Annotated in this window: 44 protein-coding genes (2 of these 44 cut by a window edge); 14 read left to right on the top strand and 30 right to left on the bottom strand. The window is 61.3% G+C overall.

Annotation, left to right across the window (positions count from 1 at the left end):
- Positions 1-1,413, bottom strand: partial view of an MORN repeat-containing protein gene (locus tag GL286_RS08860; protein WP_155095190.1) — the 5' portion only. 66 nt of this gene lie to the left of the window's left edge; 1,413 of the gene's 1,479 nt are visible here — the first part of the coding sequence; the start codon lies at positions 1,411-1,413; its stop codon lies beyond the left edge, outside the window.
- A gap of 130 nt (positions 1,414-1,543) precedes the next feature.
- Here GL286_RS08860 and GL286_RS08855 point away from each other — a divergent pair, with 130 nt between their 5' ends.
- Positions 1,544-3,214 carry an NAD+ synthase gene (locus GL286_RS08855; RefSeq protein ID WP_155095189.1) on the top strand — a complete coding sequence of 557 codons (1,671 nt, stop codon included), beginning with the start codon at positions 1,544-1,546 and terminating at the stop codon, positions 3,212-3,214.
- Positions 3,215-3,248: 34 nt separating this feature from the next.
- Here GL286_RS08855 and pncB read toward each other — a convergent pair whose 3' ends face one another.
- Together pncB and pncA are read right to left on the bottom strand one after the other, a co-directional pair.
- Entirely contained in the window at positions 3,249-4,559 is a 1,311-nt protein-coding gene (pncB, locus tag GL286_RS08850) for a nicotinate phosphoribosyltransferase (RefSeq protein WP_155095188.1), read from the bottom strand.
- Entirely contained in the window at positions 4,556-5,152 is a 597-nt protein-coding gene (gene pncA / locus GL286_RS08845; RefSeq protein WP_170295109.1) for a bifunctional nicotinamidase/pyrazinamidase, read from the bottom strand. The genes pncB and pncA overlap by 4 nt, the downstream gene beginning before the upstream one ends.
- A 97-nt stretch (positions 5,153-5,249) precedes the next feature.
- Here pncA and trhO point away from each other — a divergent pair, with 97 nt between their 5' ends.
- Together trhO and GL286_RS08835 are read left to right on the top strand one after the other, a co-directional pair.
- Positions 5,250-6,155 (top strand): oxygen-dependent tRNA uridine(34) hydroxylase TrhO, encoded by a 906-nt coding sequence (trhO, locus tag GL286_RS08840; protein ID WP_155095187.1) that lies wholly within the window; start codon positions 5,250-5,252, stop codon positions 6,153-6,155.
- A gap of 110 nt (positions 6,156-6,265) precedes the next feature.
- The gene (locus tag GL286_RS08835) at positions 6,266-7,210 is read left to right on the top strand and encodes a calcium-binding protein (protein WP_155095186.1); all 945 of its coding nucleotides are present in this window, start codon (positions 6,266-6,268) and stop codon (positions 7,208-7,210) included.
- Between the two features lie 38 nt (positions 7,211-7,248).
- Here the strand turns inward: GL286_RS08835 and GL286_RS08830 are convergent, their stop codons facing one another.
- The 4 genes from GL286_RS08830 to GL286_RS08815 all read right to left on the bottom strand — a co-directional run bounded on the left by GL286_RS08830 (position 7,249) and on the right by GL286_RS08815 (position 13,255).
- On the bottom strand, positions 7,249-9,531 hold the full coding sequence (locus tag GL286_RS08830) for an NADP-dependent malic enzyme (RefSeq protein WP_155095185.1): 2,283 nt from the start codon (positions 9,529-9,531) through the stop codon (positions 7,249-7,251).
- A gap of 83 nt (positions 9,532-9,614) precedes the next feature.
- The gene (locus tag GL286_RS08825) at positions 9,615-10,991 is read right to left on the bottom strand and encodes an oligosaccharide flippase family protein (protein ID WP_246184881.1); all 1,377 of its coding nucleotides are present in this window, start codon (positions 10,989-10,991) and stop codon (positions 9,615-9,617) included.
- A complete protein-coding gene (locus GL286_RS08820) occupies positions 10,991-12,457 on the bottom strand; it encodes a GumC family protein (RefSeq protein WP_155095184.1) in 1,467 nt (488 codons plus the stop codon). The genes GL286_RS08825 and GL286_RS08820 overlap by 1 nt, the downstream gene beginning before the upstream one ends.
- A 60-nt stretch (positions 12,458-12,517) precedes the next feature.
- Positions 12,518-13,255 carry a P-loop NTPase family protein gene (locus tag GL286_RS08815; RefSeq protein WP_155095183.1) on the bottom strand — a complete coding sequence of 246 codons (738 nt, stop codon included), beginning with the start codon at positions 13,253-13,255 and terminating at the stop codon, positions 12,518-12,520.
- Positions 13,256-13,351: 96 nt separating this feature from the next.
- On the opposite strand from GL286_RS08815, the gene GL286_RS08810 reads away from it, so the two are divergent.
- Together GL286_RS08810 and GL286_RS08805 are read left to right on the top strand one after the other, a co-directional pair.
- A complete protein-coding gene (locus GL286_RS08810) occupies positions 13,352-14,374 on the top strand; it encodes a glycosyltransferase family 2 protein (RefSeq protein WP_155095182.1) in 1,023 nt (340 codons plus the stop codon).
- A complete protein-coding gene (locus GL286_RS08805) occupies positions 14,371-15,198 on the top strand; it encodes a glycosyltransferase family 2 protein (RefSeq protein WP_155095181.1) in 828 nt (275 codons plus the stop codon). Before GL286_RS08810 ends, GL286_RS08805 begins: the two co-directional genes overlap by 4 nt.
- 1 nt (position 15,199) lies before the next feature.
- Here GL286_RS08805 and GL286_RS08800 read toward each other — a convergent pair whose 3' ends face one another.
- Entirely contained in the window at positions 15,200-15,979 is a 780-nt protein-coding gene (locus GL286_RS08800) for a hypothetical protein (protein ID WP_170295108.1), read from the bottom strand.
- 285 nt (positions 15,980-16,264) lie between these two features.
- Between GL286_RS08800 and GL286_RS08795 the strand changes: the two genes are divergently transcribed.
- Together GL286_RS08795 and GL286_RS08790 are read left to right on the top strand one after the other, a co-directional pair.
- Entirely contained in the window at positions 16,265-16,999 is a 735-nt protein-coding gene (locus tag GL286_RS08795; protein ID WP_343038852.1) for a sugar transferase, read from the top strand.
- A 401-nt stretch (positions 17,000-17,400) separates the two neighbouring features.
- The gene (locus tag GL286_RS08790) at positions 17,401-18,612 is read left to right on the top strand and encodes a glycosyltransferase family 4 protein (RefSeq protein WP_155095180.1); all 1,212 of its coding nucleotides are present in this window, start codon (positions 17,401-17,403) and stop codon (positions 18,610-18,612) included.
- Here GL286_RS08790 and GL286_RS08785 read toward each other — a convergent pair.
- Genes GL286_RS08785 through GL286_RS08770 form a run of 4 tightly spaced genes read right to left on the bottom strand, consistent with a single transcriptional unit; the run spans position 18,593 to position 31,093 of the window.
- Complete coding sequence (locus GL286_RS08785) at positions 18,593-19,213, bottom strand: 4'-phosphopantetheinyl transferase family protein (protein WP_155095179.1); 621 nt, start codon at positions 19,211-19,213, stop codon at positions 18,593-18,595. The genes GL286_RS08790 and GL286_RS08785 overlap by 20 nt on opposite strands.
- Entirely contained in the window at positions 19,210-23,820 is a 4,611-nt protein-coding gene (locus tag GL286_RS08780; RefSeq protein ID WP_155095178.1) for a MupA/Atu3671 family FMN-dependent luciferase-like monooxygenase, read from the bottom strand. Before GL286_RS08780 ends, GL286_RS08785 begins: the two co-directional genes overlap by 4 nt.
- Positions 23,817-24,803 carry a glycosyltransferase gene (locus GL286_RS08775; protein WP_155095177.1) on the bottom strand — a complete coding sequence of 329 codons (987 nt, stop codon included), beginning with the start codon at positions 24,801-24,803 and terminating at the stop codon, positions 23,817-23,819. Before GL286_RS08775 ends, GL286_RS08780 begins: the two co-directional genes overlap by 4 nt.
- A gap of 2 nt (positions 24,804-24,805) precedes the next feature.
- Positions 24,806-31,093, bottom strand: a complete 6,288-nt coding sequence (locus GL286_RS08770) for a type I polyketide synthase (RefSeq protein ID WP_155095176.1) — start codon at positions 31,091-31,093, stop codon at positions 24,806-24,808.
- Between the two features lie 223 nt (positions 31,094-31,316).
- On the opposite strand from GL286_RS08770, the gene GL286_RS08765 reads away from it, so the two are divergent.
- A complete protein-coding gene (locus GL286_RS08765; RefSeq protein WP_155095175.1) occupies positions 31,317-32,072 on the top strand; it encodes a WecB/TagA/CpsF family glycosyltransferase in 756 nt (251 codons plus the stop codon).
- Here the strand turns inward: GL286_RS08765 and GL286_RS08760 are convergent.
- The 5 genes from GL286_RS08760 to GL286_RS08740 all read right to left on the bottom strand — a co-directional run bounded on the left by GL286_RS08760 (position 32,069) and on the right by GL286_RS08740 (position 36,866).
- Positions 32,069-33,109 carry an ABC transporter ATP-binding protein gene (locus GL286_RS08760; protein WP_155095174.1) on the bottom strand — a complete coding sequence of 347 codons (1,041 nt, stop codon included), beginning with the start codon at positions 33,107-33,109 and terminating at the stop codon, positions 32,069-32,071. The genes GL286_RS08765 and GL286_RS08760 overlap by 4 nt on opposite strands.
- A complete protein-coding gene (locus GL286_RS08755) occupies positions 33,106-33,888 on the bottom strand; it encodes an ABC transporter permease (RefSeq protein ID WP_155095173.1) in 783 nt (260 codons plus the stop codon). Before GL286_RS08755 ends, GL286_RS08760 begins: the two co-directional genes overlap by 4 nt.
- A complete protein-coding gene (locus GL286_RS08750; protein ID WP_155095172.1) occupies positions 33,885-34,733 on the bottom strand; it encodes an ABC transporter permease in 849 nt (282 codons plus the stop codon). The genes GL286_RS08755 and GL286_RS08750 overlap by 4 nt, the downstream gene beginning before the upstream one ends.
- Positions 34,734-34,784: 51 nt before the next feature.
- Positions 34,785-35,891, bottom strand: a complete 1,107-nt coding sequence (locus GL286_RS08745) for an ABC transporter substrate-binding protein (RefSeq protein WP_155095171.1) — start codon at positions 35,889-35,891, stop codon at positions 34,785-34,787.
- Positions 35,892-36,026: 135 nt separating this feature from the next.
- Complete coding sequence (locus tag GL286_RS08740) at positions 36,027-36,866, bottom strand: hydratase (protein WP_155095170.1); 840 nt, start codon at positions 36,864-36,866, stop codon at positions 36,027-36,029.
- 146 nt (positions 36,867-37,012) lie between these two features.
- On the opposite strand from GL286_RS08740, the gene mutS reads away from it, so the two are divergent.
- A complete protein-coding gene (gene mutS / locus GL286_RS08735) occupies positions 37,013-39,649 on the top strand; it encodes a DNA mismatch repair protein MutS (protein ID WP_155095169.1) in 2,637 nt (878 codons plus the stop codon).
- Here the strand turns inward: mutS and GL286_RS08730 are convergent.
- From GL286_RS08730 to GL286_RS08690, 9 genes are all read right to left on the bottom strand, one after another.
- On the bottom strand, positions 39,638-41,017 hold the full coding sequence (locus tag GL286_RS08730) for a glycosyltransferase 61 family protein (RefSeq protein WP_155095168.1): 1,380 nt from the start codon (positions 41,015-41,017) through the stop codon (positions 39,638-39,640). The two genes, mutS and GL286_RS08730, sit on opposite strands and share 12 nt — an antisense overlap.
- A gap of 54 nt (positions 41,018-41,071) precedes the next feature.
- Entirely contained in the window at positions 41,072-41,797 is a 726-nt protein-coding gene (locus GL286_RS08725; protein WP_155095167.1) for an Ntn hydrolase family protein, read from the bottom strand.
- 75 nt (positions 41,798-41,872) lie between these two features.
- A complete protein-coding gene (locus tag GL286_RS08720) occupies positions 41,873-42,685 on the bottom strand; it encodes a transglutaminase family protein (RefSeq protein WP_155095166.1) in 813 nt (270 codons plus the stop codon).
- A 13-nt stretch (positions 42,686-42,698) separates the two neighbouring features.
- The gene (locus GL286_RS08715) at positions 42,699-43,658 is read right to left on the bottom strand and encodes an alpha-E domain-containing protein (RefSeq protein WP_155095165.1); all 960 of its coding nucleotides are present in this window, start codon (positions 43,656-43,658) and stop codon (positions 42,699-42,701) included.
- A 12-nt stretch (positions 43,659-43,670) separates the two neighbouring features.
- Positions 43,671-45,077, bottom strand: coding sequence for a circularly permuted type 2 ATP-grasp protein (locus tag GL286_RS08710; RefSeq protein ID WP_155095164.1), 1,407 nt, complete (start codon positions 45,075-45,077; stop codon positions 43,671-43,673).
- A 268-nt stretch (positions 45,078-45,345) separates the two neighbouring features.
- A complete protein-coding gene (gene hspQ, locus GL286_RS08705; RefSeq protein ID WP_155095163.1) occupies positions 45,346-45,678 on the bottom strand; it encodes a heat shock protein HspQ in 333 nt (110 codons plus the stop codon).
- A 72-nt stretch (positions 45,679-45,750) separates the two neighbouring features.
- A complete protein-coding gene (locus GL286_RS08700) occupies positions 45,751-46,497 on the bottom strand; it encodes a metallophosphoesterase (protein WP_155095162.1) in 747 nt (248 codons plus the stop codon).
- Between the two features lie 65 nt (positions 46,498-46,562).
- Positions 46,563-48,152 carry a phosphoglycerate dehydrogenase gene (serA, locus tag GL286_RS08695; RefSeq protein WP_155095161.1) on the bottom strand — a complete coding sequence of 530 codons (1,590 nt, stop codon included), beginning with the start codon at positions 48,150-48,152 and terminating at the stop codon, positions 46,563-46,565.
- Between the two features lie 114 nt (positions 48,153-48,266).
- Entirely contained in the window at positions 48,267-49,421 is a 1,155-nt protein-coding gene (locus tag GL286_RS08690) for a phosphoserine transaminase (protein WP_155095160.1), read from the bottom strand.
- A gap of 190 nt (positions 49,422-49,611) precedes the next feature.
- Here GL286_RS08690 and serB point away from each other — a divergent pair, with 190 nt between their 5' ends.
- From serB to GL286_RS08675, 3 genes are all read left to right on the top strand, one after another.
- The gene (serB, locus tag GL286_RS08685) at positions 49,612-50,487 is read left to right on the top strand and encodes a phosphoserine phosphatase SerB (RefSeq protein ID WP_155095159.1); all 876 of its coding nucleotides are present in this window, start codon (positions 49,612-49,614) and stop codon (positions 50,485-50,487) included.
- Positions 50,488-50,576: 89 nt separating this feature from the next.
- Complete coding sequence (locus GL286_RS08680; protein ID WP_155095158.1) at positions 50,577-51,269, top strand: CDP-alcohol phosphatidyltransferase family protein; 693 nt, start codon at positions 50,577-50,579, stop codon at positions 51,267-51,269.
- A gap of 57 nt (positions 51,270-51,326) precedes the next feature.
- Complete coding sequence (locus GL286_RS08675; RefSeq protein WP_155095157.1) at positions 51,327-52,799, top strand: ABC transporter substrate-binding protein; 1,473 nt, start codon at positions 51,327-51,329, stop codon at positions 52,797-52,799.
- A 33-nt stretch (positions 52,800-52,832) separates the two neighbouring features.
- On the opposite strand, the gene GL286_RS08670 is transcribed toward GL286_RS08675, so the two are convergent.
- The 3 genes from GL286_RS08670 to GL286_RS08660 all read right to left on the bottom strand — a co-directional run bounded on the left by GL286_RS08670 (position 52,833) and on the right by GL286_RS08660 (position 55,188).
- A complete protein-coding gene (locus GL286_RS08670) occupies positions 52,833-53,744 on the bottom strand; it encodes a lytic transglycosylase domain-containing protein (RefSeq protein WP_155095156.1) in 912 nt (303 codons plus the stop codon).
- 139 nt (positions 53,745-53,883) lie between these two features.
- The gene (locus GL286_RS08665) at positions 53,884-54,327 is read right to left on the bottom strand and encodes a hypothetical protein (protein ID WP_155095155.1); all 444 of its coding nucleotides are present in this window, start codon (positions 54,325-54,327) and stop codon (positions 53,884-53,886) included.
- Between the two features lie 120 nt (positions 54,328-54,447).
- A complete protein-coding gene (locus tag GL286_RS08660; RefSeq protein ID WP_155095154.1) occupies positions 54,448-55,188 on the bottom strand; it encodes a L,D-transpeptidase in 741 nt (246 codons plus the stop codon).
- Positions 55,189-55,507: 319 nt separating this feature from the next.
- Here GL286_RS08660 and GL286_RS08655 point away from each other — a divergent pair, with 319 nt between their 5' ends.
- Positions 55,508-55,768, top strand: a complete 261-nt coding sequence (locus GL286_RS08655; RefSeq protein WP_155095153.1) for a GlsB/YeaQ/YmgE family stress response membrane protein — start codon at positions 55,508-55,510, stop codon at positions 55,766-55,768.
- Between the two features lie 301 nt (positions 55,769-56,069).
- On the opposite strand, the gene GL286_RS08650 is transcribed toward GL286_RS08655, so the two are convergent.
- Positions 56,070-57,371 carry a D-amino acid dehydrogenase gene (locus GL286_RS08650; protein WP_155095152.1) on the bottom strand — a complete coding sequence of 434 codons (1,302 nt, stop codon included), beginning with the start codon at positions 57,369-57,371 and terminating at the stop codon, positions 56,070-56,072.
- Positions 57,372-57,636: 265 nt separating this feature from the next.
- On the opposite strand from GL286_RS08650, the gene GL286_RS08645 reads away from it, so the two are divergent.
- On the top strand, positions 57,637-57,671 hold the 5' portion of the coding sequence (locus tag GL286_RS08645) for an MFS transporter (protein WP_155095151.1). Its footprint extends 1,600 nt past the window's final position; 35 of the gene's 1,635 nt are visible here — the first part of the coding sequence; it begins with the start codon at positions 57,637-57,639; its stop codon lies beyond the right edge, outside the window.

Raw genomic sequence — 57,671 nt, 5'->3', positions numbered from 1 at the left:
ATCACCAGTAGGTGCCACCCCATCGACCGGAGTCGGCTTGGCAAGGCTGTTATCCTGCCATTCGCCCGCCGCAATCTGGCCGGTCGCATATTTCATCACGCCGGTGCCCTGCCGCTTACCGGCGACGAAATGACCGGTATAGACGTCGCTATTGGCATAGGTAGCGACGCCTTCGCCGTCGATTTCGCCTTTGTTCCAGCCCCCCTCGTAGCGGAACCCGTCGGGGGCGATCAGACGCCCCTTGCCCTGACGCATCCCCGCGACGAAAGAGCCGTCATAGGTCGTGCCATCGGGATAGGTCGCCTGCCCCTGCCCGTGGCGCTGACCGTCGCGCCAAGCCCCGTTATAGACATAGCCGTCGGGATAGGTCATGCGGCCCTGACCCTCGTTGCGACCGCGCTTGAAACCGCCTTCGTAGACCAGACCATTGGCATATTTGGCGACGCCCTGCCCCTCGATCACGCCCCCGAGCCAGCCGCCCTCGTAATTCGCGCCGTCGGGATAAGTGATCAACCCGCGTCCCTCGGGCATGTCGTTGTGCAACGCGCCCTCATAAATCGAGCCGTCGGGATAGGTGATGCGCCCCAGCCCCTCCATCCGGCCATCGACCCAGTCGCCGGTATAGACATAGCCGTCGGTGCCGGTGAAGGTTCCGGTTCCGGCGCGGCGATCGGCGCGGAAATCGCCCTCGTAGCGGTCGCCATTAGCATAGGTCGCAACGCCCCTACCCTCGCGGCGACCACCGGCAAAACGGCCCTCGTAGATGTCTCCCGAGGGTTGGACCAGCTTGCCCTGTCCGGACATCTGTCCCGCAGACCAGCCGCCTTCATAGGTCAAGCCGTCCGGCATGATCAGCTTGCCCTGACCTGCACGCTGGTTGGCCTGCATCTCGCCCTCGAAGGTGGCGCCGTCAGGATAGGTGATCTTGCCGCGCCCTTCTTTGACGCCGCGCTTCCAGCCCCCTTCGTAACGGTAGCCGTTCGGCTGGGTCAGAACGCCTTTGCCGTCGTGCAAGGCGTTGACGAAACTACCTTCATAGACCGAGCCATTGGCATAGGTTGCCTTGCCCTGTCCGGTGATCTGCCCGTCCAGCCAATCCCCTTCGAAGGTGCCGCCATCGGCATAGGTGATCTTGCCTTTGCCATTGGGCTTGCCCTTGGAAAACGTTCCCTCATAGACCGAGCCGTTCGGGTATTTCGCGGTGCCCTGCCCCAGAATCTCGCCCTCGACCCAGTCGCCGGTATATTCATATCCCGACGGCAGCCGATAGGTGCCGCGGCCATGCTGCTTGCCGTTGCGGAACGTGCCCTCGTAGACGCCGCCATCGTCATATTGCTTGGTCACAACGGATTGAGCGCTGGCCATGCCAGTGCTTGTCAGGATCATCGCGCATGCAACAATGGCTGCCTTCATCGGTCCTGCCTTCCGCCATTCTGGTTCTTTTGGTCCGGTTTACCGCAAGGCCGCGCGGCACGCAAAGCCCGACTTTTCCTTTCGCACGCAGTGGCCTATTTAAATCGTGAAAATTCGAAAGGACTGAGCCATGCCCGACAGGTTCCGCATCACCCTTGGACAGCTGAATCCCACGGTGGGCGATCTGCCGGGTAATGCCGCAAAGGCGCGCGATGCATGGGAAAAGGCCAAGACAGCCGGAGCCGACATGCTGGCCCTGCCCGAGATGTTCATCACCGGCTATCAAACGCAGGATCTGGTGCTGAAGCCCGCCTTCACGCAGGACGCCATGTCCGAGATCGAGACCCTCGCCCGCGACTGCGCCGACGGTCCCGCGATCGGGATCGGCGGTCCCTTTGCCGAAGGCTCGAAGCTTTACAATGCCTACTGGATACTCGAAGGCGGCAAGGTCACGGCCCGTGTGCTGAAACACGACCTGCCCCATAAGCAGCTTTTCGACGAATTGCGCCTGTTCGATCAGGGTCCGGTCAGCGGTCCCTATCGCATCGGCCCGCTGCGGATCGGCAGCCCGATCTGCGAGGACGCCTGGTGGCCCGACGTCGCCGAGACTTTGGCCGAGACCGGCGCCGAAATCCTGATGGTGCCGAATGGCAGCCCCTATCACCGCAACAAGCTGGATCTGCGGATGGGCCATATGGTCGCGCGTGTCGTCGAAAGCGATCTGCCACTGGTCTATCTGAACTCGGTCGGCGGGCAGGACGACCAGCTTTACGATGGCGCAAGTTTTGTCCTGAACCCCGGTCCCGATGGCGGCGCGGTCAAGGTGATGCAGCTTTCGCCCTTCGACGAGGTGATCGAGCATGTAGACTTCGAACGCACGCCCGACGGCTGGCGCGCCGTTCCGGGCCGGATGGATCACCAGCCCGGCGAATGGGAGCAGGATTATCGCGCCATGACCGAGGGTCTGCGCGACTACATGCGCAAATCCGGTTTCAAAAAGGTCGTGCTGGGAATGTCGGGCGGGATCGACTCGGCACTGGTTGCGACGATCGCCAGCGATGCGATCGGGCCGGAAAACGTGCGCTGCGTAATGCTGCCCAGCGAATACACCTCGCAGGCAAGCCTTGACGATGCCGCCGATGCCGCGAACCGTCTGGGCGCGCGGCTCGACACCGTCCATATCGAGGGCGCGCGCGATGCCGTCGGCGATGCGCTGGCCCATCTGATGGCGGACACGAAACCCGACACGACCGAGGAAAACATCCAGTCCCGCCTGCGCGGCGTCATGCTGATGGCGATTTCCAACAAGTTCGGAGAACTGCTGCTGACCACCGGCAACAAGTCCGAGGTCGCGGTCGGCTATGCCACGATCTATGGCGACATGGCGGGCGGCTACAATCCGATCAAGGATTTGTACAAGACACGCGTGTTCCAGACCTGCCGCTGGCGCAATGAAAACCACCGCGACTGGATGATGGGTCCGGCCGGAGAAGTGGTGCCGCCTCAGATCATCACCAAACCCCCCTCAGCGGAATTGCGCCCCGACCAGAAGGACGAAGACAGCCTGCCGCCCTATGAGGTGCTGGACGCGATCCTTGAAGGGCTAGTCGAGAAGGATCTGGCGCTCAAGGATCTGGTGGCCCAAGGCTTCGACCCCGAAACGGTCAAACGCGTCGAGACCCTGCTTTATGGCAGCGAATGGAAACGGTATCAGGCCGCCCCCGGCCCGCGCATCTCGACCAAGGCGTTCTGGCTGGATCGGCGTTATCCGCTGGTGAACCGCTGGCGCGACCAGCTTTGACCGAAAGGCCCGGCATCGCGCCGGGCCTTTTCGTTTACACGACAACGTCCATGCGCTGCTGCTGGCCCACGTCGAAGACTTTCCGGTAACGCTGGATCAGATCCTTGGGACCCGTCGCCTTTTCGGGATTGTCCGACAGTTTGACGGTCGGCTTCCCCTCGGCCGCGACGGCCTTGCAGACCAGCGAGAACGGCGCCAGCCCGTCACCCGGCACCAGCCCACGGAAATCATTGGTCAACAACGTTCCCCAGCCGAAGCTGACCTTGACCCGACCCGAGAAGCGATGGAACAGCTCGGTCATCTTGGCGACGTCCAATCCGTCCGAGAAGATGATCAGCTTGTCGCGCGGATCCTCGCCACGGCTTTTCCACCACGAGATTGCCGTTTCCGCCCCTTCGGCGGGGTCGCCTGAATCGATCCGGATGCCCGTCCATTTCGCCAGCCAATCCGGAGCATGCTCCAGAAATCCCTTGGTGCCGTAGGTATCGGGCAGGATCATGCGCAGGTTTCCGTCATGCTCTTCGTGCCAATCGGCAAGGACGCGATAGGGGGCCTGCCGCAACTCCTCGTCCGTTTCGGCCAAAGCGGCATAGACCATCGGCAGTTCATGGGCATTGGTGCCGATCGCCTCGATATCGCGACGCATGGCGATCAGGCAGTTCGAGGTGCCGGTAAAGCGCGGCGCGCCCAGCCCCTCGATCATCGCCTGCGCACACCAGTCCTGCCACAGGAAACTGTGCCGCCGCCGTGTGCCGAAATCCGCAATGCGCAGATCGGGACCAAGCTCGCGCAGCTTTTCGATTTTTTCCCAGATGCGGGTCATGGCGCGTGCATAAAGCACCTGCAGCTCGAACCGCCCGAGATCCTTCAGGACAGCGCGCGACCGCAATTCCATGATGATCGCAAGGGCGGGAATTTCCCACAGCATGACCTCGGGCCATTTGCCTTCGAAGGTCAGTTCATATTGGCCGTCACGCTTTTCCAGATGATAGGCGGGCAGGCGCAGGTTCTCGAGAAACTCCATGAAATCCGGACGGAACATCTGGCGCTTGCCGTAGAATGTGTTGCCGCGCAGCCATGTGCTTTCGCCGCGCGTCAACGACAGGCCGCGCACATAGTCCAGCTGCTCGCGCAATTCGCCTTCGTCGATCAGATCGGCCAAGCGGATGCGGGTGGTCCGGTTGATCAGGCTGAAGGTGACATTCGTGTCGGGCCGGTTGCGGAACACCGACTGGCACATCAGCAACTTGTAGAAATCGGTGTCGATCAGAGAGCGGACGATCGGGTCGATCTTCCATTTGTGGTTATAGACCCGAGTCGCGATATCGACAGTTGGCGTCATCATATCAGGCTGATCCCCGCTTCGCGCATATTCTCGCGAGCCGTCTCACGCGAGTTATTCAAGTCGATTGCCCGGGTCGCATCCTCGATCACGCTGACCCGGAAACCGTGGCGCGCCGCGTCTATCGCCGACCATGCCACGCAGAAATCATGGGCCAGTCCGACGAAATAAAGATCCTCGAGGAACCGATCCCGCAAATAGCCGGTCAAACCGGTCGGAGTCGCATAGTCATTCTCGTAAAAGGCCGAATAACTGTCGATCGCAGGCCGGAAGCCCTTGCGGATGACGGTTTCGGCGCGGTCGAGGTTCAGATCGGGGTGGAATTGCGCACCGGCCGTCCCGATCACACAATGCGAAGGCCACAGAACCTGCTGGCCATAGGGCATCTGCTTCAACGAGAACGGCGTCGCGCCGGGATGGTTCTCGGCGAAGCTGCTGTGGTTTGCCGGATGCCAATCCTGCGTCAGGATGACGCTGTCGAAATCGGCCATCATCCGGTTGATCGGTTCAACGATCTCGTCACCGCCCGTGACGGCCAGCTTGCCTCCGGGACAAAAGTCGACCTGCATGTCGACGACGATCAAGGTTCTCGCCACAGCGCCCTCCTCTTTTCACGTTGTCGTAGGGTTCTGCCGACAGAGCGTCAATGCCAACAACTTGATCACGGGCCGCAGCAGGTCTAAGTCCTGCCCCATGATCATAGTAGCCGCGCTTTACCATTTCACCCGTTTCCCCGATCCCGCAAGCCTGCAAGGGCCGCTGGCCAAGACCTGCTGCGCCAACGGCGTCAAGGGCACGCTGCTTTTGGCCCCCGAAGGGATCAACGGCACCATCGCGGGCACCCGCGCCGGAATTGACGCCGCGCTTGCCCATATCCGCGCCATGCCCGGTTGCACGGATATCGATTGGAAGGAAAGCCCCGCCAGCACCATGCCCTTCGGCCGCATGAAGGTCCGCCTCAAGCGCGAGATCGTCACCATGGGCCAACCCGATGTGGACCCGACCGCCTCGGTCGGGCGCTATGTCGAGGCGCAGGACTGGAACGCCCTGATCAGCGATCCGGATGTGGCCGTGATCGACACCCGCAACGATTACGAGGTCGAGATCGGCACATTCGTCGGCGCTGTCGATCCCGGAACGCGGACCTTCCGCGACTTTCCCGAATGGTGGCGCGAGAATTCGCACCGCTTCCACAACAAGCGCATCGCCATGTTCTGCACCGGCGGCATCCGCTGCGAGAAATCGACCAATTTCCTGCTGGGCGAAGGTGTCTCCGAGGTCTTCCACTTGAAAGGCGGCATCCTGAAATACCTCGAGGAAGTCCCCGAACAGGACAGCATGTGGCAAGGCGAATGCTTCGTCTTCGACAAGCGCGTCAGCCTTGGCCACGGCCTGAAGCAGGGCGTGTACGACATGTGCCATGCCTGCCGCCGTCCCTTGGCCGCCGAGGACCGCACCCGCCCCGAATACGAGGAAGGCGTGTCGTGCCATCGCTGCGCCTCGGACTATTCCGACGCCGACCGAGCCCGCTTCCGCGAGCGTCAGCGTCAGGCAGATCGCGGCGAGTGTTTCGCGGCTCAGAACGACGAGGCCGACTGACCCTGTTTCCTTCGGGTCGTCGATTTTGACATATGCGAACCGACAATTGTTGGATCGGCCATTGAGGATCAGAATCGCCACGAATCTTCACCGAAACGGAGGAGAAGGCCGTGGCGCTCATCAAGCATTTCGGAACCCAAGGCGACGACAATCTTTGGTTCGACCACGAAGGGTCATGGGATAGTATTATCCAGATTCACGGCCTTGCGGGAGACGACTGGATCTTGGGGACCAGCAATCGGCGTAACGTGCTGTTTGGCGGCAACGGCAACGACACCATTTACGGCAGCAATCGTAACGATCGGCTATTCGGCGAGAACGGCGACGACTTTCTGAGCGCGGGCAAGGGCGTGCGCTCGTGGCTGGACGGGGGCACGGGGAACGATACCCTGATGTCGGGGCGCGGCTCGGACCGGCTTTCTGGCGGGGACGGAAATGACGCCTTCACTCCAGGTAGCGGTCAGGACACCATCATCGGCGGGGCTGGCATCGACACCATTTACATGCGCTCGCCGGATCGCAGTGCGATCAGCCTTTCACATGGCGGAATGCAGGATACCGGTAATGGCATGAAGTCGTTCTCGGGGATCGAGAACGCCTATTTCGGCGGCAACGGCAATCATCGGATTTACGGCAACGCTTTGGCGAACCATCTTTTTACCAGCCAAGGCGAAGACACATTGTCCGGTGCCAGCGGCAATGACACGCTGGATGGGGATCGGGATGACGATTACCTGTTCGGAGGCAATGGCAATGACCTTCTGCTCGGGGGCGCCGACAAAGACCATCTGTTCGGCGATGCCGGTTCGGACACCCTGAGCGGCGGCTCGGGAGAGGATACCTTTGTATTCACGCAAGGTTCCGGTCAGGACGTCATCCGCGCCTTTGACCCCGCCGGGGACATCATCCGTTTCATGGCGGGACCGGATGAGTTTGCTGATTTAACCATCACGGATCTGGGCAACCACACCCTGATCCGCTTTCGCGCAGGCACGATCACATTGCGCAATATCGATCCCAGCGAGCTCGGTGCGAATGATTTTACATTCGGATAGCTAGAACGGGCCGGCCAAGCGACCGGCCCCTTCCTGGTTTATTTCACCTGACCCAACCGGCCCGCCGCGATGGCCGCCATGTTCAGGATGTCATTCACCGACGATCCGGTCGAGCAGATCTGGATCGGTTGCGGCACACCCGTCAGGATGGGACCAACCACCGTCGCGCCCGCCATTTCCTGCAACATCTTCACCGAGATCGACGCCGAGTGACGCGCCGGAACCACAAGCACGTTCGCCGGACCCGTCAGACGCGAGAACGGAAATTTCGCCGCCTGCGCCGGATTGAGCGCGACGTCTACCGTCATTTCGCCCTCGTATTCGAAATCAACCTTGCGCGTGTCCAGCACCTCGGTCGCATGTGCCATTTTCACCGCGCGTTCACTGACCGGATAACCGAAGTTCGAGAAGGACAGGAACGCCACGCGGGGGTCCAGACCCAAGCCCCGCGCGACATGCGCGCCGCGGGTCGCGATATCGGCCAGATCCTCGGCCTCGGGCCATTCATGCACCAATGTATCGCCCATCAGGACGATCCGACCGTTATGCAGGACTGCCGTGATGCCAACCGCGCCGTCCGCCGGCGTCACGTCAAAGACCTTGCCGATCTGCGCCAGAACATGCGCGTTCTTGCGAGTCGCGCCCGTCACCAGACCATCGCCATGCCCATGCAGCAACATCAGCGAAGCAAAGACATGCCTGTCACGGTTCGCCAGACGGTTGGTATCCTCGCGATCAAGCCCCTTGCGTTGCAGCCGCGCGTAAAGCGTGTCGTGATACTGGTCGAGATGGCGCGAGTTCGAGGCGTTGACCACGGTCAGTTCGCGCACTGCATCGCCCAGTCCTGCCGCTTCCAGCTTTTCCTTGACGTCGGCTTCGCGGCCCACGACCAGCGACTGGCCCATGCCTCCGCGCTGCCATGCGACTGCGGCGCGCAACACGCGGGGATCGTCGCCCTCGGCAAAGATCATCCGGGCCTGCGCTTGCCGCGCGCGGGCATGGATGCCCTGCAAGACGGCGGCGGTCGGGTCCATACGGGCCTTCAGCGACTGGACATAGCCCTCCATGTCGATGATCGGACGGCGGGCGACGCCGGTCTCCATGCCAGCCTGCGCGACGGCGGGCGGAACGACATGGATCAGGCGCGGGTCAAACGGCGTCGGGATGATGTAGTCGCGGCCGAATTGCAGCTTGCGACCGTAGGCCACGGCGACCTCGTCCGGCACATCCTCGCGGGCCAGTTCGGCCAGAGCGCGGGCACAGGCGATCTTCATCTCGTCGTTGATGGCGCGGGCATGGATATCCAGCGCGCCACGGAACAGATAGGGGAAGCCAAGGACGTTGTTCACCTGGTTCGGATAATCCGAGCGACCAGTGGCGACGATGGCGTCAGGACGAACCTCATGGGCTTCCTCGGGGGTGATTTCAGGATCGGGGTTCGCCATGGCGAAGATGACCGGATTTTCGGCCATGGACAGGACCATGGCCTGCGTCACCGCGCCCTTGGCGGAGACGCCAAGGAACACGTCGCAGCCCTTCATCGCCTCTTCCAGCGTCCGCAGGTCGGTTTTCACCGCATGGGCCGATTTCCACTGGTTCATACCCTCGGTGCGGCCTTGATAGATCACACCCTTGGTGTCGCACATGATGCAGTTTTCATGCCGCGCGCCCATGGATTTCAGCAGTTCCAGACAGGCGATTCCCGCCGCGCCCGCGCCGTTCAGAACGATCCTGACGTCCTCGATTTTCTTGCCCGACAGCTCCAGCGCGTTCAGCAGGCCCGCCGCGCAGATCACCGCCGTACCGTGCTGGTCGTCATGGAACACGGGGATATCCATGAGTTCCTTCAGCCGCTGCTCGATGATGAAGCACTCGGGCGCCTTGATGTCCTCAAGGTTGATGCCGCCGAAGGTCGGCCCCATGAGGCGGACGGCATTGATGATCTCGTCGGGATCTTCGGTGTCCAGTTCGATGTCGATGGCGTTGACATCGGCGAAGCGCTTGAACAGCACCGCCTTGCCCTCCATCACCGGTTTCGAGGCCAATGCGCCCAGATTGCCCAGACCAAGGATCGCCGTGCCGTTCGAGATGACGGCGACCATGTTGCCCTTGACGGTATAGTCATAGGCGGTCTCGGGGCGGGCAGCGATGGCCTCGACCGGAACGGCCACACCCGGCGAATAGGCCAGCGACAGATCGCGCTGCGTGGCCATGGGAGTCGATGCGACGATGTCATATTTGCCCGGGCGCGGCTCTAGGTGATAGGCTAGCGCCTCTTCCGGGGTGATGCGGGACCGGCGGGGGGTGTTGTCGTCGCTCATATCTGTCCTCCTGAGATGCCCCGCCTCCTTAACGAAGGGGACGGCGGGGCAGAAGACCAGAAAGTTGCTGCGATGCAGCCAAATCAGTGCAGCAAGGCTTCCGAAACGATGTCGGCATGCATGATTAATGCGCAGGCGGCTCCGGCAAGTGCGATTGCGATTGCGACAATATCATGCCGCGGATCCCATGCCCGCTGCCGTCGGGCGAGCCAGACGACCACCGGATAGCAGCACAACTGGGCCAATGCCTGTCCGGCCAGAAGCCCCGTCAGACCGAAGAACCATGTCCCGGCCAGAACGAGCGAAAAATAGATCGTGGCGCGGCTGCATTGCAGGACAAAAAACGCCCGGGAATCGCCTGCGGCCAATGCAGCACTTTCATAGCTGATCGGAACAACCACCAGCAGTTGGATCGAGGCGATGACCACCAGCATCCCTCCTGCCCGCGCATAGCGTGGGTCGTAAAGATGACTCACCAGCCACGGACCGATCAGGGCCAGCGTGATCCCCACCGCCAGCAGAAGCAGAGTGAATCCCGCCCGAGTGCGTTGCAGCGTATGCCGGTTTTCCAAGCTCTCGCCCGGAGGATGCTCGCGGTACATCGGAATGAACAGACGTCCCGCGATGGCAGCACCCAACTGGCTGGGAACGCTCGCGAGGAACAAGCCGATATTGTAGACGCCCAGATGGTCCAGATCCAGAACCCGCCCCAGAACCAACCGGTCACCCTGAAACAACAGGAACCCGCAAATGGTGCTGAAGAAAATCCATTTGCCGAACTTGACGATTTCGTGCCGGGCCTCGGGCTCCATGCGGAAGCGGTCCGTATGGCCGGGCACCAGATAATGGATCATTGCCAGCTGCACGAAGGCCCCCAGCACGATGCCCCAAACCAGCGCCCAGACATCCCGCATGATCAGCGCGGCGATAACCGTGATGAGAATTCCCATCAGCTGGCTGCCCAGCTCGACCATCGTCAGCCGTCCGATCTGCAGATGGCGGGCGGCGGTATCAATCTTGGTCGAAACGAACCCGCCGACCAGCATAGACGAAGCCGCAGCCGGGAAAATCCACAGCAGCGATGGAACATCATAGAACTGCGCCAATGGCCATGCCATCAGGCACGACACACCGAACAGAATGAATCCACGGATAACCTTGATCGTCCAGGCGGTGTCCAAGAATGCCGGATCATCGCCACGCTTGCTTTGCAGGATCGACTGCGCAATCCCCATGTCACTGAACATCGCGAGCCCGATCATGAAGCTGGAAACCAGCGCCATCAGACCGAAATCCTCGGGACTCAGGATGCGCGTCAACACAAGGTTCGAGGCCAGGCGCATGCTTTGCCCGATAGCAAAGCTCAGCATCGACCACGCGCCGCTGCCAAGCGCACGCGATGCCATTGTCCGTGGCCTTGGCAATTGCGGGGTTGCCATTTCGCCTGAAACTCCGCTCATCAACCCAGTCCTTGCGTCGTCGTCGGCACGGTGCCGGGAGATGGCAGTCCCGGAATGACTCCGATCAGCCACAAAGCAATGAACACCCCGCCAAACATCAGCACGCCCATATAAACCACGCGCAGCCGGTATTTCAGAATATCTCTGCGGCTTTTCTTATATGGTACCGAGATGACGGGGCGTGTGCCGGTCAAGCGGGCAAACTGCTCGGACGTACGCAGGATCGGGTTTTTCAGCTCAAGTACGAAGGCCAGCGCCAAGGCAAATCCGATGCTTCCGATCGCCCCCATGGCCGCCCGCTTCTTCCGGTTGGAAAAGGCAGGAAACTCCGGTGGCATCGCCCTTTCAAGCACGATGAAACGCTCGGTCTGGTCATTATCCATCAGAAGCTGCTGGGTTTCGACCTGTGCAAGTTGGCGCGAAATCTCGTTGTAGCGGTCCTGCAAGCGGCTTTGCTCGCGGATCATCGCTTCCAGCCGTTCGGCGACTTGCGGCGACTTGGCGCGAGCCCGTTCGATTGCGGTCCGGCGCTGGTCCATGGTCGCCTTCTGGCTGTTCAGATTGGCCAGTTGTGCCTCGTTCAACTCAAGCTGACGGCGCACGATTTCGGACACTGCCTCATCGCCGGCATTCAGGCGCCTGAGATTGTTTTCGAGCCGCTTGATCTCGGGGTGATCGGGTGCGAGGGTCCGACGGGCCTGCGCCAACTCGACCTCTGCATTGCGGATCTGCTGGACGAGGGTCGAGGCGGACCGTTCGGCCGCAGTCGTGCCGCCGGCAATCAGGGTCAACTGATCCCGTTGCAGCGCCATGATTTCGCGATCAAGCGTATTCTCGGCATCGTTCAACTGGGTCAGTTCGGTGCTCAGACTTTCCTGCGCCGTCGGCAAGGCGTCTTCGTTCTGGCTGCTGAAAGCCGCAATTTCACGGTCCTGACGGGACAGGGCGTCGGTCAAACGCCTTTCTTCGTTCGTCAGGTATTCCTTGCCCTCGGTGATCCTCGACAACCGGTTCTCGCGGTCGCGATTGACGACACTATTGGTAAAATAGTTCGCAATCGCCGCTGCTGTGTCGGGCGTCTCCGCCCGAGAGGTGATCACGATCGCCGAAAGCGACATCCGCGATTCTGACGGGACGCCGGGGTTGGTAATGCTCTCGATGCGGGTATTGGTGCGGAGCGCAGTGATTTTTTCCTGCTCGCTCAACTCGGGCGCATCGCGGAACAGTTCAAGTTCATCAATGACCTTGAGAATATTCGAGCTGGCCATCAACCGCTGCTCGATCAGCTGGACCCGCCGCACCGCTGGCAGCGAGGCATCGCTGCTGGGATCGACCGCCGCCGAAGTATCGATCTGGATAAGCGCCGAGGATTCATAGACCCTTGGCGACGAGATGATCAGATACAGCGAAATCAGGATGCCCGTGACCATGATCGTCAGCATCAGCGGCAACCGCCGCCTGATCATGGAAACAAGATCCTGTAAGGATTGAATTGGGCCCAAAACGTCTAATCCCCGCGCTGCTCGTCAATCTTCGGATTTGTTCAGGATCACGCCCATAATCGGAGGCAGGTCCTTGAGCAGCCGTTCGGCCTTAGTCATGTCCGAATTCGTGCTTCGCCGTCCATCCGCCACAAGCAGGATCGCGTCCACCAACGGCAACGTTGCCAAAGCGGCATCTCCATCAAGCAATGCGGCGGTATCAAAAATCTCGATGGCATTCGGCCTGATACCACGCCAGACATGAAGCGCCGTCGCCAATGCATCGTCCTGTAGCAATTCGGCCGCATCGTCTTCGGCGCTGCCGGGGGCCACAACCCAAAGGTTCGGCACCTCTTCGACAATGGCGGTAATATCTGCCATCGGCCTGTTCAGATTCAACACTTCCGAGACCGGATCACATCCAGGAATCCCCAAGGTCGTCGCAATGGATGGCTGCGCCAGATCCAGATCGACAAGAATGACTTCGGTCAGCTTCTGCCGCGACAAAGCAAGCGCCAGCTGAACGGCGACAGATGTTCCCCCAGCGCCTGCAGTCAAAGGAGTGATCGCCAGCCGACGCCAGCCATGCTTGCGCATTTCCCGCAAGATCTGGGTTCGCAGGATCGCGAAGCGGCTGTTGACCGTCTTGGCGAATTTCGTATCTAAAGCGGTCCGCGAAGCCTCGCGGCGGATAAAATTGCTTGAGACCCTTAGCCCTGCAGTGCGGGTCGCAAGGGCGCTTGAGGGGCTCTTATCCGATGTCTTGCTTGTCTCGGCCTGCAAATCTGTGGCCCTTCTGCCGCGGGACTGAATAACGCCGGTACAGGGACATCAACGCCCCGATGACACGCCCGACAGCGTCATGCTAGCGTCCCGTCAATGAGCGCGACAACAGAAATCACAATCCATGGTGAACGGGACGAGAAGATTGCCCAAGCGGGTCTTTCCGGCCACGTTATTGCTATTGCGATAGGCCGCAACGAGGGTGAGCGGCTGATCCGCTGCCTGAATTCCCTGAAAGATCAGGTCTCACGCATCATCTATGTCGATTCGGGATCGACCGACGGCAGCGTCGAAGCGGCGCGATCCCTGGGTGCGGAAATTGTCGATTTGAACATGTCGTTGCCCTTTACCGCAGCGCGGGCAAGAAACGCGGGCTTCGCCAAGGCCGGCGACGCGGAATTCGTCCAGTTCGTGGATGGCGATTGCGAGGTCGAACCGGACTGGATCTCGACCGCACTTGCGGTTTTGGGACATGATCCGAAACTCGCCATCGTCGCCGGACGGCGGCGCGAACTGCACCCCGAAGCCTCGATCTACAACCGGCTGTGCGATGCGGAATGGAACACGCCCATTGGTCCGGCCCGCGCTGTCGGGGGCGACATGTTGCTGCGACGCGACGCCCTTGAGGAAATCGGTGGCTTCGATCCGGACCTGATCGCCGGAGAAGAACCCGAAATGTGCCTGCGCCTGCGCCGTGCGGGTTGGACCATCCGACGCCTTGACGCGCCGATGACGGTCCATGACGCGGCCATCACGCGATACACGCAATGGGCGCGCCGCTCTCGCCGCGCGGGTCACGCCTTTGCGGAAGTGTCGTGGCGCTATCGCGACGATCCCGAACAGTTCTGGCAACGCGAAACCAAACGCTCGCTGTTCTGGGCTATCGGGCTTCCGATCGCGATATTGCTGGGTGCTTTTCTGACGCCTTATGCGTGGCTGCTGCTGCTGATTTATCCGCTGCAGATCGCGCGGATGGCGTTGAAGAATCGCCACCGACCGGAGCCTTGGCAGAACGCGCTTTACACCATGCTGGGCAAATTCCCCGAGGCCAGAGGTGTCCTCGAATTCCACATCCGCCGCCTGATCGGTCGGCGATCTAGGCTGATCGAATACAAATGACGGCTTGCACGATCCTGATCCCCGCCCATGACGAGGCCGACTATATCGACGCCTGCCTTGATAGCCTGTTGCAGCAGGATCATCAGGATAGGGTCGAGGTCATCGTCATCGCGAATGGCTGCCGCGATGACACCGCAGCACGCGGTCGCGCCCGCATTCCCGCTTTCGCTGATCGAGGCTGGTCCTTGCGGGTCGAGGAATTGGCGCAAGGCGGCAAGATCGGCGCGCTGAACAATGGCGACGCCTGCGCCAGAGATGGCATTAGGATCTATCTGGACGCCGATATCCGTATGTCGCCGGAACTTCTGTCCGGTTTGGTCGAAGTGCTGGACGTCGATATTCCTCGATATGCGGGGGGAAGGCTGGTCGTCGCTCCGGCAAAAAGCTCGGTATCCCGACATTACGCGCGCTTCTGGCAGAAGTTGCCCTTTGTCGCCCGAGGTGTCACGGGCGCGGGCCTATTCGCGGTCAATGCGGCAGGTCGCAAACGCTGGGCCGAATTTCCGGAAATCATCTCGGACGATACATTCGCCCGCCTGCAATTCACCGAAGCCGAGCGATTTCTGGTCGATGCGCCCTATCTGTGGCCCATCGTCGAAGGCTTCGGGCCGTTGGTTAAGGTGAGGCGGCGTCAGGACCGTGGCGTGACAGAAATCGCCCAGAAATTTCCGCATCTTCTGGACAACCAAGGCCATGTCCGGCCCGACCGTTCGGAACTGTCACGTCTTGCCGCCAGCGATCCCGTCGGTTTCGCGACCTACTCCGCAGTTGCTCTGGCCGTCAGGACCCGCCGCAAGGACGACGGCTGGTCGCGGGGGCGCTAGTTCACGGGAGCTTGCCTTGCTGGAAATCCTGCACCGTTTCCAGCGCAAGCTGCTGCAAGACGGCTGCGATATCCTTATCGACCGGCGGAAACGGGCCATATTTTCCCATGAACCGTGTCGGCAAACCGACCGGGGACTGGCCGGTCAAAGTCGCGTAATGGATCATCACGACATAGTAGTATCCGGGCAGATTGGGGTGGATGTCGTCCTCGTAGAAGTCGCGGATCGACGTCGCGCGAGGAACCTTGCCCTCGGCGATGGCGTCGTGAAGCCGCACCATTCCCAAGCCTGCCGGAATGATCTGCATCGGAGTTTCTAGCTGAGGAACCCGCGCATTCACTTCATCAGCAACCTTCTGCCAGACCTTCAGGTCCGACACGATCCTGTCGCGCCACGCTTGCGTCGAGCCAGTCGCAGCGTCGTCGATATTGTCCCAAGTCTCGTAAAGATAAGGCTTTACCTTGGGGTTGGTGCCAAGCGCGAGTTCGGTCCAGCGCGTCGCGTAATCCAGCGTGCCATGCCATTCCATCGTCTCGGCCAAGGGAATCCGCTCGGTCAGGACCAGCGCATCGACCGGATTAGCCGAAAGCCAAGCGCGGCCATCCTCGCCCTGCGCGGTCGCGCTGTCCCGCCACAGGATTTCCAAAGGCGCGCCATTGATGATTTCGTAATGGACAGTCCCGTCCAATGCGGAATCCACCATCTCGGGAACGCTGGTATTGATAAGGCTATGACCGATGAAAAAAACCGATAGCCCCTTGGCCAGAAACTGGAGGATCATTCCGGCAGCCCTTTCCCAAAACACAACCAGACGGCGTATTATCCAGCGACATGCCGGAATGCGTATGACCTGAGCGCCAAGTGCTATAAATTGCCCGCGACACCAGCGCGAGAGCTGTCAGACAGCCACGCCCAGACTGAAATGCTACCCGTACCGGACCGATCGTCAAGCCATTCCGTGACTGCAAGCCATTGATGTAAAATGTACCTGTCCTTTTTGGCAATACTGTGAATCGTTCTAGTTTTATTCAAAGGCACGGCTATACTGCGCTGAAGTAGTGTTTGTGTGTCCTGTATCGATTACCATGGGTTTGAAATGCCGAACTCTAGCAAGTTTGATTCATCGGGTTTGAATCGTATCGGTTCTATTCTTCAGGAACGGACCCCAATTTCGCCCGGCGCAGGTGGTTTTACTTCACCTTACGTGAGATACCTCAAGCGACCACTGGATGTTTGCTCGGTGCTGCTGGCCGCACCGATTGTCATTCCGGTCTTGCTGGTCCTGATCCTGATGATTGTGGCAAAGGGCGATCGTCCCTTCTACTCACAGTTGCGAGTAGGGCGTTCCGGTCGGAGTTTCCGGTTGTGGAAATTGCGCACCATGGTCGAAAACGCCGATCTTCGTCTGGCCGAATATATCGCCACGAACGAAGCTGCCCGCGCCGAGTGGGACGCTACTCAAAAGCTCAAGAACGATCCGCGGATCACGCCGATCGGTCGCTTCCTGCGCAAAAGCTCGCTTGATGAACTTCCCCAGCTTTGGAACGTATTCGTCGGGGATATGAGCATCGTCGGGCCACGGCCCATGATGCTTGAACAGGCCCAGCTATATCCTGGCGCCGATTACTATCACCTGCGTCCGGGTGTGACCGGCCTTTGGCAGATATCGGACCGCAACGACAGCACCTTCGCGGCGCGGGCGACGTTCGATGCCAAATATGCATCCGAAATGAGCTGGGCGAATGACATGTCGATCATCGCCAAGACCGTTACCGTTGTATTCCGCTGCACGGGGTACTGAAATCCTTCGGAATTCGATCTGATTTCATTCGTGCTTCATCATATTTTCATGATGCTCTACGCAGCGAAATTTACGCCAAGCGATGAACAATGTGCTCATCGTCCCGACAAGGGAGTAAAGCAATAGCGCAGCCCAGAACGAAAGGCCCAGATAAAGGGCTCCTATCATTGTGCTGACTGCCGCTATTGCGACCCCTAATATGACGATACCAGCCAGTGTCGCCTCCACCTGATCTTACCTGTTAAAACTTTACTCTCCAACTGAGAGAGAATCGCTCATGCTTTCTTACTAGTTCCATCCAAAAGGGACAAATTCGCTTATTTGTGTAGTAAGTTGAGCGCAATCCAGCCTATCTTGGTAACATTGTACCGCAAATCTCGTGCAGGTGGTTTCCGATCAAGATGACTCTACGAATTGGTTATGTCGTTAACACCTATCCAAGGCCATCGCACAGCTTTATCCGGCGCGAGATTGCTGCGCTCGAGGCAGAGGGGATAGAAGTCCACCGCTTTTCGATGCGCGGCGATTCCGATGCGCTGACCGATCCCGAGGATCTCGCCGAGCACGCCCGGACCGAGCGCATACTTGAAGCAGGCGGCTCCGCCCTTCTGAACTCCGTTCTACAGCGGGCCAAATCGAACAAGGGACAGATCGGATCAGCCCTTGCTTTGGCCCGTAAACGCGCTGCGGCAGGAGAGTCGAGCCTTGCCCGACAGCTGATCTATCTCGCCGAAGGCGGACGCATCGCGGCCCGGGCCCGTGGACTGAACCTCAGCCATCTTCACGCCCATTTCGGCACGAACTCGACACGGGTTGCGGCCTATGCCCGTCTGCTTGGTGGACCGACCTTCAGCTTCACCGTTCACGGTCCGGAGGAATTCGACAGCCCCGCGCATTTGGACCTTTCCGGCAAGCTTGCCTTGTCTGATTTCTGCGTCACGGTCAGCAGTTTCGGGCGGTCCCAGATGCAGCGTTGGGCCGCGCCGAATGATCTGGACAAGATCCATGTCGTGCATTGCGGGCTGGATTTTTCGCGCCAGCCCGCGCCCCTGCCCCAACTGCCGCGTCCGTTCCGCATGGTCGCCGTCGGGCGTTTCGCCGAACAAAAAGGTTTCGGCCTGCTCATCCGCGCCTTCATCCAAGCGATCCGGCGCGACCCGACCCTTCGCCTTTCGCTGGTCGGTGACGGCGAATTGCGCCCGCAAATCGAGAGCCTTATCGCCGCCGAACGCATCGCCCATGCCGTGGACCTCCTGGGCTGGCAGGACGAATCCGGTGTCCGTGCCGCTATGGACAATGCGCATGTCCTCGTCACCCCCAGCTTTGCCGAGGGCCTGCCGGTCGTCATCATGGAGGCTATGGCCCGCGCCCGGCCCGTCATCTCGACCTATATCGCGGGAATCCCCGAACTGGTCAGGCCCGACCTCGAGGGCTGGCTTGTTCCGGCAGGCGATGCGACTGCCTTGGCTGATGCCATGATCTCGGCGTCGAATTGCGATGAGGCCACGCTAGAACGCATGGGCGCTTCGGCGCTGGCCCGCGTCAATGAACGACATGACATCAGCAATTCGGCGCGAAAACTGCGCGAGCTGTTCACCCGCGCCATAGGCTGACGGCAATGTAATGTCCCGCCACCTGCCCCCAGCGCGCTCCGATCAGCCGCTTGCCTAGACAGCCTCTCACGCGCGCGCCCCTGATGACGGTCGGCACATCGCAGAAATCCAGCATCCGGCCGGTCAAAGGATATTGCGCCTTGAACATCGCCTCTTTGACGCAAAAAGCCAGCAAGGGCGCGTCCTCCTTCATGCGATAAGGTGCGACTGTCTCGGCCAGCGTTTCAGGCAGCGCATGCTGCGCCGCCTCGATATCCACCCCGACCGAGGGGCCGCCCGGCGGTGCGGCGATTGCCACGCAGAACTCGCCACCATGCGCAAGACTGGCTCGAATACCCTGCGGCAATGCAGGTCTGCGGTCCGGCAAGCTCACCAATGGGTGGCCAGATGGCAGATCGTGCCCCGCATCAGCAAGCGCGAGCCTAAGCGCGTGTCGCCCAAGCGCAAATTCATGCCGCCGTTTGGGAACAGCGCGGGCGATCATCGCCCTTTCCTCGGGTAGCAAATCGGGTGCCGGCTCCGACAAGCGGACTACCGCGCAGCCAAAGCCCTGAGGCATCAGCCGTCGGGCCAATGCCTCGACCGATCCGGCATCGCTCATCCGCCGCCGCGCAACTGGGAACGCAGGGCGCGACGACGGGCCATGGCATCATCCGAGGACGCAGCCACCTCAGGAGCGACCGTCGCGACCGGAGCCGCAACAGTTGCAGCAACTGCCCTACCATCCGGCGCAATGGTCGCGACATGCCGCAGGAAATCCGCCAGAATCGGAAAGCGGAAGATGTCGGTCACGCCAAGGCGCGGCAACGCAAGCCGATCACGCATGGTCCGATGCATCTGGATTGCCAACAAAGAATGCCCACCAAGCGCGAAGAAATTGTCGCGCGGACCGATCTGTCCCACAGCCAACACCTCGGCCCAGATCGCGTGTACCGCTTGGGCCAAGCCCTCGGTCGGCGTAGCGACCGATGCGGCAGCGGCGGTCTCGATGACCGCCGGGGTCGCAACTGTCGTCGCAGACGCCCCCGGTAGCGGCAACTGTTTGCGGTCGATCTTGCGGTTCGGCGTCAAAGGCATCCGCTCCAGCCGGACAATCCGCCCCGGCACCATATGCACCGGCAATGAAACGGTCAGGGCCTCGCGCAGCTTCCTTTCACATAGATCGGCGTCACCCGTCACATAGGCCACCAATCGCTTGTCGCCGGGGGTGTCTTCCCGCACCATTGCGACCGCCTCGCGGACACCGGACTGCCTCCCCAAAGCGGCCTCAATTTCGCCCAGTTCGATCCTAAAACCGCGCAGTTTGATCTGATGATCGGCGCGACCGATGTAATCCAGCCCGCCATCGTCACGCCAGCGCACCAGATCTCCGGTCCGGTACATCCGCGCACCCCAAGCCGAAGCGCGCTCGGCCGGAACGAAGGGATCAGGACGGAAGCTGTGATCCGTCAGATCCTCGCGCTGCCAGTAGCCCCGCGTGACACCATGGCCACCAATCCACAACTCGCCCTGCGCCCCCGGAGCGACCGGTGCGCCATCAGCGTCCAGAACGTATAGCTGGGTATTGGCAATCGCGCGCCCCAACGTGACCTCAGACGCGTCTGTGACATCCGCCGTCGTCGACCAGATAGTTGTTTCGGTCGGCCCGTACATATTCAAGACACGCGCCTTCGAGACTTTGCGCAGATCCGCCAGCAACGCCGGAGGCAAAGCCTCGCCCCCGACCATCACGCATTTCAGCGCCCCCATCGCTGCGGCCACCTGCTGGTCGGAAACCAGTATCCGTGCCATGCTGGGGGTGCATTGCAAATGCGTCACCTTCCAGCGCCGGATTTGCGCGGCAATGGAATAGTCGCCAACGTCCGGCTCGTCGATCTGCGGATTCACCTCGGCCCGAAGCTTGGCCAGCATCGGAAAGAATGCCGTCACCTGATCGGGCGCGATGCCGTAATCGATCAGGCAGGCCACCTCGCCCACACCAATTGCTTTCAACTGTTCAATCCGTGCCACGCCGTCCGCGAAAGAACCGAACAGCCCCGAATCCTCGAAATAGCGCAGGAACGCGAAATCAAGGATGCCGTCCAACTCTTCCTCGGACAGGGAGCCAAGGTCGATCGCCATCGGATTCGTCATTCCGGCCGGACGCCGGAAAGCCGGAAAGTCCCATGCATATTGCTTGACCAAGGCCGCCGCGCTGCGCAGGTAATTCTTCATCGGCTCGCGCGAGATCTCGCGCGCCGTTTCGCGATCAGAGGCAAGGCAGGTGTGCAGCATCAGCGTGACCGTGAAATCCGCCGGATCATGCCCCGCCGCACGCAAAGCCGCATGATAATCGACGATCCGTGCCGCCACCGTGTCGATGCTTTGCCCCAGAAGATGGGTCAGGACGTTCATGCCCAACCGACCGGCCTCGATCCACGTTTCGGGGTTACCGGCGACGGTCATCCATAGCGGGAGTTCCTTTTGCACCGGCCGTGGCTGGGTCACGACACCAAAACTGCCGCCACCCGCGCGAGGAAACTCGACTGCCTCGCCACGCCACAAGCGGCGTAACTGGTCAATTCCCGCAATCATCGCCGTCTTGTTGTTCGGAGGCGCATTTTCGGGACGCAAGACGAAGTCATCCGGTTGCCAGCCCGAGGCAATGGCCAGCCCTGCCCGTCCGCCGGTCAGGTTGTCGATGACCGCCCATTCCTCGGCAACGCGCGCAGGATGATGCAGCGGAAGCACGCAGCTTCCCGCGCGGACCGCGATGTTGCTTGTCACCGCCGCAACCGCCGCACCGGTCACCGAGGGGTTCGGATAGGGACCGCCGAAAGCATGGAAATGCCGCTCGGGCGTCCATAGGGCAACAAACCCGTTCCGGTCGGCAAATCGCGCGCCATCCAGCAGAAGCTGGTACTTGCGTGGTCCCGGACCGTCATCATTGCCCCAGTAGAACAGACTGAACTGCATCCCACCCTGAACATCGGGGCGCGAGCGCGTGGTCACGCTTCCCGACACCGCCAGCCGCGTTTCCTCGCCCGCGATGACCAGACGCAGGCCGCGCGCCAAGGACCAGAAAATCTCGAGCACCGAAATGTCAAAGGAAAGGCTGGTCACGGCCAGCCAGGTGTCCCCTTGCGCATGCGGGATGACCGCATCCATTCCGGCAAAGAAATTCGCCACATTGCGATGCTCGACCATAACGCCCTTGGGGCGACCGGTCGAACCCGAGGTATAGATCAGATAGGCCAGGTTTTCCGGTCCAACCGAACTAGCGGGCGGCTGCGCGGGTTCTTGCGGCAAGCCGGTCGGAATGGCGACCACCTTGGCCTGATGCTGCGGCAGGCGATCCGCAATCTCGGCCTGCACCAGCACCACCGCCGCGGCGCTATCCTCAAGGTAAAGCGCGATCCGATCCGCAGGATAATCGGGGTCCAAGGGCACATAGGCCCCGCCCGCCTTCCAGATCGCCAGCGCCCCGATCACCAGTTCAGGCGAGCGTTTGGCGAACAATCCGACCGGCTGATCCGGACCGACGCCCATCTGGATCAGGGTCGCGGCCAAGGCGTTCGCCGCCCGATCAAGCTCGCCCCGCGTCAGGCTGCGATCCTCGAAGGCCAAGGCCATCGCATCGGGATCCACCGCCGCCATTTCCGAGATCAACTCATGGATGCAGGCCAGCCGTACATCGACCACGGTATCGTTGCGCGTGATCAGCAGGTCGCGCAGTTCGTTCGCATCCAGCAGCGAGATGTCACGCAGCAGCGTCGTTCCGGGCAAGATCATGCCCGCATCCAGCGCGCGCGCAATGCGTTGCGCTTGCACGGCGCTGACGCGGGCCGGATCGTGCAGCAATGCCGCGCCGTGATCCGTCAGCGCAATCGTCAGCGCCGTGTCCGGCAGAGCGTCCAGTTCACCCAGATTGATTGCCAGATCAGGGGTCGCGGCATCACGCAGTTCCGGCGCACGGCGCAGCAGATCGCTCAGGAAGAACTGGTGCTGCGCGGCCTCGGCAAAACTGGCCGACAACTGATCCGACAATTCGGAGAGCTTCATACTGGCGCAAGTATCGACCGACAAAGGCTGCCAATCCGCCACCAGCGCCTCATTGGGCAAAGCTGCCGGACGAACAGCCAGATCGAACTTCGACTGGGCGCAAAGACGGGACAGCAAGGCCGCAGCAAGCGCGATACGCTCGGGGCTAATGCCCGGCATCAGATCGATCCGCGTGATTTGCCCCGAAGGCTCGCCCGACATGGCAACCGGATTCATCCGCGCCAATCGCTTGCGCCACCACTCGTCATGCTTGGCAGCCAACCGCGCAAGTTCATTTGCGCGGTCGCGTTCGTCGGGCGAAAGCGTTCGAAGCGTCCCACCCATTGGTGGCATTTCACTGCCAAAAGCCAGTTGAACCGATCCGTCGCCAGTCGCGATCGTTGCCGTCTGACCGTCATGGGCCAGAACTTCGCCGGGCGCACCTGCCAGTATCCCTTTGCCGGAAAAGCCTGCCACCGTAAGGAAGCGACCGCCCGGCAAGGCCACTTTTGCCTCGGTCAGGGGGTTCCAATAATTGCCGTGATCCAAACCCCGAACCAAAGCACCGATCTCGGCGGTCGAGCGGGTGAAGTCGATCACGCCTGCCGCATCGGGGCGCTTGGTTTTGCCGACATAGCTGCGCTGCGACAGGTCCTGCCGCATACGTTGCGGGCCGGTTCCCTCTAGCTGGGCCACGACATCGGCGAAACTTTCGGCTGCGCGGGCGAAGCAGCGCGCATTGACGGTCAGCGCGGTATCGTCGGGGCGCAGTTCGAATGTGCGTTGCGCAAGGATATCCCCTTCATCCACGCCCCCCTCGATCATGTGCCAGGTTATGCCGTGCTGCGCCTCGCCGCCGATGATCGCCCAGACCGGAGCGTTCAACCCCGCCAGTCTGGGAAGCGGTCCGTCGTGGAAATTGATTGCACCGCGCTTGCCACGGGCCAGCATCTGGGGCGACAACAGCGACAGGTTCGCGACGCTGAACAACCAATCGGCGGCAGGCGCGTCAGCGGGCATCGGCTCGTCCTGATCCTCCACCGCCAACGCCGCACCCATCGCCCAAGCGCGCAGATCGGGATTTCGCGTCACGACCGCCGCAATACGGTGCCCGCGCTGCAGTAGCGTTTCAGCCGCGTGGCGCAAAAGAAGCTCGTTTCCGACAAGAACGGCAGAGAACTGCGTCATGGGCTTCCCTTTTCAACATGGACTGGCAATGGCTGTCGGCGCAGGGCGTGGCGGGCAAGCTGCACGAGATGCCCCCGAGGAACACCGGTTTCGCGACGCTGGATCAGGCAGCGCAAGCGCCAGATCGCCTCGCCTCCCAAGGTTGCGGCTGTGGCAACCAAGGCCCCCGCTCGACCGTGATGCTTCTCGAAATAGCGACGGCGGGAATCGTACCAATAATCCGGAACCCGCCGCCATTCCTTCATTCCGGTACTGGCCGAGCCGATATGCACGACCTCGCTTTCCACGACGTAATGCGTCTGCGATCCGACCAACGCAGCGCGGCGACACAGATCGGTCTCCTCGAAATACAGGAAAAAGCCCTCGTCAAACAGGCCGATCCAGTCCAGCACATCCGAACGGATCATCATCGACGCGCCCGCCGACCAATCCACCTGACACGAGACTTCCGGCTGCGGCAAAGCCACGACCTTGTGGCGCAACAGGCGGGTGACGGGGCCACTGCGGCTTGCGGCCTCGAACTCGCCCGCCGCCGAAGGAAAACGGAAGGCGGTGTGATGCGGCTCGCCATCGGGGCCGCGCAAGCGGGAACAGGCAAAACCCGCTTCGGAATGCGCGGCCAGATGATCCATCAGCACCCTGATAGCACCGGGTTGCGGGATCGCATCCGAGTTGAGCAGATAGACCAGATCCGGCCTGCGCCCATCCGGCAAGCCCTGCCGGATGCCGTGATTGTTGCCCGCGCCGTAACCGCCGTTCCAGCCTGACTGCACCACCGCAACCCGACCCGTATCCAGCCAACCGCGCCGCTGCGCCTCGGCCAACATCTGTTCGAACGAGCCGTCACCCGAGTCATTGTCGACGATCGTCACCCCACCGTCGATGCCATGCATCTCGCGCAACGCGGCATCGGCGGCTGCAAGGGACATCAGGGCCGTGCGCCAATTCAATACGACAACCTGAACGGTCCGATCATCCGCCATCATCATTCCGCCGCTTGCACCCGCGACAGGGCCTGACTGTCGGCCTCGCGCAGGATATCGCGCAGGATCGAGGTCATCCGGCGTACATTCGGCTCAAGCACCATCGAGTCGTGATCGCCGGGAACCTCGATCACTTGCAGGTTCGGCATCCACGCGCTCCAACCGTTGTCGGGCACGACATAGTCGCGCCCCGAGTTGATCCAGCGCCCTCCCGACACCTTCCAGCGCTGATCCAGCGGCGGGCGCAACATCGCCACAGGCCCATCCCAGACCGAAAGCTGCATTCCCGGTAAAGCGCCAAGGAACGCAGCTTCGATGGCCAGATCATGGAATGCCCCCGAGGCCTCTGCGCTGACTTCGGCCTCGACGGCTTTGGCTTTGCGACGGCGGAAGACCTCGTAAGCCACACGGTCGCGCAGCCATTTGGCCGCAAAACCGGGGCCGCCTTCGCCAAGTTCGCGGTAGCGGATCATCAGCCGGTCCTTGCGGCTGACCGGCTCGCGCAGCGGCAAGGGCGTATCGAGCATGACCAGCATCGCGACCTCTTGTCCGGACGCACGCAATTGCCGCGCCATCTCATAGGCCGTCAGCCCACCACCCGAGAAACCACCGATCAGATATGGCCCCTCGGGCTGGATCTCGCGCAGTTCGGCGATGTAATCGCGGGCCGCTTCCGCGAAGCTGTCATGCGGCTTATCATCGCCAAGCAACCCCCGCGCTTGCAGACCGTAGAAACGGCGATCGACGCCAAGACGCTGGGCAAGTTGGCGCAGGTTCATCACATTGCCGAACATGCCCGCAACGATGAAGAACGGCGTTCCGTCGCCGCGACCGCCCATATCCACCACGAAGCGCCGTTTGACCCGATCCGTCGAGACCAAGGCATGCACATTGTTGCTGGCGACCTCGCGCGGACCAGTGCGTTCCTCGATCAGATTGGCCAGTTCGGAGATCGTCGGAGCCTCGAACAGGGTCGATATCGGCAGATCCACGCCAAATTTCTTGCGCACCTGACCGAACAGCCGCACCGCGATCAAGGAATGCCCGCCAAGATCGAAGAAGCTGTCCGCCGCCCCGATCTGCGCGATCCCGAGAAGTTCGGACCAGATCGCGGCCAGATCGGTCTGGGTGCCAGCGGTAGGGGCGATGAAATCGCCATCAAGATCGGGCCGTTCGAACCCGCCCTCAGCCGGAGCCGCGCTTTCGGTCACGCTGGCTTCGGCGATCAATGCAGGCAGGTCCAGCGAGGACACAAAGACCTGCGACAGACCCGTCGAAATCGCCCTAGACAGCATTTGCGGACCGATGGCGGCAGGAATGCCCTGACTGATATTATGCTGAAGACGCCGCTCGGCGGGAGACAGACTGCGTGCGGGCTGGGTCCGGTTGCGTGGTGTGGCCGAAATCGCGGCGACCATCTTCCGCAACGAGAACCCGCGAATTTCCAGACAAACCGTCCCGTCCATAGCGGCGAGGGTGATGTCGAATTGCGCGATCCCCTGCGCGTCGCTGTTCTCGGCAGCATTGCGCACAAGGCTGGTCACCTGTGCTGGCAATGGCTTGTAGATCTCGATCGCACCATAGCCCATCGGCACCCAAAGGTGATCGGAACTCCAGCCACGGATCAGCCCCATGGCCCAGCCGGTCGCGATGTCCAGCAGCGCCGGATGGGTCAGCCAGCCCTGTTCGGGCTCATTGGCGAATTGCGGCTCCAGCGAAAGCTGCGCGACGCCATGATCGCCGGACTGGCGCATACGACGCAGCACCTTCCAACGTGGGCCGAAATTCATCCTAGGTTCCTGTGCCGAGTCCAGCGCCGCGCCCTGCCCGTCCTGATCCCACGCGCCGGACGTAACCAAAGGCGCTGGCACGACACCACCCAGCGCGGAAACCAGCGCGGTCACGTTCGGCTCACCCTGAGGATCGTCAAGGACAAGCACTCTGAAATCATCGCCCGAAGGCTCGACCCGCGTCGTGACCATGGCTTGATCGGTCACCAGCAAGGGGCGCTGGAATTCGAGTTCACGGATCGCGAGCGGCAGCCGAAGTCCCGCCTCGACCGCCGCTTCGGCGATCAGCTCGATCCAGCCGGTACCGGGCATCAGTGCTTGGCCCGATGCCGTCCTATGGCCGCCAATGATCCAGTCATCGGTCGAAAGAGCGGTCCTGAACTCGCGACCGCCGGGCAATGGCATGGACTGCGACAACAAAGGGCGACCAACCGGCGCGACAGACGGACCCGCGCGCTCGACCCCCAAAGCCCGCGCCGCCATGCCGGTATCGGCCCATACCCCCCAATTAACCGCGACCACCCGCCCCAATCCCTTCGGGGCAGAGCGCGCGACCGCATTCAGGTATTCGTTCGCCGCGACGTAATCGGCCTGCCCCGCTGGCGCGATCACCGCCGAGGTCGAGGCGAACAACACCGTCATTCCGACCGGTTCCGTGGCGAGCGCCTCGATCAACGCGCGGGTGCCCAGTAGTTTCGGGGCCAGAACATCCCAGCTATCATCATCGGTCTTGGCCGCGATCAGGCTGTCGCGCACGATACCCGCCGCATGTAGCACCACATCCAACTGACCGAACCGGGTTCGAGTCTCAGCAATGGCTCGCGCCATCTCGTCAGGGCTGGTCACATCCGCCCGAACGGCGATGACCTCGGCGCCCAGCGCCTGCAACTGGTGCAGCGCCGCGATGACCGCAGCGGAATCCGCCTTGCCCCGCGTCGTCAGCGCAAGCTTCGCGCCACCCCGACCGGCAAGTTCGCGCGCAATCGCCTGCCCGATGCCGCCGAAGCCACCGGTGATCAGGCAAACCGCGCCTTCGGGAATCCCCGCCATTCCATCAGCTTCAAGCGCGACGCGTTCCAGCGATTGCTCGAACCGGCGACCGTCGCGCCAAGCGGCAATGGCGGCGGTCGAGGGGGCCAGCACTTCTTCAAGCAGCATCGCCGCGACCGGATCAATCCCGCCGCGCCCTTCCGGAAGCCGGATATCGACCAGACGCGCCGTGACACTCGGCATCTCATGCGGCAGCACGCGGATCGGCCCCGCAGCCGTCGCCTTTTCCGGCACGGTTGCCGCTTCATTTGCGACCGTCAGCGCATCGTTGCAGATCGCAATCAGGTCCAGCGGCCTGTCCGGCAGTTCCGCGCCAATGGCCTGCGCCAGATGCAGAAGGCCGAAGTAACCGCGTTCAAGCTGGCTGTTCAACAGGCTCGATCCGGGCCGGAACCGTGCCCCCTGCGTCACCGACCACAGATGCAGGATACGCTGGGGCGCGCGATCCTGCGCCACCAGACCCGCAAGCAGTATTTCATAGCCTTCGCGGTCGGCCTCGACCGGCAGAGTGAACCGCCCCTCGCCCTTGGTCGCGAAAGTGTCGGCGATATGGACCGTCGCGACCCTTTGACCGCGTGCGCGCAGCAAATCGGCCAGCCGGTCGCCCAAGCCCAACTCATCAACGAAGATCAGCCAATCGTAAACGCCGGCTGCAACTGGCCCATCTGGCCCGAATTCCAGCGCAGGTGACGCCAACTTCCATGCCGGACGCCAGCCCCATTCTGCGGGCTCGACTATCCGTCCCAGTTCATTCCGCGTTTCGGCCACGGCAGCAGCACGTTCGATGAAGTAACGCTTCCGTTGGAACATGTAGCCCGGCAGTGACAACCGCTGGCGGCGCGCTTCGCCCCAGATCTGATCCCAATCGAAAACCCCGCCACAGGCCCAGAACCGAGCCAGCGCCGCCATGAAATAGGCATCGTCATCGGTTGCGTGGTCCTTGTGGCGCAGCGTCGTGATGACCTGATTGGCGCTGACCGCCGGATGTGCCTTGGCCATCGCCTGCATGGCACGTCCCGGCCCGACCTCAAGGAATATCCGCTCCGAATCCTGAGCCAGATAGCCGATTCCGTCGGCAAACCGCACCGTTCCACGCAGATGCTGGACCCAGTAATCGGGACTGGTGGCCTCGGCCGCGGTTAAAGGCACGCCACTTCGGTTCGAGATGATCGGGATCTGAGGCGGAATCAGCCTGATCGAGGCGAGGTAGCCACGGAACTCGTCCAGAATGCCATCGAGCATCCGCGAATGTGCCGCGATCGAGATCGCAATGCGCTGGCATTCGACGTCACGCGCAGCCATCTTCGCAGCAAATCGGTCAAGCGCCGCATCCGGTCCCGAGACGACCGAAAGGCTGGCTCCATTGACGGCGGCGAGATCAAGCCCCAGCACCTCCATTTCCGATCGGAAATCCTGCGGCTCAAGCGGGACGGACAGCATCCCGCCCGCCGGAACGCGATCAAACAGCAGGCCACGCAAGCGCACCAGACCGATGCAATCCTCGAATGACATCACTCCGGCAATGCAGGCCGCCGTATTCTCGCCCATCGAATGCCCGATCAGCGCCGAGGGACGCACGCCCCAACCGATCCAAAGCTGCGCCAGCGCATATTCGGTGATCATCAAAAGCGGCAATTGAAGCGAGGGTTGAAGCAGCAACCTGTCCGCATTGGCCTCGGCCCCCGGTTCGGGAAGCCACAATGCGCGCAGGTCCACAGCATGCGCCTGCGCCATGTGATCCAGGCCGCGATCCATCCATTCGCGGAAAACCGGCTCGGTCTGGTACAGGCCCCGCGCCATCCCCGCATATTGCGCGCCTCCGCCCGGCAGCATGAAGACCGCCTCCGCCCCGTCGGCAACCGGTTGCTGGTCAAAGACCAGACGCGGATCGGGGTTTTCAAGCAGGTCCGCCGCCTGAGCAGAGTCATGCGCGATCAGCACCCGACGTCGGGCGAACTGCCGCCGCCCCTGTGTCAAGGTAAAGGACAGATCCGCCAAATTGACGTCGGGATTGGCCCGCAACCAAGCTGCCAGCGCGGCGCTATTGGCATCGAGCGCCGCTTTGCTGCGCCCCGAGACGGCGATGATCTGGAACGGCCAATCGGATTCGTCACTGGCAGGAAGCTCCGGAGGCTGTTCAAGAATGGCATGGGCATTCGTTCCCCCTACCCCCAACGAGTTCACCCCCGCCCGCCGCTGTCCCGCAATGGGCCAGTCGGCCAGCCGGTCGTTGACCTGAAACGGGCCACCCGCAAAGTCTATTGCGGGGTTTGGTGCTTCGTAACCAAGGCTCGCCGGAATACGTCCGTGATGCACCGCCAAGGCCGATTTGATCAAACCCGCGCCGCCTGCCGCGGTGTCCAGATGGCCGATATTCGTCTTGACCGAGCCGATCCGGCACGGCCCTTGCCGTGCACCCTCGGAAACCCGCGCATAGGCTTGGTTCAAGGCCGCAACCTCGATCGGATCGCCCAAAGCCGTGCCCGTGCCGTGGCATTCGACATAGCCGATCGAGTCCGAACTGACGCCCGACATCACCAGCGCCTCGGCGATGGCCTGAGCCTGCCCTTCGACGCTTGGGGCCAGATAGCCCGCCTTGGCCGCGCCGTCATTGTTGATCGCCGAGCCCTTGATGACCGCCCAGATATGATCGCCATCGGCAATCGCATCCTTGAGCCGACGCAGAACCACCACGGCGGCACCGCTGCCAAAGACCGTGCCCTGCGCACGGTGGTCAAAGGCGTGGCAATGACCGTCCGGCGAAAGGATCTCGTTTTCCTTGTACAGATAGCCCAGACCATGCGGCATCTCGATGGTGACGCCGCCCGCCAGCGCCATGTCGCATTCACCCGACTGCAAGGACTGGCACGCCATGTGGATCGCCACCAGCGAGGTCGAGCACGCGGTCTGCACGTTGATGCTGGGGCCGGTCAGGTCAAAGACATGGCTGACGCGAGTGGAAAGAAAATCCTTGTCGTTACCAGTATGGCGCAACAGGAAATGTCCGACCCCGTCGACCAGATCGCGGTTCGAGCAGACGTTCCAGTAAAAATAACTGCCCATGCCGCAACCGGCCCAGACGCCGATCGGACGTTTGAAGTTTTCGGGCATATGGGCCGCGTCTTCCAGCGCGTGCCAGCAGGTTTCCATAAACTTGCGATGCTGCGGGTCCATGATCGCGGCCTCTTTGGGCGAAAGCCCAAAGAACTCGGCATCGAACTCGTCGAACTGGTCCAGAATTGCTGCCGACGGCACATAATGCGGATCGGAAAGCCGGGAGCGCGCTTCCCCTCGCGATATCAGATCGGCTTGCGGCACAGGCTGGATCGATTCCACGCCACGGCACAAATTATCCCAGTATTCCAAGACATTTGCCGCTCCCGGCAATTGCGCTGCCATACCGACAATAGCGATGTCACTTTCGGACACCGGCGTTTGAACGAAGGCCATCAACATCCCTCTTTCAATTACAATTCGCCCTTCTGAGCGAGAAACACAAAACAACTGGTGCGCGTATTCGGCATACCCAACTCTAGCCGATCCACCAAATGTTAAAACAACTTTGACCCCTAGCTTTTTCGGCAGAATCGATCCAGACGCGCCGTTTGGACACTTGTCCGGAAACCGATAGCATGGATGGATATTGGAGAAATCCTTGCGGCAGGGCTCTCGCATGCAATTCAGCTTTCCCGAAGCAAATCCTGTCCGGGTCAATTGCCCCGATTCCGCATCGGTTCTGGGCGAAGTACGCCGTCGGCTGTCCTCGGGATCGGGGTTTGCACTGGCCACGATCAATGTCGATCACCTGCAACGGCTTGGAGAGGATGTTTCCTTCCGTCAGGCCTATGCCGCACATGATCTGGTCTGTGCCGATGGCAATCCGATCGTGTGGCTGTCGCGGCTGGCGGGAAAACCGGTCAATCTGGCGGCTGGCTCGGATCTGGTCCTTCCCTTGGCGCAACTGGCTGCATCCGAAGGGATGCCGATTGCCCTGATCGGCAGCAGCGAGGAATCCTTGGCGCTGGCGGCAAAGGCGATGCAAGCGCAGGTTCCGGGCCTGAGAATTGCCTTGTGTCATGCGCCGGGCTTTCCCTTTGATCCGAACGGGGACGAAGCGGCTGCGATCATCGAAAGCATCCGCCAGTCAGGGGCGCGGCTGTGCTTTCTGGCCCTTGGCGCGCCTCGGCAGGAACTGTTCGCCATCCGCGCCCGCGATGCGCTCGGGAATGTCGGCTTCGCCTCGATCGGTGCGGGGCTGGATTTCCTGTCGGGGCATCAACGCCGCGCTCCGGTCGCGATGCGGCGGATGAAGATCGAATGGATCTGGCGCATGCTGTCCAATCCAAAGCGGCTGGCGATGCGCTATGCGAAAGGCTTCGCGATACTGCCCGGCCATGCCGCCGCAGCGATCCGGCAACGTATCCGCTAGGCGTCCGTCGCCAGAACCAGCCAATTCGAACCTTCGGGCGAGATATGGATGATCTCGCCTGCCTCTGGCAGCGCCACCGAGGGCGCATTGAAGCGGTCGAGAACGATCTCTGACCCGTCCACCCGCGCCCGAACCCGCTGGACCGAACCCAGAAACTCGGCCCCGACCACTTCCGCAGCGATACCGTGATCGGCAAGCGTCAGCCCCTCGGGACGCGCCGCCAAGGTTACCTTCCCCGATTGCAGCGGACGGTTCAGGCTGAATTCGGTTCCGGCGACCCGCACCCGCCCCGAGGCCGCGTCCAGCACCTCGGATTCGAAACGGTTCAGCGTGCCGACAAAGCCCGCCACGAAGTCGGTTGCGGGTTGGTTATAGATCTGGCGTGGCGTGCCCGTCTGGTCGGCGACTCCGCGATGCATCACGACGATACGGTCCGAGATCGACAGCGCCTCTTCCTGATCATGGGTTACAAAGATCGTGGTGATGCCCAACTGGCGCTGGATCTCGCGGATCTGGTTGCGCAGGCTGACACGGATCTTGGCATCCAGCGCAGACAACGGTTCGTCCAGCAGAAGCACCCGAGGACGCGGGGCCAAGGCACGGGCCAGCGCGACGCGCTGCTGCTGACCGCCCGAAAGCTGCCACGGGTAACGCTGGCCCAGATCGGGCAGGCCGATCAGTTCAAGCATTTCCGTCACGCGCCCCGAACGCTCGGACCTTGGTACGCCAGCGACTTTCAGACCGAAGCCGACATTCTCGGCCACGGTCAGGTTCGGGAACAGCGCATAAGCCTGAAACACCATGCCGATCTGGCGCTGGTTGGGGCGTAATCCGGTAACGTCCTGCCCGTCGATAACGATCCGCCCTTCGCTGGGGCTCTCGAACCCCGCAACCATGCGCAGAACCGTGGTCTTGCCGCAACCAGAAGGGCCAAGGAACGAAATGAACTCTCCTTTTTCGATATGCAGGTTGAAATCATGGACCACTTTGGTCGTACCAAAGGATTTCTGCAGGTGGTCGAGAACAAGAAAGCTCATTTCGCGGTCTTTCGTACGCCCGCGATGCGGGAAATCAGTTGCATCAGCCCCATGCAGCCCCAAGTGGCAGCAAAGGCAATGACGGCCAGAGCGGCGGGCTCATAGGCACGGTTCGCACCCAGAAGCTGCATATAGGGACCAAACGCCGGACGGTTCAGCAGCGCGGCCATCGTGAATTCGCCGATCACGATGGCAAAGGACAGGAAAGCCCCCGACATCACCGCGCCCAGCACATTGGGCAGGATCAGATTGCCGATGATACGGACCCATCCCGCCCCAAGCGACTGCGCCGCCTCGGTCAGGGTCCGGACGTCCAAGGTCGACAGGCCGGTATCGACGGCGCGATACATGTAAGGCAGCGCCAAGGTCGCATAGCCACACAGAAGCAGCAGGTTCGTGCCCGAAGCCGTGCCGGTCAGCGGCAAGATCGACGATGTGTTATACAGCCGGATATAGCCGAACACGACCACTATTGCGGGAATGACCAAGGGCAACAGGGTGATGAACTCGATCACCGGACGCAAGCGCGGCAGCCGCAGGCGTACCCAATAGGCCGTCGGCACGACGATCAGCACGCCAAGCACAATCGTCGCCAGAGCCATCCCCACCGAATAACCGAAGGTCGCGCGGAAATTCGGGTCAGCCAGAACCGAGCGGTAGGCGTCCAGCGAGTATTCTCCCCGCCGCATCCGCAGCGAGAACTCCAGCGTCCCGATCAATGGCAGCAGGAAATACAGCGCGCCGATAATGATCGCGCCCCAAGACCAGAACTTTCTCATCGCATCCATCTTTCGGCGCGGCTGCGCATGATGACATAGGCAAGATTGGCCAATCCGGTGATGACGATCATGCCGAAGGCCATGGCGTAACCCAGATGTGGGTCTTGCAGCACATCGCCCCGGATCTGGGCGAACAGCATAATCGGCACAATCGACAGCGACGATCCGGTCAGCGCATAGGCCGTGGCCACCGCACCGAAGCTATTGGCAAAGAGCAATGCGAATGTCCCCAGCAGCGACGGGAACAGGATCGGCAGCGCGACCATGCGCCAGTATTGCCCCGTGCTGGCGCCCAATACCTCTGCGGCCTCGCGCCATTCGCGCTTGAGCCCCTCCAGCGCGGGGGTGATGATCAGGATCATCAGCGGGATCTGGAAAAACAGATAGGTCAGCGTCAGCCCCCAGAAGCTGAGCAGATTGAAGCCCATCGCGTAGATATTGATGCCGAACCACTGCCGCAGCAGCATCGTCACCAGCCCGACCCTGCCCAATGTCGCGATAAAGGCGAAAGCCAGTGGCACTCCGGCAAAGTTCGAGGCCACGCCCGAAAAGGTCATCAGCGGGCCGCGCACCCAGCCCGGCAACCCGCCCATGACCACCGCCGCCGCGATGGCAAAGCCGATCAGACAACCAAGGATTGCCGAGGCCAGCGAAATCTTGATCGAGATCGCAAAGCTGCTCACGATCCGCGGCGAGGACAGACCGGCAAGATTTGCCAAAGTGAAATGGCCCTCGGGGTTCTGGAATGCGCCAATGACGATGTTCATCGTCGGCAGCATCAGAAACAGCGCGGCAAACGCGAAAAAGGGCACAACGCCCAGCCAGTTCCAGCCAAATCTGCTCATCTCTGCCCCGTCAGAAGGAAGACCCCGCCGGTCAGGGCGGGGTCGTTGGCATTATTCCTTGACGGCAGCGCCGACGACGCTGTCCCAGCCGCCGGTCACAACGGTCTTGTTGGCCTCTTGCTGTTCAAGCGTGGGGAAGATTGCCTTTTCGTAGGCCGCGGCCTCGGGCAGCGCATCCAGCAGCTCCTGAGGAACCTTGCCCGCCTTGACCAGATCGTTGAAGCGGATCGGGTGGCAGTAACCTTTGAGCCAGCCAAGCTGACCTTCATCCGAATACAGGTACTCCATCCACAGCTTGGCGGCGTTCGGATGCGGCGCATAGGCCGAGATCGCCTGCACATAGACGCCCGCGACGACACCATCCTCGGGGATGATGACCTCGACCGGCGGGTTGCCGTTCAGACCATCGCGCCAGGACAGCAGGTTATAGTCCCAAGCGGTGACGATCGGAGTCGCACCTTGAGCGATTGTCGCCGATTTGCCGATGACCGGAACGAAGTTGCCAGCCTTGTGCACCTCGGCCATCAGCTCCATGCCCTTTTGGCCCGACGCCTCTCCCGCTTCGCCGCCGTTGGCGATACCCGCTGCCATGACCGAAATGATCGCCTGCGCCGAGGCGCGCGGATCACCTGCCAGCGCGAAAGCATTGGCATATTCGGGCTTGGTCAGATCCTTCCACGACTTCGGAGCGTTATCCACCAGATCGGTGTTCACGCCGAAAGCCATCACGCCGTAATAATCGCCATACCAATAGCCATCGGCATCCTTGGCATCAGCCGGAATCGAATCCCACGTGGCGACCTTGTAGGGCTGGATCAGCCCCTCGGATTTGGCTTGCGGCCCGAAAGACAAGCCAACGTCAATCACGTCGGGGGCCTGCGGACCCTTGTTGTCCTTGTTGGCGCGGATCGCCTCAAGCTCGTCGGCCGAGCCCGCATCGGGGTTCAACTCGTTGACCTGAATTTCGGGGTACTTCTTCTTGAAGCCTTCGATCACCGCGCCATAGCCGCACCAGTCATGGGGCAACGCGATGGTGGTCAGCATTCCTTCGGCCTTGGCTGCCGCTTCCAACGCGGCCAGATCCTGCGCCGATGCGGCCCCCGAGGCCGTCAACGCGATCAATGCGGCAACACCCGCTGCAGTCGATTGAATGGTCATGTCGCAAACTCCGTTCGATCCTGAGCCGCGATGGGCGGCATCCCGTGCCACCTAACGACGCCCAGTGACAGTGTTGCGACACAACGTCCTGCAAGGCAAAGCTAATTTGTCTATATCGCCCGTTTTTTCGGACAGCTAATCGACAAGCGTCACGGTGGCTTTCATCGTGCGACCGGCAAGGTTGTAATCGGCCTCGATCCGGCTGCCTGCCAGCGCAGGAGCAAAGCCCGCGAAAGCCCCGAGCGAGATGATCGATCCGGCCTTGAGTTCGTAATGCCCCTGCTCGATCAACCACAGCACGACGTCCAGCGGATGGCCCATCAGCATCTCGCCGCGCGAGATCGCGATGGTCGCACCGTCCAGCTTCAGCGCGACGGACATCTTCGCCAGATCCTCGACCGGATCGGCAAGGTCGGCAATGGCGATCCCCTCGCCCAGAACGCCCCGCCACGGCGTGCCGCCATAGGCGACCATCAGCGGGCCGGTCGGAACCGTGCCGCGGGAAAAGGCGATATCGGGAAATTCGATAAACGGCCGCACATCGGTCAGCGCCGCCGCAACCTCTTCGCGGGTCTTGGCCCGCATGATGGCGGACGAACCGACGGTGACCACCAGATCCGCCTCGTAATGGGGCAGGCGACTTCCCTTGAGGCTGAGCTTCGTACCCGTCGGCAGCAGCATCGGCGCGAACAGTGCCCCCGAAACCGGATCGTTGATGCCAAACCGTGTCTGCACATCGCGCGAGGTGAAGCCGACCTTCACCCCGACGGGTGCGCCCATCTCGGCTTCCAGAACCGATCTGAACGAGGCATAGGCGCAATTCGCGTCATTCAGATTGCGTACCAAGGGATCGGGCAAACGCTGACCCGCAATCCAGCCCCGCGCGGCATTCTGCATCAGAGAGACATCCGGGCATGCGGCTTCGACAGCAGAAACGCAGCAACCCAAAACTGCGCCCAGAATCAACGCCTTCATGCTGCCCCTCGACAACCCAACTTTTCCGCGACGATGCAATATCAAGCGCAAACTGTCACGGGGAATCCTGCAACTTTCCCGCGACAAGGTTTGCATCCCCGCCGTCATCCAATAGAAGGACTTACCCCAGAACAGCAGGCCGAACGATGAGCGACCAACCCACCCCGATGATGGCCCAGTATCTCGCGATCCGCGACGCCAATCCGGGGGCGCTTCTGTTCTATCGCATGGGCGATTTCTACGAGATGTTCTTTCAGGATGCAGTTGAGGCCTCGGCTGCGCTCGACATCGCCCTGACCAAGCGCGGCACTCATATGGGAGAGCCGATCCCGATGTGCGGCGTTCCGGTCCATGCCGCCGAAAGCTACCTGCTGTCCCTGATCCGCAAAGGCTTCCGCGTCGCCATTGCCGAGCAGATGGAAGACCCCGCCGAAGCCAAGAAGCGTGGCTCGAAATCCGTCGTGGCGCGCGATGTGGTCAGACTGGTAACCCCCGGCACCCTGACCGAGGAGACCCTGCTAGAGGCCCGCCGCCACAATTTTCTGGCCAGTTTTGCCAATGTCCGCGACGATTCCGCGCTGGCTTGGGTCGATATCTCGACCGGCGAGTTCCGCGTCATGTCCTGCCCCGAGCCGCGCCTTGCCCCCGAACTCGCGCGTCACGTTCCGCGCGAATTGCTGGCGGTCGAGGGCTCGCGTCTGGACGATATCGCGACCGAGGCAGGAGCCGCGCTGACCGAACTGTCCGCAGGCAGTTTCGACAGCGCCGCAGGAAACCGCAGGCTATGCGCGCTGTTCCACGTGGAAACGCTTGAAGGTTTTGGCAATTTCTCGCGCTCGGAACTGGCCGCGATGGGGGCCATCGCCGACTATCTGGAAATGACGCAAAAGGGCCGGATGCCCTTGCTGCGTCCCCCCGTCCGCGAGGAGATGGGCGGCGCGATGCAGATCGACGCGGCGACCCGACGCAATCTGGAACTGACGCAGGCGCTTTCGGGCGGACGCGAAGGCTCGCTTCTGGCTGCCATCGACCGCACGGTGACCGCAGGCGGCGCGCGACTGCTGGAACGCCGCATCAGCGCGCCCTCGCGTGATCTGGCATTGATCCACGACCGGCAGGCCGCCGTTGCGCATCTGGTCAACGATCCCCGCCTGACCGCAGACCTGCGCGAGGCGTTGACCCGCGCCCCCGACATGGACCGCGCCTTGTCGCGCCTTGCGCTGGAACGCGGCGGCCCGCGCGATCTGGGCGCGATCCGCGCCGGTCTGACCCAAGGCGGCACAATTGCGGCAATGCTGGGCGATGACAGCATCCGGATTCTGGCGGACGCCGCCCGCGACCTGACCGGACATAACGAGTTGATCGACCTGCTTGACGAGGCCTTGGTGGCCGAACCGCCTCTGCTCGCCCGCGACGGCGGCTTCGTTGCGCCGGGCTACGACGAGGATCTGGACGAAACCCGCCGCCTGCGTGACGAGGGTCGGGGCGTCATCGCGCGGATGCAGGCCGACTTCATCGCCGAGACCGGCGTGACCAGCCTCAAGATCAAGCATAATAACGTGCTGGGTTACTTCATCGAGACCACCTCGACCCATGCCGAGCGGATGCTGGCCCCGCCGTTGAACGAGCGTTTCATCCACCGCCAGACCACCGCGAACCAGATCCGCTTTACCACGGTCGAACTATCCGAACTGGAAACCCGCATCCTGAACGCCCGCGACCGCGCGCTTGAAATCGAACGCGGGATCTTTTCGCGTCTCGCCCGTGCCGTTCTGGACCTCGCACCCCGGATCGGCCAAGCGGCCCGCGCCATGGCCGAAATCGACCTGACCGCTGCCTTCGCCGATATTGCCTGCGGCGAGGCCTGGGTCCGGCCGCATGTCGATAACAGCCGCGCCTTCGAGATAAAGGGCGGTCGCCATCCGGTGGTCGAACGCGCCCTGAAGCGCAAAGGCGAGGCCTTCGTCGCCAATGACTGCGCTCTGACCGAAGGCACGACGCCCGCGATCTGGCTGCTGACAGGTCCGAACATGGCGGGTAAATCGACCTTCCTGCGCCAGAACGCCCTGATCGCCATTCTGGCGCAGGCCGGTGCTTTCGTTCCGGCAAGCCACGCCCATATCGGCGTGGTCAGCCAGCTTTTCAGCCGCGTCGGCGCGGCGGACGATCTGGCGCGGGGCCGCTCGACCTTCATGGTCGAAATGGTCGAGACCGCTGCCATCCTGAATCAGGCCGACGACCACGCGCTGGTGATCCTTGACGAGATCGGGCGCGGCACGGCGACATGGGACGGCTTGTCCATCGCTTGGGCGGTCATGGAACATCTGCACGCCAAGAACCGTTGCCGTGCGCTGTTTGCGACCCATTACCACGAGATGACCTCGCTTTCGGCCCGCCTGTCGGGTGTCGAGAACGCCACCGTGGCCGTCCGTGAATGGGAAGGCGAGGTGATCTTCCTGCACGAGGTCATCAAGGGCGCGGCGGATCGCAGTTATGGTGTTCAGGTGGCCCGATTGGCCGGTCTGCCGCTTTCGGTCGTCGAACGCGCCAAGGAAATCCTGCACGAACTGGAAAACGGCGAGCGCGAGGGTGCGGGCAAGCCCGTCGCGTTGCTGGATGACCTGCCGCTTTTCCGCGCCAATCCCGCGCCCCCGCCCGCTCCTCGTGCCAAACCTTCGCAGGTCGAGAACCGCCTGCGCGATCTCAACCCCGATATGATCACCGCACGCGAGGCGCTGGATCTGGTCTATGAACTACGCGCCCTGATCGATTCAGCCAGTTGATTCCGGACCACCCGCCGACCCGCTTCCGTTCTGTTTCAGGCGCAGATCGACCAATTCCAGAATCCGGTCGGTCGCGCGTTGCCCGATGCGGATACCCAGATGGCTTTCCGCGATCGTCGGCACGCTTTCCTGATCGTCGATCCCCAACACGTCCGCAAACACGGTCGCGTATCGGCACCCCGAGACATGGGCCTGAGACAGGAAATCCCCCCAGCGAGCCAGTTGGGTCTGGCGTGTGCCGATCTCGATCACCAAGGTATCGGGCCGCGCATAGATCATGTTGGCAAGTCCCGCGCCATGCGGAGCCACGACGATATCCGCCGCCTGCATGCTGGCAATCTGTTCTAACGGGGACAGGTGCTCGAAGCAAACGGACTGGAATCCCCGCTCCCGCAGAGCCTCCAGCAACGGGCGCTCGCCGGACAAGCCGCGTTTTCGGGCGTCGCCCTTTTCGTCCCTGTCCATCCAGACCATTCGCGGCAAGGTCGATAGCAGGTTACGCGGCATTTGCTGCAAAGCACGTTCGCGCAGCAGTCGCAGGGATGTGTCGAATGACGCGCAAAACAGTTCCCGCCGCCCCTCGATCGTTTCCCCAAACGAGGCATCCGGATTCAGATCGGGCGCCTTGCCAAAACCCTCATCGATCCGCTTGTCATTGGCCTGATAGACGTAATGCCGGTGATTGAAGACCGACCGGACCGCAGCATATTGGCGCGGCCCAGTAAGGAACCGCACGCGCGGGAATAGCTCTGGAAACAGTGCCTCGATGAAATCGGCCACAAAACCGCGCTGCTTGCCGCGCCGCAAATGGATGTTGATTGGCTGGCCGGTTTCGTCGCCGATGAAATGCGCCAGCACCCCAAGGGTTTCGACACTGAAGTGGTAATAATTATAGCCGTTCCGCAACTCGATCGCGATTTCGAGGTCGTCGCTCGGCTGGCGCCAGACCGGAGGCTGGTACGGCGGCCCAAGCCTACCCTGTCGAAACGCGACAGCCTGCCGGTCGCGATTCCACGGACCGTAATTCTGCAAGTCGTATCTGTGTCGTAAACGGTCGCCCGCAGCCCCGTTCAACCAGTAGCGCCCGTTGATCGTGGCGAAGGACTGGTCAAATTCGGCATCGGTCAGAACCACCGGAGCAGACTTGATCTCGACCGCAAGCTTCGGAAGTCGTTCCTGCTTTTCGTCGATCAGGGCCTGCTGCAGATCGAACATGGCGCCGTCGTCACTGGCCGCGAACATCTCGATGCGGGCCGCAGGTACAGGCCGCATGATCCAGCCGGGACGTGGGGGCAGATAATACATGCCCGCATGGATCGAGGGCATGTGAAACGCGTCCATCGGCATATGCCGCAAATCCAAGTCCATTGCTGACTGCTCGCTTAGGGAATCTGGTTGATCTGGTCACCAAGGACGGTGCGGTTAACTGCCCACCTTGCCGAAACTGTCGCGCAACGCAGCGGACCAGGCCGCCGACATTGCCATGAAGTCCGGATCGCCGTCCAGAATACGGCGGCGATGCGTGATCCGCAGCCCGTCGCGTTCGATCACCGCAAGGTCCAAGGGCATCCCGACCGACAGGTTCGATCGCAAGGTCGAATCCATCGACAACAGCACGGCCTTTTGCGCATCGGCCAGATTGGTTTCGGGGGTCACGACGCGGTCGAGGATCGGTTTACCGTATTTATGTTCGCCGATCTGCAGGAAGGGCGTGTCATCGGTCGCCATGATGAAATTGCCCTGCGGATAGACCAGAAACAGCCGCATCTCGCCGCCTTTGCGCTGGCCCGCCACGATCATGCTGGCACTGGCCTGCTGGTTCAGATCGCGGGTCTGCTCGGAGATTTCGCGGCGGGTGCGGTTCAGCGTGTCTCCGATGATCGACGCCACCTGCAACATCGAATCCGCCTTCATGATCGACGTGGTATGATCGGCCTCGGGATCCTCGATCGCTTCCTGCAATCGACCCAGAGTGGTCTGGGTGACCGACAGACTGCCCGCCGTCATGATGGCGATCACCCGCTCGCCCGGTTCCTCGAAGAAGAACATCTTGCGATAGGTCGAGATGTTATCCAGTCCGGCATTGGTCCGCGTGTCGGACAGCAACACCATCCCTGCATCCAGTTTCAGCCCGACACAATAAGTCATTTCCAAGATTCCACGGCCATACCCCGCCCAGACATAGGACGGTCAGGGCAGCGGTGCAACTTGACCGTCCGCCGGTTACTGCTCTTGTTGCACTTCCTCGACATGGACGCGCACATCCAAACTTTCGACGCTGATCCCGAAGGCCATGCCGCGCACCGGAGCCGCGTCCTGCGCGTCATAGCCCGAGCCCAGCCGGACATAGCGTTCATCGGGACAACAGGCATTCGCCGCGTCGAACCCGACCCAGCCCAGCGAGCCGACATGGATTTCCGCCCAAGCATGCGCCGCGTCATGCGGCTTCCCTTCGACGCTGGTATGCAGATAGCCCGAGACATAGCGCGCGGGCAGCCCGCATTCCCGTGCGCAGGCGATCAGTGCATGGGCATGATCCTGACAGACCCCCTGCCCCAGTTCCAATGCCTCGGCGGCCGAGGTCGAGGCCTCGGTCACGCCGGGCGTATAGGTGATCGCCTCTGCCACGGCAGCCATCAGCTTATGTGACAGATCCAGCGCATCGTCGCCCTTGACCGATCGCGCCAGCCGGATCAACGCCTCATCTGCCTTGGTGGCCGGCGTGTCGCGCAGATAGACAATAGGATTGACGGTTTCGCGGTGGCCGCGCAGGACGCCCGCCGTATCGCGCGTTTCGATCATCCCGTTGATCGAAACCGTGACAGTATCGACCGGACCACGGACCGACCAACCTTCGATCCAATCCCCCGCACCGTCGCGAAAAGCCACGCCGCGTTGTCCGCTGCTGACAGTGATATGCCATTCGCAGACCCGTTGCCCTTCGTGAACCGAAGGGGTCAGCCGCAGGCTTTGCACCAAGGCCTCGACCGGCGTGTCATAGCTGTAACTGGTCTCATGGGTGATCTTGAGTTTCATCGGCGCGTCCTCCCTACATCCGGCCGCTGAAATAATCGTCATGCACGGCATTCGAGATGACCGAGATCTCGCTGATGAACCAGCTCAGGAACTCGTGCAGTCCTTCGTCGAAGATGGCATCAATATCGCGCGCCATCAGTTGCTCCAGCGTCTTTCGGGCGCTGACAGATGCCGTCGAGGGCACGCTTTCGCCATAGCGCCGCGTCAGCCCGTCCAGATTCCACACCGCCTCGTAAAGCGAGGTCAGCAGCGAACGCGGGCTTTCCCCGTTCAGGATCAGGAAGTCGGCAACCTTGGTGGCCGTCACCTCGCCGCCATAGGCCCAGTGAAAGGCGCGATGTGCCGACAGCGCGCGCAGGATCACCTGCCATTGGTAATTGTCCAGTCCCGAGCCGACGAATTCGACCCGTGGCAGCAGCACGTAATATTTCACGTCGAGCAGCCGCGAGGTCGCATCGGCCCGCTCAAGCGAGTAACCCAGATTGATGAAATGCCAGCCGTCATTGCGTAGCTGCGTGGCGTTGATCGCACCGCGAACCGTCGCACCGTGGCGGGTGGTGAAATCGGTCAGAAGCGCAGTGTCCAACTCGGCGCGCGGTCGGGCTTTCAGCTGGCGCAATTCCTGAAATGCGGTGTTCAGCGCGTCCCAGACCTGATTGGTCAATGCGGTGCGAACGATGCGTCCGCTTTCACGCGCCCGCTCGATGCAGGAGGCCACGGACGAGTGGTTTTCCTTATCGAAGAACAGCCAGCTTTCGATATTCTCCTGATTGATCCGGTCGCCGTAATGTTCGGCGAAATCGTTCTGCGCACCAGATGCGCGCAACAACGATTCCCATTCGTTGCGGTAGCCTTCCTCGGTGTTGGGCAGCAGCGTGATGCGGGCCCCGACATCCAGCAGGCGGGCGGCGGTTTCGGCGCGCTCCAGATGACGGCCCATCCAGAACAGGTTCGAGGCGGTACGGCTAAGCATGGACGAGCTTCCTTATTCCGTCAGAACCCAGGTGTCCTTGACCCCGCCGCCCTGCGACGAGTTCACGACCAGCGAGCCTTCGCGTAATGCCACGCGGGTCAAACCACCCGGCACCAGTTCGACCCGATCACCGCATAGGCAATATGGTCGCAAATCGACGTGCCGAGGGGCAATGCCTTCGGCGACAAAGGTCGGACTGGTCGATAGCGCCAATGTCGGCTGGGCGATGTAATTGCTGGGATTGGCCTTGATGAGTTCGGCGAACTTGGCGATTTCCTCTTTCGTGGCCTTGGGGCCGATCAGCATACCGTAACCGCCCGAGCCATGGACCTCTTTGACGACCAGATCCTTGAGGTTCGCCATGACGTATTTGTAATCGTCATCCTTCCACAGCGTCCATGTCTGGACGTTCTGCAAAAGCGGCTCCTCGCCAAGGTAAAAGCGAATCATCTCGGGCACAAAGGTATAGATCGCCTTGTCATCGGCGACGCCCGCACCGGGGGCCGAGGCAATCGAGACACCGCCCGAACGGTAGACATCCATCAGGCCCGGAACGCCCAGCATGGAATCCTTGCGGAAGCAAAGCGGGTCAAGGAACGGGTCGTCGATCCGGCGATAGATCACATCGACGCGTTTCGGGCCTTGCGTCGTACGCATGTAGACAAAGCCGCCATCGACGAACAGATCGCTGCCTTCGACCAGTTCCACGCCCATCAGATTGGCCAGAAAACTGTGCTCGTAATAGGCGCTGTTGAAATGGCCGGGTGTCAGGATGACGATCGTCGGTGCCCCCTCGCATTTGGCTGGCGCGACCGAGGCCAGCGTCCGGCGCAGCAATTCGGGGTACTGGTCCACCGGCTCGATACGGTTGTTGCGGAACAGGCCGGGAAACATCCGCATCATGATCTCGCGGTTTTCCAGCATGTAGCTGACCCCCGAGGGCGTGCGGCAATTGTCCTCGAGGACGTAGAAATCGTCGCGTCCGGTCCGCACGATGTCGATGCCCACGATATGCGAGAACACGCCGCGCGGCGGAACAAAGCCCACCACCGCTTTTTCGTAGGCAGCATTCTCGTAAACCAAACGGGCGGGGATGCGCCCCGCCCTGACAATCTCGCCGCGTGAATAGACATCGCGCAGAAATGCGTTCAGCGCCCGGGCGCGCTGCTTGATACCGCGTTCAAGCTTGCGCCATTCGCTTTGCATGAACACGCGCGGGACCATGTCGAAGGGGATCAACCGGTCGGGATCTCCGCCCTCGCCATAGACCGCGAATGTGATGCCGATGCGCCGGAACAGGGCTTCGGCCTCGGCTTGCTTCATCTGCCGCATCTCGGCGGGCATCGAGGCGACCCAATCGGAAAGCATCGCATAGGGCGGCCGCACCTCGCCGCTTTCGATCATTTCGTTATAGGACATCGGACCCCTCATCCCTCACCACTGCCCACGATCTTCGCAATCGGGCGAGAACTGTCCATGCAGCCGACAGAATTTACGCAATTGAAGTTCCGGCTTGCACGGTTGCAGGCAGATTCTGCCAAATTATCGTGCACCCGGTAGGATTAGCTTTCAACTGCGGTCTGCAGGAAATCGATGCGTTGTCACGGCGGTGCCCACGCGTCGCGCAAGCGCGCGAAGACCCGATCCCACCATGCGGAAAAGCTGGCGCGACCGCCCCAGCGGGGAATCAGTTAAGGCAGACCGGAACGGGATAGCGACCGTCTTCGAACTCACCGAACATCTCGTCGACTTCAGGATGGTCGATCGGTTCGCCCGAGACATCGAGCATCAGGTTCTGTTCGGACACATAGGCGACGTAATATGTCGCCTCGGTCTCGGCATAGAGGTGATAGAAAGGCTGGTTGCGCGAGGGGCGCGAATCCTCGGGAATGGATTCGTACCATTCCTCGGTATTGGCGAATTCCGGATCGACGTCGAAAACCACCCCGCGGAACGGGTGTTCGCGGTGACGGACGACTTGGCCGAGGCTATATTTCGCGGTTTTGGACGGGATCCGCATCGAGCTTTCCTATTGCCCTGCGCTCATAGCGCGGTGAACCGCTGCTGTCCACCTTAGCCGCACCAAGGCCAATCAGTTCGGCGGAAGCTCGTGATGGACGGGAATGCGCCCTTCATCGGTCAGGACATGCTGACCCGTCTCATCCAGCACCAGCACGCTGAGCGGGCCGTCATAGGCCGCTCCGGTATCGACGGCCAGCCGATTGCCGAAATGCGTCACCTGCTCGACCACGGTATGGCCGTGGACGACCAGAAAACCGTGATCGGTCGTGTCGTCAAGAAATCCCTTGCGGATCCAGACAAGATCCTGCTCGACCTGATCGGCCAAGGCGACACCCGGACGGATGCCCGCATGAACGATCAGCACGCCCGGCAACTGATGCCAAAGCGGTAATTGCTCAAGCCATTGCAGTTGCGCTTCGGGCACCACTTTCGTCACATCATCCAGCACGTCTCCATGGCTGCGGCCATCAATGGCAATCCCGTACGAGGCCAAAGTCTGCGCCGCGCCCAGATTGCGGTGTTCCAGCCAATGCATCCCCGAGGCCAGACCGGGATCGATCCATTCCGGGGTCCGGACAAAGCGCGGCAGGAAGCGGTCGTGATTGCCCTTCAGCACGATCCACGGACGTCCTTCGGCCTGACCCTGCATCAGATAATCGATCACACCCCGCGAATCCGGCCCGCGATCGATCAGGTCACCGACATGGACGACCTGCCCACCGCCGCCTTGTGCTGCGTCATCCACGGCGATCCGCTCGTGCGCCGCCTTCAACAGTTCCAGTTGCCCGTGAATATCACCAACGACATAGGTCCGCATGAAAGCCTCCGGAATGAAAAAGCCCCCGGAGATTACTCCGGGGGCTGTCAGGTTCAAGGTTAGGATCAGACTTCGAAGTTGATCGGGCGGACCTGAATGAACTTGCCGGTCGCGCGAAGGGCTTCGATCACTTCGGGCTTAAGTTCCTCATCCAGATAAAGAATCGCAATCGCGTCATCACCCGCTTTGGTGCGGCCAAGAGTGAAGTTGGCGATGTTCACGCCCAAATCACCTAGCGTCATTCCCAGTGCACCGATCACGCCCGGGACGTCCTTGTTGCGGGTGTACAGCATGTGCTCGCCGATCTCGGCATCGACATTGATGCCACGGATCTGGATGAAGCGCGGCTTGCCGTCGCTGAAGACGGTGCCGGCGATCGAACGCTCGCGCGTTTCGGTCACGACGGTCACCTTGATGTAACCATCAAAAATGCCACCCTTGGCTTGGGTAGTGGTCGCAACCTGAACGCCACGCTCGGTCGCCATCACCGGGGCCGAGACCATGTTCACGTCGGGATTGGTCGCCTTCATCACACCCGAAATCACCGAGGCGTTCAGCGCCTTGAGGTTCATCTCGGCTGCGACACCGTCGTAAAGCACGTTGATCGCCTTGATCGGCTCATCGGTCATCTGGCCGATAAAGGCACCCAAATGCCCGGCGAGCTTGATCCACGGGCCCATGACGGCGGCTTCCTCGGCGGTGACCGAAGGCATGTTCAGCGCGTTCGAAACCGCGCCGGTCAGCAGGTAATCGGCCATTTGCTCGGCCACTTGCAGCGCGACGTTTTCCTGCGCTTCGTTGGTCGAGGCACCAAGATGCGGCGTCACAACGACGTTCGGCAGGTTGAACAGCGGGCTCTCGGTCGCCGGCTCGGTCGCGAAGACGTCCAGCGCCGCACCAGCAACATGGCCCGATTTCAGCAGCTCGGCCAGTGCTTCTTCGTCGATCAGACCGCCGCGCGCGGCGTTGACGATGCGCACGCCCTTCTTGGTCTTCGCCAGATTCTCGCGCGACAGGATGTTCTTGGTCTTTTCGGTCAGCGGCACGTGCAGGGTGATGAAATCGGCCTTGGCCAGCATCTCGTCCAGCTCGACCTTCTTCACGCCCAGTTCCAGCGCGCGCTCTTCCGACAGGAAGGGGTCATAGGCCAGAACCTTCATGCGCAGGCCAAGCGCGCGGTCGATCACGATAGAACCGATATTGCCCGCACCGATGATGCCAAGCGTCTTGTTGAAGACCTCGACGCCCATGAAGCGGTTCTTTTCCCACTTGCCGGCATGGGTCGAGGCCGAGGCCTCGGGCAGCTGGCGCGCCACGGCGAACATCAGCGCGATGGCGTGTTCGGCGGTGGTGACGCTGTTGCCGAACGGCGTGTTCATCACGATCACGCCCTTTTTCGAGGCGGCCGGGATATCGACGTTGTCGACACCGATACCGGCGCGGGCGATCACCTTCAGGTTGGTCGCGTTTTCCAGCAGTTTTGCGGTGACCTTGGTGGCCGAGCGGATGGCAAGGCCGTCATACTGACCTATCACCTCGGCCAGCTTGTCCTTGTCCTTGCCCAGATCGGGCATGTAATCGACCTCGACGCCGCGATCGCGGAAGATCTGAACGGCGGTTTCCGAAAGCTTGTCCGAAACGAGAACCTTGGGCATGTCTCTATCCTTTGGATATGCGGGGCCGGACAGCGACCAATGGGTGCTGCGGCGCATTCACTTCTGTATTCAGGTTTGGTTCGGGGGACAGCGCCCCCGATCCGGTCCGATCAATCAGGCTTCGACAGCCTGAGCTTCGATCTCGGCGTTGAAGGCGTATTCGATCCACGGCATCAGCGCGGCGACATCGGATGCCTCGACGGTCGAGCCGCACCAGATGCGCAGGCCAGCCGGCGCGTCGCGATAGGCACCGGCGTCCAGCGCCACGCCCTCTTTTTCCAGACGCTTGGCGACAGCCTTGGCGAAAGCCGCCCCGTCCTGGATGCGCGGGTCGGTGAATTTCAGGCAAACCGAGGTGGTCGAGGCCGTCGCGGCATCTTCCGCCAGATCGGCGATCCAATCCTTGTCCGCGATGAAGTCACGCACCGCCGCCGAGTTGGCATTCGCGCGGGCTTCCAGCCCCTTCTGACCGCCCAGGCTTTGCGCCCATTTCAGCGCGACCAGATAATCTTCGACGCAAAGCATCGAGGGCGTGTTGATCGTCTCGCCCTTGAAGATGCCTTCGATCAGCTTGCCGCCCTTGGTCATGCGGAAGATCTTCGGCATCGGCCAAGCCGGGGTGTAGCTTTCCAGACGGGCAACGGCGCGGGGGCTGAGGATCAGCACGCCATGCGCGCCCTCGCCACCCAAAACCTTCTGCCAGCTGAAGGTCACGACATCCAGCTTGTCGAAGGGCAGATCCATCGCAAACGCGGCCGAGGTCGCGTCGCAGATGGTCAGGCCTTCGCGGTCAGCCGGGATCTTGTCGCCATTCGGAACGCGGACGCCCGAGGTCGTGCCGTTCCAGGTGAAAACGACGTCATTGTCGAAGTTGACTTCAGCGAAATCGACGATCTGGCCATAGGGGGCCTTACGGGTCGTGGCGTCCAGCTTCAGCTGTTTCACCACATCGGTGACCCAGCCTTCGCCAAAGCTTTCCCAAGCCAGCATCTCGACATGGCGCGGGCCCAAGAGCGACCACAGCGCCATTTCGACCGCGCCGGTATCAGATGCGGGGACGATGCCGATGCGGTAATCGGCGGGGACGCCAAGGACTTCACGGGTCAGGTCAATGGCTTCGGCAAGTTTCGACTTGCCAATCGCTGCACGGTGCGAGCGGCCCAAAGGCGCATCAGCAAGCATGTCGAGCGAGAAATTCGGAATCTTCGCGCAGGGGCCCGAAGAGAAGCGCGGATTGACCGGGCGCGCAGCCGGAGCAGTCATGCTCATATGTGTAGCCTTCCAGCTAGATAGCGCCGCGTTGGGGCGGCGTGTCCCGCTGACGCCAATATATCCGGTCCATGATTCAGGCAAGAATTTTTTATCCCTCGCCCCGAAGATTTTAATCGCGGCCCTTCATTGAAGCGGAGCGGCGCTTTGGCTAGTCCTGCCGTAACCCCTTTGCCCCCCGGGAGGTCTCATGTTCACCGTCTCCGTCCTTGCCGCACCGCAACGCGCCAATCTTAGCCCCGCCTTCGTCGAGGAACTGCGCCACGACTGGAACGGCGGCCATGTGATCTGGCTGAACGAGGGAATCGCTGCCGAATTTCCGGTCGAGACCCAGCCAGAAAACTTCTGGCTGATCTGGGAAATCCTGCAAGGCAAGGGCTTCGACCTTGCGATCCAGCCGACATCGGGACGGCGCAAATCGGTCCTTCTGGCGGATATGGATTCGACCATGATCCAGCAGGAATGCATCGACGAACTGGCCGATTTCGCCGGTGTCGGCGAACGCGTCGCAGCCATCACCGCGCAAGCCATGAACGGAGAACTGAACTTCCACGAGGCGCTTGTTGCCCGCGTGGGCCTGCTTGCCGGATTGTCGGAATCGGTGGTGGATGAAGTTCTGGACAGCCGGATCACCATGGCTCCGGGTGGCAAGCAACTCGTCGCGACGATGCGCGCACAAGGCGCCTATACCGCGCTCGTCTCGGGCGGGTTCACGGTCTTCACCGGACCGGTCGCCACGGCACTTGGTTTTGACGAGCACCGCGCCAATGTCCTACTTGCGGACGAGAACATCCTGACCGGGGCGGTCGCGCTGCCGATCCTTGGCCGCGAAGCCAAGATCGAGGCGCTCGAGGAAATTACCGCCGCCCGCAACCTCACTCCGGCAGACGCGATCGCAGTGGGCGACGGGGCCAACGACCTAGGCATGCTGCAACGGGCGGGCACCGGAGTTGCGCTTCACGCCAAGCCCGTCGTCGCCGAACAGGTCAGCCTGCGGATCAATCACGGCGATCTGACCGCGCTGCTTTATCTGCAGGGCTACGCTGCCGAAGAATTCGTCGGATAAGTCGAACCTGCTAGGGTCCGGCTTCAAAAGCGCCGGACCCGCCACTTCACAAACTTGCGAACAAGACCGTTCAGTGACAGAAGCATAGCATGAATATGCGCCTTAAAGCCCTGTCTGTCCATTTGCTGACCGCCACCGGAGCGGTTCTTTCGATGTTGGCCCTTCTGGCCGCGGCGAATGCCGAATGGTCCCAGATGTTTCTATGGCTGGTCATCGCCCTGATCGTCGATGGCGTCGATGGACCCCTGGCGCGACGCTATCAGGTCAAGGCAAACTGGCCGACCTATGACGGCGTCCAGATGGACCTGATTATCGACTATTTGACCTATGTCTTCATTCCGGCCTATGCGCTGTTCAAATCGGGACTTCTGCCGGGCTGGACCGGATGGATCGCCATCATCGCCATTACCTATGGCAGCGTGATCTATTTCTGCGACACAAGGATGAAGACCCGAGACAACTCTTTCGCGGGCTTTCCGGCATGCTGGAACATGTTGGTTCTGGTGCTTTTCGCGCTTGAGCCGAACTTCTGGGTGATCCTTTTCGTCGTCGTAGCACTGGCTTTCACCATGTTCACCAACGTCAAGTTCATCCACCCCGTGCGCACCGAACGCTGGCGCTTCATCTCGTTGCCGGTCACGGCTGCATGGGTCGGCTTTGCCATCTGGGCCGTTCTGGTCGATTTCCACCCCGACAGCATCGCGCGCTGGGGCCTGTTGATCACGTCGCTTTGGCTGACCTGCGCCGGTTTCCTGCAACAACTGACCGAGAAGCGGGCTTGATCCGTCGGGCCATTGGCTGAAAAGCTGGCGCGGACGCGTGGCCCCGACGGAGGAAATATGCTCGTGAAATTTTTGCAGGCGGCTGCATTATCCGCCATGTTCGCCGCGCCCGCTTTGGCCGCGCAAGATAGCATTACTCTGGGAATGGTGCTTGAACCGCCAAATCTCGACCCGACCGGCGGGGCTGCCGCCGCCATCGACGAAGTGGTTTATGCCAATATATTCGAGGGACTGACACGGATCGGTCCCGATGGCAGTGTCAAACCCGGTCTAGCCGAAAGCTGGGATGTCGAAGATGGCGGCAAGGCATTTATCTTCCATCTGCGCCCGGGTGTTACCTTCCATGATGGCAGCCCGTTCGATGCGCAGGATGTGATCTTTTCACTGGACCGCGCCCGCGCGGCCGACAGCACCAATGCGCAGAAATCCCTGTTCGAAGGCATCGACAAGGTCGAGGCCAGCGACCCCCTGACCGTTCGAGTCACCCTGAAATCCCCTGACGGAGGCTTCCCCTTCAAGATGGCCTGGGGCGATGCGGTCATGGTCGATCAGGCCAATATCCCCGATATAGCAACCAAGCCGATCGGCACCGGTCCGTTCCGCTTCGAGCAATGGAAACAGGGCGACCACATTTCGCTGACCGCTTTCGATGGCTACTGGGGAATAAAGCCCGCGCTTGCCCGTGCAACGTTCCGCTTCATTCCCGACCCGACAGCAGCCTTCGCGGCGATGATGGCTGGCGACGTCGACGCATTCCCGATCTACCCCGCGCCCGAGACGCTTGCCCAGATTCAGGCCGATCCGCGCTTCAAGGTGCTTGTCGGCACGACCGAGGGTGAAACGATCCTCGCGATGAACCATGAAAATCCGGCACTGGCGAATGTAAAGGTCCGCGAGGCGATCGCTCATGCCGTCAACCGTCAGGAGTTGATCGACGGCGCGATGTTCGGCTACGGCACGCCCATCGGGACGCATTTCGCGCCCCACAACCCGGATTATGTGGACCTGACGGCGCAATCCGGTTTCGACCCCGAGCGTGCCAAAGCCCTTCTGGCCGAGGCGGGCGTACAGAACCTGACCCTCCGGCTTGCCCTGCCTCCCACGCCCTATGCCCGTCGCGGTGGCGAAATCATTGCCGCCGAACTGCGCAACATCGGGATCGAGACCCAGATCACCAATATGGAATGGGCCCAATGGCTTGAGCAGGTGTTCAAGAACTCGGATTTCGACCTGACCATCATCAGCCATGTCGAGCCTATGGATATCGGGATCTACGGTCGCAAGGACTATTATTTCAATTACGACAACCCGCAATTCGACAAGGTCATCGCCAACCTCGCGGCCACGACCGATCCGGCGCAACGCTCGGTTTTGCTGAAACAAGCACAGCAGGTCATCGCCGATGATTATGCCAATGCCTATCTGTTCCAGCTTGCCAAAACCGGCGTCGCGAAGGCCGAGATCGAGGGTCTGTGGCAGAACGCGCCGATGCCGGCAAACGATCTCAGCGAAGTCCACTGGACCGAGTAATTACAGAACGGCGCTGCCGCAGGCGGCGCCGCTTCAATTTTTCAGAACGATGCAGCGACCGCCAAAGCTGCGCAGCCGCGTGCAGAAAGCAAAGGCCTCTTTGCGCGACGAATATCCGATCTGAGCGGTATAGACCCTGCGCGGTCCACCCGAGATCTTGCGCCGCACATAGCTGACCCGTTTGCCCCCAAGGATCGGACGCAAGGTCTTGTTCAGCTTCGAGACCTGACTTGTCACGCCCGACTGGCTGGGATGGGTCGCAACGATCACGCCCCAGGGCCAAGCACGTTCAGGTGTTTTGAATTCATGCAATTTGCGCTTGCCGGCTAGATCGATGCAGGCGGCAAGGAAAGGACGGGACTTGTCCAGCCGCAGATCGGTTTTATCGGGCGGACTATCGCGCCAGCTCGCGGCGGTCAGCCCCGTGATCGCCTGAACATAATCCTGCGTTTCCCACGGCAACCCGCCGCCTTGCGAAATGAAACGGGCGGCGCGGTTCTCGCCGCCGTTATAGGCCACGGCCGCCAGCCCGATATTGCCGAAACTATCCGTCAACGTCTTGAGATAACGGGCCGAGGCCGCAATCGCCTTTGCCGGATTGAACGGATCGTCCAGCCCGACCATCTGTGCCGTTCCGGGCATGAACTGGGCAATGCCCATCGCGCCGACCGGACTTACCGCCCCCGGTTCGAACAGGCTTTCCTTCCACAAAAGTCGCGCGAAGAAATGCGGATCAAGATCGTTGTTTCCGGCCGCGCGTTCGATCGCCGTGCAGACATCCGTCACGTAATTCGACACCGAGATGCAGTAGCGTCCGTCATCCGTGCAGCGGCTTTTCGGCGAAACACGTGGAGCCCCGGTACCTTGGACGGCATCCACCGCCTCATAGGCACCCACCTGTGAGACGGAAAGCGCAGCAGCTAGGGCAATGGAAAGAAAACGCATGGACTACTCGCAACGTCGGCACTTGTGACTGCGCCAATCAATTATCAGGGTCCCGACCCGATTAAAACCGCAGGCCTCACGGGGTCAGGGAAACTTACTCGTCGTCGGCGCCTTTCCCCGCGCCGGCTCTGTTCATAGATCAGTCCGTTCCGGATTTGACCTTTCTCACGACTTTCGCACCGTTCCGAACACGCTGTTTTTCGGCTTTTTCCTCAAGTTTGCGGCGCTTTTCCTCAAGCTTTTCGGTCTGAGCGGCAAGCTTGCGGCGCTTTTCCTCAATCTTATCGATCTGCGAGGTTTTTTCTGCCTTTGCAGGTTTGTCCTTTAACGCGACGTTACCTGCGTCCCCGTTGGCTTTTGCCGTCTTGTTCTTCTTGGTGGGCTTCGTCGCAAGGCGGGACATTTTCTCGTCCACGGCAAGGCGCAACTCCTGCGACAGAACCTTTTTCGTACCGGCATCTGTTGCTTGTGTCTTCTTCGCGCGCAGCTCTTTCACCAGCGAATTAAGGGCGGCGTTGTTCAGCGTCTTCAATGCAGCGGGCTCGGTCGGCGTGGCAGACCTTGCTTCGATGGTGTCTTTCATTCACTCGCCCTTTTGGCAGATCGGTCCCCAGAATCTGCCACGGGTCGGGAAATGCCTCCAGAAAAAACACCCCGGTCCTTCGACCGGGGTGCATTTCACTTACTGGCTGTGGCGCGTTTACTAAGGCGTCACGGCAGCGGTGGTCGTTCCACCGGCAGGCTCTAGGTAGCCGTCGGGAGTCTGGACAAGCTGGCCTTCAAGCGCGATGCTTTCTGCCTGCGAGCGGACCTTAACGCGGGTTCCGGTCGGAACCTCGCCATAAAGATCCATGATGTCCTGATTGAACATACGGATGCAGCCTGCCGAGGTCGCCTTGCCGATGGACGACGGGTCCATCGTGCCGTGGATGCGGTACAAGGTATCGCGGCCACCTTGGTACAGATAGAAGGCCCGCGAGCCCAGCGGGTTGTCGATCCCCCCCGGCAGGCCGTTTTTCAAAGGACCGTAAAGATCAGGCATAGTGCGGACCATGTTCGCGGTCGGGGTCCAGCTTGGCCAGACCGACTTGCGGTTGATCGAAGCTCCGCCCGAGAAGTTCTTGCCGGCCTTGCCCACAGCAACCCCGTAGCGCATCGCCTCGCCCGGAGCGATGACGTGGTACAGGAAGCGTGCATAAGGATCGACGACGATGGTACCCGGCGCTTCCGAGCCATTATAGGCGACGCGCTGGCGGGTATTGCGTTCGGTCAGATAGGCATTCCGGACCGCATGAATCTCGATCGGTTCCGAATTCGGTCCGCTATCGGTGCGGGCACCGTAGACGCCTTGGCCGACCGATGACCTTGTTGATGTCGTTGGCTGGGTGGGCGCACAGGCAGCAAGGCCAAGCCCCATAGCCAGCATCAGCGAAAGAATTCGCATCGAGGTTTCCCTTCTAAACTCGGCCCTGCCATCAAGGTTAGGCCGGTGGCAGCAGAAAGAACATCAAATCGTGAGAATCGCCGAGCAGCGGCGGTGTCCACTCTGATGTTCACTACAGTCCTGTGACCCTGCGGGCCGTCAAGTGCAACCCTTGGTGTACCCAACTTTTCCGTTAACCACTGTGGCTAAATGGCTAATATGGAGGTTTTTGAAAGTATTTCTCGCATCCTACGGGAACCGCTTGTGAAACTGCGGGTTAACAGCGCGAACCAATGACGGAGCGACCGTCAACTGGTCCTGAAGCGAGGGAGACTGTAATATGACACTTAGCTCCTTTATCATAACGCTGGTCATCGGTGCTATCGCCGGTTGGCTGGCGGGACAAATCGTCAAAGGCCATGGCCAGGGACTGCTGACAAATATCATCGTCGGCATTCTTGGCGCAGTTATCGCCAGTTTTCTGTTTCCGGCGCTCGGCCTCGGAATGTTTGCAGCCAGTCCGGTTCTCGGCTCGATCATTTACTCCACGATCGGAGCCGTCATCCTTCTGTTTGTCTTGCGACTCGTCCAACGCGCCTGAATGTGTCCGGCCTTCTCGGTTCGAGAAGGCCATATAGTTCCCGTCGACAGCCGACGGTGTTTCTGTCTGGACGGATATCCCGTTCCGGCAATCGTTAACGATCAGCATGTCATGCTGCGGTCGCCGCCCCGTAAAGGGCGGCCGTCGGGAGTGGTTGATGCTATTTCGCGTCAGCCGGAAAGCCGGAACGGAACCGTGTTGGTCTCCTCTCACGGATTTTGTCCGGCTTCGATGTTTTGATTATTGAGATGTTGCGAAAAAGGGGGCGGTAATCGCCCCCTTTTTTTTTCCGCTCGCGCTCTTATGCGTTGGCGGGTTGCAATCCCTGCGCCCGAGAGGTCTTTCCGCCCTTGATATAGCGGGCATATCCCAGATCCTCGTGGGCGATATCGGGTTTCTTGCCCGAAATCAGATCCGCGAGCAGCCGCCCCGAGCCAGCCGACATCGTCCAGCCCAACGTGCCGTGACCGGTGTTCAGATACAGGTTCGGGATCGGCGTCGCACCGACAATCGGCGTGCCATCGGGCGTCATCGGACGCAGGCCGGTCCAGAACTCGGCTTTGGCAGGATCACCCGAACCACCGAACAGATCCGTGACAGATTTGGTCAGCGTGGCGCGGCGACGATCATTCAGGCTCAGATCGTATCCGGCGATCTCGGCCAGACCGCCCACCCTGATGCGATCACCAAGGCGGGTGATCGCGACCTTGTAGGTTTCGTCCATGACGGTCGAGACCGGAGCCAGATTTTCATCCTCGATCGGGATGGTCAGCGAATAGCCTTTCAGCGGATAGATCGGCAGATTCAGGCCCAGATGGCGGACCAATTGAGGCGAATGCGGCCCCATCGCCAGCACATACCGGTCAGCCGTGATCCGGCCCTGATCGGTGCGGACGGTACTGATGCGGCCACCTTCGGCCTCGAGCGCTTCGACGGTGACGCCCCAACGGAAGGTCACGCCCAACGAAGCTGCCATCTCGGCCAGATTATTCGTGAACTTGAAGCAATCGCCGGTTTCGTCTCCGGGCAGGCGCAAACCGCCGACGATCTTGTCGGCCGTTCTGGCCAGTCCCGGCTCGGCAGCCACGCAACCGGCGCGATCCAGAACCTCGAACGGCACACCATCGGCGCGCAGGACTTCGATATCCTTGCCCGCGCCGTCAAGTTGCTCTTGCTTGCGGAAGACCTGCAAAGTGCCCTGAGTGCGCTCGTCGTAATGGATACCGGTTTCCGTGCGCAGATCGGACAGGCAGTCGCGGCTATATTCCGCGATGCGGACCATGCGGCTTTTGTTCACCGCATAAGCCGCGCTGGTGCAGTTGCGCAGCATCTGCGCCAGCCAGCCCAGACGGTGCATATCCAGACGCGGCTGAAGAACCAGTGGAGCGTGGCGCTGGAACATCCATTTCATCGCCTTCAGCGGAATGCCCGGCGCAGCCCAGGGCGAGGAGTAGCCGGGCGAGATTTCACCAGCATTGGCATAGCTTGTCTCAAGCGCGGGGCCTTGCTGGCGATCTATGACCGTGACCTCGTGACCGGCCTTGGCGAGATACCACGCCGAGGTAACGCCGATGACACCTGCTCCCAGAACAACAATCTTCATGCACCCGCGCCTTTCAGAAGAGACTGTTCGAAAGATAGCGCGAATTCAGGAAAGGAAATCCCGAACTTGGGCGCATTGACGCATCATAGCGGATATTCATTCGAACTATGACACTAAACTCGGGATATTCTTCGATGATTTCAACCATGCCCGGAAAATATCACCCAGAAAGCCCGTGAATCGGGCAGTCCCGTGCGGCATTGCGCGGAGGTTGCCGCCCGCCGCCGCCCTGTTAAGCTGCCCGCGAAGCAGAGGTTGTAATTCCATGCCCGCCACGTCCCGAAATAGTGCTCTCGCCCC

This window comes from Paracoccus aestuariivivens, from assembly GCF_009711225.1.
Taxonomy (GTDB): Bacteria; Pseudomonadota; Alphaproteobacteria; order Rhodobacterales; family Rhodobacteraceae; genus Paracoccus; species Paracoccus aestuariivivens.
Note: the sequence above shows the minus strand (reverse complement) of the source record. Positions and strands in the feature narration are given on the sequence as shown.

Coding starts and splice junctions, on each gene's coding strand:
- GL286_RS08785 (WP_155095179.1), bottom strand. CDS start 19,213: ATGAGCGATGCCGGATCGGTCGAGGCATTGGCCCGACGGCTGATGCCT.
- GL286_RS08740 (WP_155095170.1), bottom strand. CDS start 36,866: ATGAAGGCGTTGATTCTGGGCGCAGTTTTGGGTTGCTGCGTTTCTGCT.
- GL286_RS08810 (WP_155095182.1), top strand. CDS start 13,352: ATGAGCGCGACAACAGAAATCACAATCCATGGTGAACGGGACGAGAAG.
- GL286_RS08770 (WP_155095176.1), bottom strand. CDS start 31,093: ATGGCCTTCGTTCAAACGCCGGTGTCCGAAAGTGACATCGCTATTGTC.
- GL286_RS08755 (WP_155095173.1), bottom strand. CDS start 33,888: ATGAGAAAGTTCTGGTCTTGGGGCGCGATCATTATCGGCGCGCTGTAT.
- GL286_RS08725 (WP_155095167.1), bottom strand. CDS start 41,797: ATGACTTATTGTGTCGGGCTGAAACTGGATGCAGGGATGGTGTTGCTG.
- trhO (WP_155095187.1), top strand. CDS start 5,250: ATGATCATAGTAGCCGCGCTTTACCATTTCACCCGTTTCCCCGATCCC.
- serA (WP_155095161.1), bottom strand. CDS start 48,152: ATGCCCAAGGTTCTCGTTTCGGACAAGCTTTCGGAAACCGCCGTTCAG.
- GL286_RS08765 (WP_155095175.1), top strand. CDS start 31,317: ATGCAATTCAGCTTTCCCGAAGCAAATCCTGTCCGGGTCAATTGCCCC.
- GL286_RS08820 (WP_155095184.1), bottom strand. CDS start 12,457: ATGATCAGGCGGCGGTTGCCGCTGATGCTGACGATCATGGTCACGGGC.
- GL286_RS08830 (WP_155095185.1), bottom strand. CDS start 9,531: ATGAGCGACGACAACACCCCCCGCCGGTCCCGCATCACCCCGGAAGAG.
- GL286_RS08750 (WP_155095172.1), bottom strand. CDS start 34,733: ATGAGCAGATTTGGCTGGAACTGGCTGGGCGTTGTGCCCTTTTTCGCG.
- GL286_RS08665 (WP_155095155.1), bottom strand. CDS start 54,327: ATGAAAGACACCATCGAAGCAAGGTCTGCCACGCCGACCGAGCCCGCT.
- GL286_RS08660 (WP_155095154.1), bottom strand. CDS start 55,188: ATGCGAATTCTTTCGCTGATGCTGGCTATGGGGCTTGGCCTTGCTGCC.
- GL286_RS08655 (WP_155095153.1), top strand. CDS start 55,508: ATGACACTTAGCTCCTTTATCATAACGCTGGTCATCGGTGCTATCGCC.
- GL286_RS08720 (WP_155095166.1), bottom strand. CDS start 42,685: ATGAAACTCAAGATCACCCATGAGACCAGTTACAGCTATGACACGCCG.
- GL286_RS08780 (WP_155095178.1), bottom strand. CDS start 23,820: ATGACGCAGTTCTCTGCCGTTCTTGTCGGAAACGAGCTTCTTTTGCGC.
- GL286_RS08700 (WP_155095162.1), bottom strand. CDS start 46,497: ATGCGGACCTATGTCGTTGGTGATATTCACGGGCAACTGGAACTGTTG.
- GL286_RS08790 (WP_155095180.1), top strand. CDS start 17,401: ATGACTCTACGAATTGGTTATGTCGTTAACACCTATCCAAGGCCATCG.
- GL286_RS08675 (WP_155095157.1), top strand. CDS start 51,327: ATGCTCGTGAAATTTTTGCAGGCGGCTGCATTATCCGCCATGTTCGCC.
- GL286_RS08710 (WP_155095164.1), bottom strand. CDS start 45,077: ATGTCCTATAACGAAATGATCGAAAGCGGCGAGGTGCGGCCGCCCTAT.
- GL286_RS08680 (WP_155095158.1), top strand. CDS start 50,577: ATGAATATGCGCCTTAAAGCCCTGTCTGTCCATTTGCTGACCGCCACC.
- GL286_RS08825 (WP_246184881.1), bottom strand. CDS start 10,991: ATGAGCGGAGTTTCAGGCGAAATGGCAACCCCGCAATTGCCAAGGCCA.
- GL286_RS08730 (WP_155095168.1), bottom strand. CDS start 41,017: ATGGACTTGGATTTGCGGCATATGCCGATGGACGCGTTTCACATGCCC.
- pncB (WP_155095188.1), bottom strand. CDS start 4,559: ATGATGACGCCAACTGTCGATATCGCGACTCGGGTCTATAACCACAAA.
- GL286_RS08715 (WP_155095165.1), bottom strand. CDS start 43,658: ATGCTTAGCCGTACCGCCTCGAACCTGTTCTGGATGGGCCGTCATCTG.
- GL286_RS08775 (WP_155095177.1), bottom strand. CDS start 24,803: ATGGCGGATGATCGGACCGTTCAGGTTGTCGTATTGAATTGGCGCACG.
- hspQ (WP_155095163.1), bottom strand. CDS start 45,678: ATGCGGATCCCGTCCAAAACCGCGAAATATAGCCTCGGCCAAGTCGTC.
- GL286_RS08745 (WP_155095171.1), bottom strand. CDS start 35,891: ATGACCATTCAATCGACTGCAGCGGGTGTTGCCGCATTGATCGCGTTG.
- GL286_RS08690 (WP_155095160.1), bottom strand. CDS start 49,421: ATGAGCATGACTGCTCCGGCTGCGCGCCCGGTCAATCCGCGCTTCTCT.
- GL286_RS08760 (WP_155095174.1), bottom strand. CDS start 33,109: ATGAGCTTTCTTGTTCTCGACCACCTGCAGAAATCCTTTGGTACGACC.
- mutS (WP_155095169.1), top strand. CDS start 37,013: ATGAGCGACCAACCCACCCCGATGATGGCCCAGTATCTCGCGATCCGC.
- GL286_RS08805 (WP_155095181.1), top strand. CDS start 14,371: ATGACGGCTTGCACGATCCTGATCCCCGCCCATGACGAGGCCGACTAT.
- GL286_RS08800 (WP_170295108.1), bottom strand. CDS start 15,979: ATGATCCTCCAGTTTCTGGCCAAGGGGCTATCGGTTTTTTTCATCGGT.
- GL286_RS08670 (WP_155095156.1), bottom strand. CDS start 53,744: ATGCGTTTTCTTTCCATTGCCCTAGCTGCTGCGCTTTCCGTCTCACAG.
- serB (WP_155095159.1), top strand. CDS start 49,612: ATGTTCACCGTCTCCGTCCTTGCCGCACCGCAACGCGCCAATCTTAGC.
- GL286_RS08855 (WP_155095189.1), top strand. CDS start 1,544: ATGCCCGACAGGTTCCGCATCACCCTTGGACAGCTGAATCCCACGGTG.
- GL286_RS08650 (WP_155095152.1), bottom strand. CDS start 57,371: ATGAAGATTGTTGTTCTGGGAGCAGGTGTCATCGGCGTTACCTCGGCG.